The following is a 41,084-nucleotide window of genomic DNA, read 5'->3' on the forward strand; positions in this document are numbered from 1 at the left end:
TTTACATCTTCAAAGCTCCAGGTAATTACCGTAAGTCCTTGCGCTGTAATTGGGAAAGTCACATCGTTTGAAACACTCACCACACCACCACAATTATCGGTAGCGGTTGGAATAGTAACATCTGCTTCTACTACTTCGCATTCAGCAGTGATCTCAGGGAAAGTTGCAGTGGAAGGAATTGGTTTGATGGAATCTTCTACGGTTACAATTGAAGTCGTAGTAGACTCATTTCCGTTAACATCAGTAACCGTTAAAGTAACTGTGTTGTCTCCAATTTCAGCACATGTGAAACTATCTGGTGATACGCTCATAGAAGCTATTCCACAAGCATCAAAAGAATTGTTATCTATATCCTCTGCAGTGATAGTTGCAGTTCCGTTCTCATCTAACTGAACGGTGATGTCTTGCGCAATTGTTACCGGAGCCACATTGTCTTCTACAGTTACTGTTGAAGTCGTAGTCGACTCATTTCCATTGGTATCGATCACCGTCAAAGTAACCGTGTTGTCTCCAACATTTGAACAATCAAAGTCCGTTTTGCTTAGACTCAGGCTTGCAATCTCACAATTGTCAAAAGAACCATTATTCACCGCTTCTGCAGTAGTAGAAGCAGTTCCATTCTCATCTAAGAAAATAGTCACTTCTTGAGCGATGGCTGTTGGATTCGTATTATCAACAACTATCACATTAGCTTCAGTTGTAGAAACGTTGTCATTAACATCTGTAACCGTCAAGATAACCGTGTTGTCTCCAACATTAGAACAATCAAAGTCCGTTTTGCTCAGGCTCAGGCTTGCAATCTCACAATTGTCAAAAGAACCATTATTCACCGCTTCTGCAGTTGTAGAAGCAGTTCCATTCTCATCTAAGAAAATAGTCACTTCTTGAGCGATGGCTGTTGGATTCGTATTATCTACAACTATCACATTAGCTTCAGTTGTAGAAACGTTGTCATTAACATCAGTAACCGTCAAGGTAACCGTGTTGTCTCCAACATTTGAACAATCAAAGTCCGTTTTGCTTAGGCTTAGGCTTGCAATCTCACAATTGTCAAAAGAACCATTATTCACCGCTTCTGCAGTAGTAGAAGCAGTTCCATTCTCATCTAAGAAAATAGTCACTTCCTGAGCGATGGCTGTTGGATTCGTATTATCTACAACTGTAACTTTTGAAGTAGCTGTAGATTTATTTCCGTTGGTATCAGTCACTGCTAAAGTTACCAATACTTGATTACTACTAGTACCATTATAACTCATCATAGCATTTACAACGACTGGACCTGGAATTCCATTTGGTCCTATTAAAGTAGCTTCTCCAGTGGCAACATTTAATTTATAAATATTTCCTCTAGCTGGATTTTGACCGCCTCCTCCATATAGATTTCCCTCAGTATCAAAGTGAATACTACCTAAACTAACACCACAATTACCAATAATTGTAGCCTGTCCAGTAATTAGATCGATAGAATATAATTCTGTTATACCGCCTCCACCACGAACACCATACATTTTATTAGAAATGGCATCATAGGCCATTCCATTCATCCATAACCCATTTGAATCATCATGACTTCCTATGGTTGTCATTTCAGCAGTATCTGGATTTATAGTTAAGAGTTCCCCTGAAAGAATTCCCGAACCATATAAAACTCCATTTACAAATTCTAATGAGGCAGGAACATCATTTGTTTCAAAGGAATTAAGAACTTCCAAAGTTTCCGGGTCGAATTCAAAAAACTCAAAACATCCATTAGGGGATTGAGCAAAAGCTCTTCCATTTTGTTCATTAAATGCAATTGCATTAACTCCACGCCCACAAGCTCCATTAAGCGAACCTAAAATGTTAGCAGCACCGGTTAAAACATCTACCTCATAAAAATTACCATTATTATCTGCGGCAATTAATGTGAAATCAGATTGACTATTCCCAATGTCCTCACATGTAAATTCTGTTTTGTCCAGACTTAAGGTAACTACTCCACAAGCATCGGAAGAACCATTGTCGATCATTGCTGGGGTAATTGTTGCTACCCCATTTTCATTTAATTGAACAGTGATATCTTTAGCTATGGCCGTAGGAGCGATATTGTCTTCTATAGTTACTGATGCGGTTGCGTTAGATTTGTTTCCACTTCCATCGGTTACGGTTAAAATAATACTATTTACCCCTACATCTTCACAAGAAAATTCTGTTTGACTAACAGTAAATATTATGTTTTCCGGACCTCCTAGCTAGCATACTCCATGCCTTTATAATAATTAGGAGCAGTGTCTCCTAATTGTGTGGAGAATCCAGTTGTCGTCATTGTTACAAATTCTTGGTCAAGATTAGCTAAAATAAATTCACCATTACCCAAGTATTGTGCTCCAAGAATTTCGTCTGTCAAATATCCAGATACCGGTATTGAAGTTATTACTAATGTTACAGGATCAATACTTTCGAATGCAAAATTAGAATCTCTTCCAGACCAGTGATATATAAGCCCGTCATCCGGATTAAAAGCAATAGCTTCACCATCACTTCCAGCTCCTAACCCTGTTAAGTAGGTAATTGCACCTGTACTAGGATTTATAGAAAATAATGATTCTGATGTAGAAGATCCATCCCCTGTTACTCCGAAAAGATTTCCAACAGAATCGAAAGTAATGCTTGCAAAATTTTCAGAAAAATTACTTCCAATAATAGTAGCAACACCTGTAAGCGGGTCTAATGTAGCTAATCTTCTTCCGCCGCCAGATGGTTTTACAACAATGTAAACTTCATTATTTATAGGACTTCTATCCATACCGTTTAATCCATTTACCGGATTTCCCCCAACAGTTATAGAAATTGGAGGACTAACTGACGCATATGTAGACGGATCCAAATAATTTAAAAACTCATCATATGGAGATCCAGCTATCAATACCAGTGATCCACCAGAACAATTATCTGTACTCCCACCATCTAAATCACTGGCTTGTATACTAACATTGCCATCTTCATCTAATTCTAATATTATATCTTGAGCAATTGCTGTAGGAGCAATATTATCTTCTACAGTTACTGTTGAAGTGGTAGAAGATATATTGTCGTTATTATCAATAACCGTTAAAGTAACTGTATTGGCACCAACATCTGCACATGTGAAGCTGCTTGGTGAAACACTTATGGACTTAATTCCACAATTATCATTAGATCCATTATTTATCTCTACTGCTGTAATAGTTGCAGTACCATTTGCATCAAGCGCTATTGTTAAGTCTTGAGCGATTGCTTCCGGTAACACCTTGTCCTCTACTGTAATTGTAAAAGAACATGTCTCGGTAAAAGTACCATCTGTAGTAGTGAATTCTACAAAGTTTTCTCCCACAGGGAAGTTACTTCCACTAGGTAAACCTGCTGTTTGAGTGGTTTCTACCACACAATTATCCACCACGATTGGAGGGTTTGAAAAAGTTACTCTTGCTGTACAAGTTCCAGGATCTGTATCTGTTACTATACTATTAGGACATGTGATTTGAGGAGCTTCTGCATCCTTTACAGTAACATCAAAACTACAAGCAGATTTATTACCACTGGAATCTGTTGCTTCAAAAGTATTAGTTGTTGTCCCTACTGGGAATTCACTTCCGCTTGGCAAACCTGCAGTTTGAACTATTGAAATAGAAAAATCTAAAATTTTAAATCCGTTCCATTTTCCACCATTATAAATCCAAGCCAGTCCATTTTCATAACTAAAATTGAAATCGTTTGATGATATTCCTATTGAACTTGTTCCTTGAAACTCTCCTTCTAGATTATATAAATGAACAGAATCCGTAGATTTATCAAAAAGTGCATATTCAAGCCTCTCTACACCTGTGTAACCTATGGAATATAATGCATAATTCGTGCTTTCTGGAGTAGCTGATAAAGTTATAGTTCCAAGGGTTGTTCCGGTGGTTCTATCTACTCGAGTTATTCTTCCTGAATTATAATAAACAATTTCATTAGTATCATAATTAAAATCTCCATTAGATTGCCTATTCGGTTGATTTGCAGGTAAAAGACTAGTTACCGTACCATCCGGACAATCTCCGTCCAAATTTGTAACAATAATTCCTCCGCTACTAAAACCATTTCCTTCAGATTGATTTGTAAATGGGTTCCACCAACTTCCTCTATAATCAAATCCTGCAGTGGTGGTGCTTATAAATGCTCCAGTAGTGCCATCATAACAACTTATTGAAAAATTTTGGTTACCAGCGTTTACGCTATAATATCTAACTAATCCAGGATTATAACTTATTGCAGAAGGAATACCACTTGCACTAGATACAGATTCAAGTTGTAATGTTGAAATACCTGATGTAAGAATACCCAAATTATTATTACAATTATCTGTTACTGTTGGAATCTCATAATTAACCACCGCTCCACATATTCCGGGATCATTATTTTGTGTAATACTTGCAGGACAAGTTATTTGAGGGGCTTCTGTATCTTTTACAATTATATCGAAAGAACAGGTGGCCGTTTTTCCAGCGGCATCTGTGGTAACAAAGGTGTTAGTAGTAGTTCCTACAGGGAACAATTCCCCGGAAGCAAGTCCCGCTGTTTGCACTGTAGTTACACCACTACAGTTATCTGTACCTAATGGAGTTTCATAATTTACAATAGCTCCACAGTTCCCAGTATCATTATCTTGTGTAATATTTGCAGGACAAGCAATCACTGGGTCTTCGATGTCTATAACTGTAATATCAAAACTTATTCTAGTAGTAATTCCAGATCCATTAGTAACTTCATAGATATTTGTAGTTGTCCCAACTGGAAATAATGATCCAGAAGGAATCCCATCAATCAACGTTACTGTTGCACCAGAGCAATCATCTGAACCTGTGGGCTCTGGAATATTTACTATTGTTCCACATTCTCCAGATGAACTATTAGCAGTTAAACTATTAGGATATGAAGCTGATTCTCCTACCAGAAGTACAGCAATAGAGGCCAAAGGATTAGTCGGAATAGCTGCATTTACACAGCTGAATTCCCAAGATCCGGTTCTCGTAATATAATATATCCCAGGAGTGTTGGTGCTGTAAAACTAAATGAGTGATTCGCAGAGGTATTTCCATTATCACTAAACAAACATTGAGCTGGTAAAATACCTCCCGCAATTCCAATGTAATGCTGTGTTATGCATCCAGGACATGAATCTCCATTATTAACTGTCGATCTATTAAAACTAATATTTACACTCGAGCCAGGAGTCACTGTAGCGACATTGGATCCACTTCCTGCAAGATTAATATTATTAAGGGTTGTAGTTCGACCTAAAAGAGTGAAAACGTTAGGATTGGATGGTACAATAAATTCAGCAGTAGGTGCCGAAGCATCTTTAATAGTTACTGTAGCGGTTGCAGTAGATTTATTATTGCTTGCATCGGTTACAGTTAAAATCACCTCATTCGGTCCTACATTTGAACAATCAAAAGTGTCCTTATCTAAACTTAAAACAACATCACTACATGTATCGTTAGAGCCAAAATCTACTTCATTAGGGTTAATAATTACCTCTCCATTATTATCTAACTCAACTGTGATATCCTGTGCTACTGCAAAAGGTGGATCTGTATCATCTGCGCAAGGGCCTGAAGCATCATAGGTAAAGAGTCTGGCATTATTCCAAACATATATTAAACCCTCTTTATGATTATATTGAGCGCTAGTCATATATGATGACGCTCCTAAAACCCATGGGATTGCTGCTGGAGCACCTGTAGAAGTATTGGTATCATACGTATAATTTATAGTTTGACTTGGATTATTAAATGAGTCTATACAATAAACCACCCCATCAATAATAAATGCATCCCCCATTTGATTTTTAGGTTCAGAATTTGTGTTCCAAGTAGATGTTGGAAGAAGCGTTGAAGGATCTAATTTACTAACTACTAATTTTCCAGAATTAGCAGCGGTAGAATAAAGCACCCATAAGCCATTTTCATCTACAGCAAAGTCGAAGAAGGAACCACCACCCCATTGATAAGGATAATTACCCGCATTTATTATAGGGGCCTCCATAACAATAGTCCTAGTTGCTAAATTGTATTTAACTATGTTAAAGGATCCCGCCTTATTGTAATATAAGTTACCTCCATAAACAACATGACCTGTACCCAAAAACCGAGTAGGCAAGTTGTAGGTAGTACGAATGTTATTAGAAGTTAAATCTCCAATAGATGCATATTCATATACATTATCATCTTGATTAGAAGGGATCACCCAAATTAAACCTGCCCCATTGGTTTCTAAAGGGTCTGAAACCCAACTACCTTGCGTGGGAAAATAATTTCTGATAAAGGTAGGATTGGTTCCGTTAATTTGTGCATTTAAATTACTGCTAAAAAACAGCAAGAAAAAAATACAGGAGATTTTTAAAAAGTAGTTTTGTTTCATGAGAAATGGGTTAGGCGAAATTTGTAATTAAAGAATTGGAATATATGCCCGTAAAAAGAACCTTAGAAAAAGGATTTTTCTTACTGGAAGAATTAAATGATGAAAAAATAGTTTTTGGGAATCGACTTAGATAAGTCTCGAATGATATAAAATGTTTAGAAAAGGTTCTCTCTGCCTTTAAACGATTATTGATATGCTTAATTACTTTATTGAATTTGGCAGCTGTCATTACTCTGGGGGAATAAATATTAAAACATTAATTTCCACCACTCAAAATGATGATAATTTATGTTTTAACTTAAAATTATTATAAATTATTGACAAATATATGTTAAAGCAAGTTAGTAGATGAGTAAAGAGTCAGGGGAAAATTCCCTTTTTTTTGTAGGAAGAAAAATATTAACACTCTGATTTTCACTAATAAAAGCTAATACTTGTAGGAATTAAATCCTACAAGTATTAGCTGAAAAGCGAATTTATTCGCCAAAATGCGTTATTAATAAAAATAAAAGCCTCAATAGTTTAAATTATTGAGGCTTTTTTTTTATATGTTGTAATTCATAATTACTTCTTATTATACCCGAATCTCTTAAGTTGCTTAGAATCGTTACGCCAATTCTTATTCACTTTAACATACAACTCTAAGTGTACTTGTTTACCGAAGAATTTTTCCAAATCTTTACGGGCCTCTACTCCTACTCTTTTAAGCGCAGTTCCCTTATGACCAATAATAATTCCTTTTTGAGTTTCGCGCTCTACCATGATGATACTACGCATTCTAATAATTTCTTCATCTTCAAAAAACTCCTCAGTATCTATTTCTACAGAATAAGGGATTTCCTTTTTGTAATGCATTAAGATCTTCTCACGAATGATCTCGTTCACAAAGAAACGTTCTGGTTTATCTGTTAAAGTATCTTTCGGATAAAAGGCAGGAGATTCCGGAAGCAATTCTACTACACGATTAAAAACCTGCGCCACATTAAATCCTTGGAGGGCAGAAATAGGATATATTTCAGCATTTGGAACTTTTTCACTCCAGTGTGCAACTTGTTCTTCTAGTACGCCCTGGTTGGAAATATCTATCTTATTAAGCAATAATAAAACCGGAATGGTGGCATTTGTAATTTTTCTAAAAAAAGCTTCATCCTTTAATTCCTGCTCGCCAATCTCAACCATATAGATAAGAATATCTGCATCTTCAAAAGCAGACTTTACAAAATCCATCATAGATTGTTGTAAATCATATGCTGGTTTAATAATTCCAGGAGTATCACTTAAGATCGCCTGAAAATCTTCGCCATTAACAATCCCCAAAATACGGTGTCTGGTAGTTTGTGCTTTAGAAGTGATAATGGATAATCTTTCACCTACAAAAGCATTCATTAAGGTGGATTTACCAACGTTTGGATTTCCAATAATATTTACAAAACCGGCTTTATGTGCCATAAGAAAGAATTTTGGCAAAGATATTTCATTTAATAAGCCATTCCTAACTTTTTATAGGATTCTAACTTTTGGGGAATTTTTCAAAAAAATGTCATTTTAAATGAAGCAAAGCTTAATGAAGAATCTCAAAACAATTACATTAAAGAATTCTTTCCCGATAATTATAGGGCCGCTCGAAGTGATATATCAAATGAAATATTTGTGCATTCGTGGCAATCAAAATTGCATCTAGCAAGCATCTCGGATATACAAATTCACATAACTAAGATCCTTCGACAGGCTCAGGATGACATCCAGACTATTGGAAATTGTAAGTGTATAGAGATCAAAAATTATAATACACCAGCAGTTTGTTAAAAAAAGAGATCCCTCCCTATGTCGAGATGACAAAAAAACATCTTTCTGAATGAGGAAAGCGTAATGAAGAATCTCGAAGTATTCAATTCTTCATAATAAAGACATCTCTCCCAATAATTTTCGGGACGCTCGATGTGATAAAAAGAATACCGTATAAAATAGATAAGAAAAACCCAACACTGTAGATTTAAAATAGCTTTCCAAGTAGGTTTCAAATTAAAATCGATATTTTTGCACGCTCTTAGGTGTTTTTTGAGCTAAGCTTTTAATTTTAAAGTGATTAGTTGAAATCCAAAGAAAAAAAAATTAAAATATTCAATTAGCACAACTTGCTTATAGTTTTAGACATATTTAATGACAAAAATTTTTAACCTTTTCGATTTTTCGCAAAAAGTAAATTACAAGACCGAGGTTCTTGCTGGCTTGACTGTCGCAATGACTATGATCCCGGAATCATTATCCTTTGCTATCCTAGCCGGATTCCCACCATTAATGGGTTTATACGCCTCTTTTATTGCAGGATTGGTTACTGCAATATTTGGTGGAAGGCCGGGAATGATCTCCGGAGGAGCCGGAGCAACGGTTATTGTACTAATCGCTTTAATGAATTCTGATGGCTTGGAATATGTATTGGCAGCGGTTGCCTTAGCCGGAGTATTTCAAATTTTAGTCGGGGTTTTTAAATTAGGAAAATTTATAAGATTGGTACCTCATCCTGTAATGTTCGGTTTCGTAAATGGATTGGCGATCATCATATTTATGTCGCAATTAGATCAGTTTAAAACTGTAATAAATGGCGATATTGCTTGGCTTTCCGGAAGTCCTTTATACATTATGGCCGGGTTAGTAGCCTTAACCATTGCAATTGTTGTGTTGTTGCCTAAAGTAACAAAAGCGGTTCCTTCATCCTTAGTTGCAATTATTGTAATATTTATATTGGTATATTTTTTAGGAATAGACACAAAAACAGTAGAAGACATTGCCTCTGTTAGTGGTGGTTTTCCTCCTTTTCATATCCCTGAGATTCCTATTAATTGGGAAACCTTAAAATTGATCGCACCATATTCTATGATCATGGCTGCAGTAGGTTTAACCGAAGGCTTACTAACTTTAAATTTAGTAGATGAAATCACAGAAACTAAGGGAAATGGAAATAGAGAATGTATTGCCCAAGGAAGTTCTAATATTTTAAATGGTTTTTTCTTTGGAATGGGAGGTTGCCCAATGATTGCTCAAACTTTAGTGAACCTATCAGCTGGTTCGAGAGCACGTTTGGCAGGGATTATTGCTTCTCTAACAATTCTTGTAATTATTTTATTTGGAGCTCCAATTATCGAGCAATTGCCTATGGCTGCACTCGTAGGGGTTATGATTATGGTTGCCATTGGGACGTTTGAATGGGCTAGTTTCAAGATCATCAACCGAGTACCTAAAAAAGATATTTTCCTTGTTATAGTTGTTGCTGCAATCACAGTGATCCTTCATAATTTAGCATTAGCTGTTTTAGTTGGGGTAATTCTTTCTGCCTTATTTTTTGCTTGGGAAAGTGCTAAAAGGATTAGAGCAAGAAAATATATTGATGAGAATGGAGTAAAACATTATGAAATCTATGGCCCGTTATTTTTTGCCTCTACTACTGCATTTATTGAAAAATTTGATGTGGCAAACGATCCGGATGAAGTAATAATAGATTTTAAGGATTGTCGCGTTTCTGATATGTCGGCAATTGAAGCCTTAAATGTAGTAACTCAACGTTATCATAAAGCCGGAAAAAAAAGTACATTTAAGACATTTAAGCAAGGATTGTATTCTACTTTTAAAAAATGCGGAAGCAATTATCGACGTTAATATTATAGAAGATCCAAGCTATAAAGTAGCAGTAGACAAGGTCTAAATACCTGATATTATATTTAAAAAGTCTCTTGAATTAATTTTTGAGAGACTTTTTAATGTTAAACCCATCTTTAAAACCATCGCTTAAGAGCTAGAATATTCTTAAATTTAGATTGCCAATTCTAAATTTAAAATATATGCCTGTTAGCGTTAAAGGTGATAAAGAGCTCGAAAGCACGCTTTCTATAGAGAACAAATGTCTCCGGATAAATTTAAACGAAAATATCTATGGTACTTTCGCTGAAATTGGGGCGGGCCAAGAAACGGTGCGTAATTTTTTTAGAGTTGGGGATGCTTCGGGTACTATTGCTAAGACAATAAGTGCTTACGACAAGGATTTTAGTGATGCGATCTATGGGATTGAAGATGACCGCAGATATGTTACTGAAAGTCGCTTGAAAAGCATTCTTTCCTACGAAACTGGTCTTATTGAAGGCAGAATCTCCAGAGAAAAGCATCCGGACAAACTTTTCTTTAGCTATGCAAATACCGTAACCACTATAGACTTTGCTAAAAAATACAAAGGGCATGGTTGGATGGGTATTCGGTTTCAAACGCAACCGGAAGAGGAATATAGCGAGATCATTTTGCACGTACAGTTTCATGAAACCTTGGCTGTACTTCAGCAAATAACTATTGGAACGATGGGAGTGAATTTAATTCACGGCGCTTATTATCTACATGACGATCCAAAAAATCTGCTAATCCATCTTTATGATCAGTTGGATAAAGACCAGATTGAAATTGATACCATTAATTTTACCGGTCCTGTATTTGAAAATGTAGATAACAGGCTAATAAGTTTGCAATTGGTTAAAAACGGAATGACAGATGCCGTAATGTTTGCACCAGATGGGCACAATGTACTTCCTGCGAATGTTCTTTACAAACGCAATATTCTAACCCTTCGTGGTAGTTTTAGGCCGGTAACTAAGGTGAATATGAGCATGTATGAAAAATCGTTGAAGCTTTTCCTAAATGAAAAGAAGGTAGACGAGCAAAAAGCAGTGGTAATCTTTGAAATGACATTATCAAATCTACGCGCAGAGGGCGAAATAGATGAAAAGGATTTTATGGATAGGGCCAAATTACTTGGCGCGCTCGGTCAAACGGTAATGATTTCCAACTTTCAAGAATATTATAAAGTAGTGGAATACTTTGCACAACATACCTCAGAACGTATGGGCCTTACTATGGGAGTTAACACTTTTATAGAAATTTTTGATGAAAAATATTATAGGCATCTTAGCGGGGGAATTTTGGAAGCATTCGGAAAATTATTTTTCAAGGATTTAAAGGTTTATTTGTATCCTCTTAAAAATCCGGAGACAGGTGAAATAACGAATAGTGAAAACTTGAAAGTGCATCCAAGAATGAAAGAACTTTACAAGTTTTTTAAGGACAATGGCAAAGTTGTAGACATCACCGATTACGATCCTTCCATACTAGATATTAATTCCAGAGAGGTTTATCAAATGATTTTAGATGGTAAATCCGGCTGGGAACATATGTTGCCGGAAAATACCACCAAAATCATTAAGGAGAAAAATTTATTTCGAGAATAACACCTATTCCGTTGGTTTATTCTTTTCCATAATTGTTCCAGGCATAATTCCAAAATGCTTTTTAAAGCACGAAAAGAAAATATCTTTATTCTGAAAACCAGCTTGTCTGGCAACTTCTGAAAGATCTGACTCTCCATTATCAATAAGCGATTTGGCATATACTAATTTTGTTTTAGTAATAAAATCAAGCGGGGTAAGTCCGTTTAGTTTTTTCAATTTTAAATAGAAAGAATTACTAGACATTCCTATTGCACTGCTTAAATCTTCTACCGTAAAACTGCTATCATGAATATTTTGCATGATAAGCGCTTCCAAATTGGCGATAAATTTATCGTCCAAACCACCTTTGAGCAAATTACTATTGCGCTCACTTAGTTTTGTGTTAACAAATGGCTGAGAATCTGAAGCATTCAATTTCTCTCCAAGATTTCTCAACAAGTCATCTAGATGTACGGGTTTTGAGATTAATTGAAGGGATGCGGATAGATTTTCAGAAGGGATTTGTGCACGATCTTCATCAGAAATCATAACAAACACAGGGATATTTTGCAAATCTTCATTTTCTTGAATAGCATTAAAAAGTGTCATCCCATCCATTCCCGGCATATCAAAGTCGGTTAGAATAGCATTTGGAATTATTCTACTAGCAATCTCATAGGCCTCTAGACCGTTTTTGGCATCGAACACTTCTCCAAGTTTCTTAAAAGACTGAACAAACACTTTTCTAAGTTCATCATTATCTTCTACAATTAAAATCCTAATTTCTTCTGTAGTGATCTCATTTTTAAATGTTATCTCCTTCGGAACAATTTCCTCAACACCAAGTTTTTCTTCAACTTTAATTGACTTAGGAGTTCTAATTATTTTTAATTCCGGCTCATTTTTGAGTACTATTTTCTCTATCTGTTCTTCCTGTATAACTTCAGTTTTAGAAGCCTCATTTATCTCGTTTTTAATATGATTTTTAAGGATCAACGTAAAGGTAGTGCCTTGATTTTTACTACTCTCAAAAACTATAGTGCCACCCAATTTATCTATAAAGTCTTTTACATATAATAAGTTAATATGCTCAGAATTTTCGGCCACAACCCCACTTCGGGTACTTCTATAGTATTCCTTAATCACCTTTTGATCTCCTCTTGGCAATCCCAAACCATTATCTGCCACCTGTATCTTAAGGTCTCCATTATTCGTACTAATTAGGTTGATGATTATTTTACCTTCATCAAAAGAATATTTAATAGCACTAGAAATTAGGTTGAAAAAAATCTTATTTAAATTATCGGCATCATAATAAAAGAATTCCTGATTCCACTGATTGTTTACTATGATTTCCAATTCCTTTTGACGCAATAGCGGGTTGAAATCTTTTACCAGTTCTTCAAAATAATTATTCAATGAAATTTTAGAAATTACTGGAGTAGCATTTACTTTTCTGAATTTAGAAGGTTGAAAGTTTAAAATAGGCTCCAGTAATTCTTTCAATCTATTTACAGTATTTTTTTAATCTATGTTTTGTTTTAGAATCTTCCTCAGCAATTGTATCTAATGATGTCAACAAAATAGTAAGCGGAGTCCCAATCTCCTGATATAAGCCACTATAAAATTTAGACCTCGCAGCCTTATTTTCTTTCTTTTTATGAATTCTGAATAGATAAAATGGAATTCCAATAAGTGCGAGCAATAAAATTCCGTAGAGTAAATAAGCTCCTGTAGATGCCCACCAAGGTGACGCGATATCCATAGAAACTTCTTTCACTGCACTCCATGGTCCATTTGCTTTTTTAGCTCTCACTAAGAAAGTGTAATTGCCGGGAGCGAGATTGGCATAATTCGCTTCATTTTGAATACTTGGCTCAGACCAGCCTGAATCTAATCCTTCCAACTTCCATGAATAAGCCAATTGAGAATAATCTCCGGGAGTCATTCCATAGAATTTTATGTGAAAAGAGTTCTGATCTGTCTCTAATTTCAATTTCTTTCCAGAATTAAAATTTGCCAAAGATTTTGTTCCGTCTTCTTTAGATCTAACCTTTAAAGATCCGAACAAAATATTTGGAACGGTTTCGGGTTTGCTTTTTAATTTATTTGGATTAAAAACACTTACCCCTTTTAAGGTTCCAAATGCTAATTTGTTATCTAATTGCGCAAAACTCCCTCTCGTAAAAACGGCACTTAGCAAGCCGTCATCTTTATCGAAAACCCGAATCGTAGGTTCATCTTCAATCACAAAATTCACAAGGCCCTTGTTGGTTCCAGCCCAAACTTCATTTCTACCATAAATCAGTAAACCTTGAATTCTATTGGAAGGCAATCCCGATTTCAAATTTATAACCTTTACCGAGCCGGCATCGGGATCGTAAACCACAATCCCTGCACCTTCTGTCGCCAAAACTATTTCTCCGGCTAATGTTTCACTAATCGAATTGATATTGAAATATGGAAGATTTTTGGTGTTAGGATCTAGTTTTTTGATTGGTTGAAACGTATTTGCTCCTGTATGGATATTAAATACTCCATTTTTACCAGCTGCTAAGATATCTCCGTTGGCCAATTGAGCCATCGCGCTAACTCCTCGCAGCGAAAAACTTTTAATCTCGTTATTTGGGCTAATTCGAGTTAGATTTCCGTCTTCTCCCCCAGCCCAGACGTTTTTATTTATATCTACCAACAAGGCGTTCACTTTTTGAAGCCCTGTTTTATTTAAAGCATCTGTAGAATATTGCGCTCTCAAAAACGTATTGATATTGATCTTATAAACACCGTCATTAAAAGTTGCCACCCACATATGCATATCGTCTGCCTGAAGATCACGAATAATATCCGGAATATTGCTTTGGTATTTAAATGAAAGGTTTTTTAGATGCTGCCAAGAATCTGAACTTCTGTTCCACACACTCAATCCTTGGCGCGTTCCAAACCAAACATTCCCATTTTTGTCTTCTTCTATGGCAGTAGTAAAATTATCGGCAAGACTGCTATACTTTTTAGGATCGTGACGCAAAAATTCGAAATTATTCTGCTTTAAGTTGATGGAGTTTATCTGTCCGGATTCCGTAGAAACCCAAAGTGTATTGTATTTATCCAAAAACAAACCATTCAAGCTATTATCAGACAAGGATAAATTATTGTTTTCTTGCTGCAAATAATGAGAAGCTAGTTTTAAATTTTTATTCAAGATCAATAATCCATCCCCCTTAGAAGCCAAATAAACATTTCCAGCCTTATCTAGAGAAATATCTGCAATAGGCACTTTTTGGGTTGAATATGGAAGGCTGTATATTTTTTCCGGATTGCTAAAATTGTTATCGGTTTTATAAAGTCCGTTTTCTTGTGTTCCAATCAAGTAATATTCTCCGGTAAAGAGGATACTTCGAATATTAAAATCTTTATAGCTTAAAAGTGGGATCTTTTTATACTGCCCGCTATTCTTGTTTAAGCTGAACAATCCTTTTGAAGTTCCAAATACTATTCTACCATTCACTGGAGCTAGGTCGTTCACAGATTGTTTGGAAGGAAATGGGGAAATAAGTACTAATAGATTTCTAGTGTAGTTCCATATCCCACTATTAGAACCTACCCAAATTTTGCCGAATTCATCTTCTGCAATCTGCTGCACGTTCGTTTTTGTATTGGCTCTTTCTGAAGGGATAATAACAAACGTATTTTTCTCAGGATTAAAACGATAAAGACCATTTTCTGTACCAGTCCAAATACGATTTTGGGAATCTATGAAAAGTGTATTAATCTTCCCGATATTGTCTGGCATGCCTTTAAACTGCGAATAAAATTCTGAAAAGAAGGAATTATAGCGCTGCACATGATCGTCTGAAGCAATCCAAAGATTACCAATGCTATCTTGTTGAATTTCATTTATCTGCTGAAAACTACCGTTCACTTCGGTAAGTTTTTCAATTCCTGGTACTTCCTGCGCAATACATTCACTTAGCATATTCCCCAATAAAATAAGTGAACCGGCAAGAAATATTTTCAATTTAGAATGCCCCAAATCTTAAATATTTTATGTTGTTAATACCAACAATTTAATGATAAGACTAGATATAAATACTTGTTTAGAAGAGAATTAAAATCGATTTATCAAAAGGTTATTAACCATCCTAATTAAGATTCTAGTACTTTTTCACATAAAAAAACCGCTTAATTAAAGCGGCTCCCAATATTTTTTCATTTAATACTAGCTATTGTCTTCTACAGTTGCGTTTGGAGCATTTGATTTTACCGACTCGACTCCATTATCTCTAGCTGCTGCAGTAGTATAAGATTCACTTGTACCTATAATTTGACTATTGGTAGATTTTAAATTAAAACGGTAATTTCCATCAGCATTTTTTCTATCGAAATTAGAATCGTTTTGCGAATTTTTTCTAACAGATTCTATTCCATCCATACAAGATGATTTGGCCTTGTAACCTTCACTACTTAAAATTACCTGCCCGTTACTTGATTTCAGATTGAAACGAAATTCACCTGCTTTGTCTTTTTTGATTTCAAATTTTCCCATAATTAAATTTTAGTTGAAACTAAATTTATGAAATTCGATGACTCATATCAACTTTTTATAAAAAGTATAACGTTTTGTAAATCATTTATTTTATAGTGATCGTTATAAAAAAAATTTAAATGAAATGAAAATATCTATATTTAAAAGTGCTTCTTTTACAGATATTGTAGAGCTTAGCAATTCTATTATTACAATTAATTATAACCGCTTGGGATTAACTATTTATTCGATAGTTTAGATATAAATGGAAAATAACAAAATGATTAAAATCAACGAAAGTGACCTTCTAACAATACATTTTGAAAAAGAGACCAACTCTTTCGTACTATTCTGGAAAACTTCACCCGAAACTTATAACGATTTAAAAAATGAATTACTCATCTTCACTTCTTTCTATAAAAAATATAAACCCGCAAATGCACTGTGGCTTCAAGAAAACTTTTGCCTACCTCTTAATGCAGAAGTAGATAATTGGATCGAAGAACATGTGAACATTCCCTGCGTCGCTTATGGCAACAGGAAAGTTGCCTTTGTAGTTGGCAAGGATGTATTGGTGCATTTAAGTGTCATGAACTTATTTAAGGAAGCAAAATCCATTATCTCGCCCTTGCACTTTGCTACCGAAAAAGAGGCCAGAATTTGGATAACTGAAACCAAACAAAAACCCATAACTACCAATAAAATTGATATACTTTTTGAGGGTGTAGATGAAGATGGAAATTCCATCATAAAGATAAAAAGACCCTCCGGTGATATCTCCAACACTATTAGATCTTTTGGTACTCTTATAGATGAAAATAATTTTATTAAAACTAACATCTCCAAGTTTACTCAACTAACTAAACGGGAGAAAGAAATTCTGGTAGTTTTTTCTAAAGGAATGCGACAACAGGAAGTTGCGGATGAATTATTTATTTCAGTTCAAACCCTCCGTACGCATTGGAAAAACATTAAAAACAAACTCGAAATAAAATCTTTGGCAGATGTAATAATGTACGTGAATGCTTTTGATATGGAATAAGTAGTATCTGTTCTAATTATTTTACCATTTACAAATCAATTTTTTCCAGTTCCAAAAGTCCAGTTCCAAATACCGATACAGAAATCCAAAGCTCTTTTTCTCCGGCCCTAAGCTTAGAAATTTCTACTTTCTCTAAGGCACCTATTAGATGTACGCCTTCTTTCGCCTCTAATTTATTTTCCAGTTTTGTATTAATTGCTCCAACCTTCTCTTCTATATGTGGCATTAGATTGTAATTCATTTTCTTTTTAAGCTTTTCATACATCCAATTGTTTACCACAGTTTCCAATAACTTATCGGTAAACCAGTTTTTTGTTTTTCCATCTATTTCAAATTCTCTAAGAGAAATATGTTGAAGTTCTTTATTTAATTCTAAAGCAGCATGAAAAAATATCTTTACCTCCCTGTTTTTAAATAAACTTGTTAGTGTTTGCAAGCTTATATTCAAAAGCAGGTCATAACCTTCCAAATGGCTTTTTTCTATAGTGATATCTAAAATCCGAGCATAGTTAGATTTTTCACCCTCCTTGTTTTCCTTGCTTATTACTTCTCCAATTAATTTCTCCCTTAAATATTTGTCTAAAACGGAATAGCCTATTATAACCGGAATTGTAATATTTATATTCTGATCTATAAATTCATTCTTATCGTACATCTATCGAATATTATTTTAATCCTAATTTTTAATCTGTATTTAATTGATTTTTCACTTTTTCATTCAAATATCCAAACACTAAATTAATTGCAACTACAAATATTGTAAAAAATAACAAAGGAAGATAAAGACCAAATCCTGCTAAGCAACCCGCCGCCGCGCTGCACCAAATAGTAGCTGCTGTAGCGAGACCTTTTACCTTAGTCTTTTTGCCGTCCTGAAGTATCACACCTGCTCCCAAAAAACCTACGCCTACTACAACTTGCCCAACAATACGAGTCATATCTGTACTATCTGCAGATTCAAACACTAAAGAAATAATAATGTAAACCGCAGCTCCAAGAGAAACGAGGGTATAGGTTTTTAAGCCCGCAGGTTTATCTTTGAATTTACGCTCGACACCCATGCAAGCACCAGATATGATTGCAACTAAACTTTTAATCAAGAATTCTGTGATCTCTATTTCCATACTGATTAGTTAACTACTTAAAGCTAATAAAATCATTTGAGAATGAGTTATTATGAAGTGTATAAACGGTAGATGAAGTGAGCTATACAATGTATATAAAAGATAAAAACCTTTCAGCGGACTGAAAGGTTTTAGTATTAATTTGATAATGTTTTGTTGGTAAAGACTCAAATATTTCTACCCTACATTGAAAAATTTAAAAATCACCAATCATCAAATTAATTAGAAACTAAAGTAAGTTTATCAATTAAAATATAAAATACCCAAAATGGGGTATATTCATTATCCTTTTCACTTTTTTATTATGGATACCGGAAGTATTATTCTTTCATTTGAAGTCGTAAATAAAGTCCTAATTAATCAACCTTTTGCATTAGGATTCAATGCCGAAAGGATTCTATTCCTTAAAATTGATATTCATAATTCTCAAATCTTAAGAGGATTAAATTACCTGTTTCAGTTTTACGTACATACTCGAAATGTTGAATGAAGCAGCAACCTTTAGAAACGAAAAAACCCTCTCAGTTTCCTGAAAGGGTTTTCCTAGTAGCGGGAACTGGACTCGAACCAGTGACCTTCGGGTTATGAGCCCGACGAGCTACCTACTGCTCTATCCCGCGATATATCGTGATTTCAAAATGTCAATTTATTCGATTCTTCAGCTCTTCTTAATCCATCATTGCTGCGCTATCGGATGGCAAATATACAACGGTTTTCTACTTACACAAAGGATTTTTTAAAAAATTATTCAGCAATCCAACTCATTGCTTTCATCCTATATTTAGGTTCAAAACCTCTAACTTCGGCATCCATTAGCAAGTCTTTGATTTCCATTACATTCTGAAACCAATTTAGGTCTGTTACTACAACAATTTTCCCAAATTGCTGTGCATGTTCTTTCTTAAATTTTAAGTCTTTCATAAGTGCAGAGAAAGAAATTTTATTTCCCTGCTTGATTTCTATGAACAAATTTATAGTTTCATTCTCCTGTAATTTATTATTTATAGCTTCATGAAGCTCTTCTATTAGTTTAGAGTTCACTTCTGAATCTATCAAAAATCCAACAACATTTTTAGAAAATTTAAAGCTTGATATCATTTTATAAATTTAAAATATAAAAAAGTTTAATCAGAAATCCATTGGATTGCTTTTATACGATTTTTTATTTCAAAAGAACGCATCTTGGTATGGCCTATAAGATCATCGACATTCATTACAGCTCTTAACCAAGTAAGATCAGTAACTATCGCTAGTTTATCAATACTTTGAGAGTTTTCATATTTAAATTTTAACTCTTCCATCAAACACTTAAATGCAATATGTTTTTCTTTGGTGATTTCACAAAAAATATTGATTTTACCAAATTCAGAAATTCTATCTAAAATAATTTCATGAACATCTTCAAGATTTCCTTCCTCAATATCTCTATCTATTATAAGTCCAACTACATGATTGGCAAGTTCGAAAGTAGAGATCATAACAATTAATTATAAATTTCCATCAATCTAACTAAAATATAACGGAATAAGCCCTAAATCGCCAAAAAAATTAACTATTGCTCAATATCTACAGCTTGAAAAGATTCTAATTCATTTTCAGAAAAGACAGGAGTGATTTCGATTGGGTTGCAGCAGATCTCGCAATCTTCTATATACGTTTGCTTTGATACCGAAGTGTCTAATAGCATCGTGATACTCTCCCAGCAATATGGACATTGAAATTCGTGTTCGAGCATTTTGTAGTTTTGATTACGATTGATTCTCTAAAAATCTAAATTAAGAAGTTGCCCGGTTAATTGCAATACCTGAAGCTCAGCGAATTTAGCATCATATTTAGCTAAGTTCTTATTTGTTTTAGCATTAAGCAAATTAATTTGAGCCTGACGGAACTCTATGGAAGAAATTTGCCCAAGTTTAAACTGCTCTTGAGATCTATTAAAATTATCTTCATTAGTCAAGACATTCTTTTCCTGAACTTCATAAATATACCGCTTGTTTTGGTAATTCCCCCAAGAGTTTGCGATATCGCGCTGCACTTCTAAAATTATTTGTTCTTTTAAAAACTCCTGATTTTCCAGTCTGATTTTGGCATTTTTTACATTGGTAATGGTTCGCCCTCCATCAAACAGGCTCCAACTCAAGTTTAATCCTGCAGAATACCCTTTGGTAGTATTAGTTTGTACAAAAGATGTAGATGGAAGATCGCTATTATTCCACCCATAAGAACCGGTAAGGCCAACAGTAGGAAGATATCCCGATTTACTCACCTTAATATCGTAGTCTGATATCAACAAATTGCTTTCTGCCTGTAAGAGACTAACATTATTTAGATTAGATGTTTTTATAAACTCCTCCAGTTCAATTTCAGATAAGAAATTTATCGTAGTATCAATCGATATATCTCTAAGCTCCTTTTCCGGTTCGTTTAATAGTACAAGAAGATCTCTTTTCGTGTTTTCTAATTGCTGTTTGGTATTTAATAATGTAATGCTATCATTATTCACATCAACCTCAGCATTCAATATCCCCAATCTTGAAGTTTGCCCGTAGTCAAATTGATATTGAGCTCTTGTAATTCGTTGTTTGGAGATTTCCAATGTTTCATTTAAAACACTCACATTCTCAGTTAAACGAGCTACTTCAAAATAAACACTTAACAATTGTAAAATCGTATTTTCAATGGTTTCTCTTGCTTCTAGCTCTGTTAACCTATACTGCTCTTTTAACTGTCTGTAATTATATAATCTCCCCAGACCATCAAATAAGGTGTAATTTACGTTAAGTGAGGCATTGTAGCGTTTGGTCTCGGCTCCATTTAAAATACGAGCTTCGCCATCTTGAAACTGAGCTTCGATATTTTCAATATTGTAATTGGTTCCTGCGTTTGCAGTAATACTTGGCAAATATCCGGAATTCAAAAGACCCTGATTATTATCGGCAATTTCAATTAAGTTTTGAGAACGCTGAATGCCGTAATTGTTTTCTAAAGTTTTTGTGATCGCTTCATCTTTAGTAAGCACAGTGGTTTGTCCAAAACTTTTTCCGCAGAAAAATATCAAAAAAATTAATAGCGAATTATTGATGTATTTCATGAACCTCTTTTTCTTTTTGTTCCTTAATAGCTCTTTCAACTTGTTCATTATCAACTTTTTTTCCAGTTGCTAACCAAATACTGCCAACTTTAATATTATTACTAATAGAGAGAAATAAAGGCAACAACAACAATGTTAATACCGTTGCAATTCCAATTCCATATGCAATAGAAATTGCCATAGGTTTTAAGAACTGTGCCTGCCTACTTTTTTCGAAAATTAAAGGAGCTAATCCCGCAATAGTAGTTATGGATGTTAAAAATATCGCTCTAAACCTGGCACGTCCAGCTTCATAAAGCGCTTCATCGAACTTCATACCTTTCACTAAAAAGCTATTGAACTTCCCTATGAACACCAACCCATCATTCACCATGATCCCTATGAGCGCAATAATCCCGAGTGCCGAAAGGACATTTATTGGGAACCCATGAATCCAGTGGCCCCATGCAACTCCAATTACACTAAACGGGATCATAAGCATTAATAATAATGGCTGACTGTAACTTCTGAAAGTAAATGCAATAGTTGCATAAATAAGAAATAATACAATTGGTAATACTTTTTTCGCAGAACTACTCAACTTACTCGCTTCCCGATTCTGACCTTCGTAAGAAACAGATAGAGATGGATATTGTGTGAGAAGATCCGGCATTATGTTATCCTGAATATCCTGTAAAATATCGGTAGCAGAACCATTGGGATCTTCCATATCTGCAGTAACACGAATTTCTCTTTTTCCATCCAAATGGCTAATAGATTCGGTTCCTCGAACGATCTCATATGTGGCTATCTCCCTAAAAGGAACGCGATTTCCTGAAGGAGTTATCAATCTATAATCATCTAATTGAGTGATAGACGATCTCGCTTCCAAATCGTACCGCACCCATACCCTAATTTCATCTTGTCCGCGTTGGAAACGTTGGGCTTGAGTCCCAAAAAATGCATTTCTAATTTGGCGCATCACGCTATTTAGATCCAATCCTAAAGCATATGCGTTATCTTTCAGTTTGATATCTATTTCCTTAATTCCTTTCGGGTCGCTATCGGTAACATCTTTCAATAAAGAATTATTCTCTAAAATGGTCTTAAGCTCCTCCTTTGCAGCCTCCAATTCAGAAATATTATTCCCTAATAAGGATACTGAAACTGGACTTCCTCCAAAATTTCCTCCAGATCCAAAGGTGAGGCTTTCCACTCCAAACACCGGCCCTACCTCTTCTCTTATAGAGTTGGTTATTTCTGGCGAGCCAAAATCTCGTTCCTCTCCCGGCAATAGATTTACTTGTAAAGAAGCCTTGTTATTACCCGGCCCAACTCGCTTTATTATATTTTCTACAACTTGTTTGTTTCCGGTTTGCTTGGCCGTATAATCTTCATTAACTCTCCATGCAGCCGCCTCTACCATGCTGATAATAGAATCGGTTTTTGCAGGATTAGTACCCTCTGCCATTAAAAGGTCTATGGAAACTTGATCACTGGCAATACTAGGGAATAAAGTAACTCGTATCCAACCTCCTCCTATCGCGCCAATAGTTAGAATTAGGAACACCAATAAAATAGAAAAACTTAATACCTTTTGCTTTAAAGCAAACTTTAGAACAGGACTATAGGCTTTATCTCTTAAATAAGACATGATTTTATCACCTGTTCTATTAAAGCCTCTCAGCTTATCAAAAACCTTGGCCAGTCCTTTTTTCTTCTCGGTTCCATTGTCTGAATCCCTTTTTAATGCCTTAGAATGTGCTATATGCGCCGGTAAAATAATTAAAGCTTCTACCAAGGAAATGGTTAATGTTAGAATAACGACCGTGGAGACCTCGCCAAAAAACTCACCGATCCTACTATCCAGAAATAAGAAAGTTCCAAAAGCCAGAATGGTCGTAATTATTGCTGAAACAATTGGAGGAACCACTTCCATAGTACCATCTATTGCAGCCCTCACAGGGGATTTACCCATTTCGTAATGCTGATAGATGTTTTCTGAAATAACGATTCCATCATCCACCAAGATCCCGATAACGATGATCATCCCGAACAGAGATAAAACATTGATGGTAACTCCGAATTGTTGCGCAAATATGAACATTCCCAAGAATGCTACTGGCAAGCCAAAAGCTACCCAAAATGCCAGTCTGGTATTCAGGAAAAATGATAAAAAGAACAACACTAATAGAATCCCGATAAAGCCGTTTTCAAGCAACAGCAATGTTCTTTGATTCAAGGTTATTGAAGAATCACTCACCACATCTAATCGAATGTTTGTGTTTTTCTCATTAAAATCTTCTACATATTCACGAACCTTTTCTGCAGTAGACACAAGATCTTCGCTATTCGTATTGCTTACTTGAATATTTACTGAATTGTTTCCGTTGAAATAAGAAGCATTAGGAGTTTCAGAAAATCGATCTTTAATTTCTGCGATATCCCCCAAGCGAACTATTTGTCCCGAAGCACTAGCCCTTACTACAAGATCGTTTAAGGCATCGCCATAATAAGATCTATTATTGGCTCTTATTAAATAATCTTCTGCATTGGTCTTAATAGTTCCTCCGGTGGAAAGAATATTAGCGTTTGCAACCGTAGCTGCAACTTCTTCAAAAGAAAGATTATACGCTAAAAGATCTTCTTGGCTAACGGCTATTTCAATTTCCTCAGCGGGATACCCTGAAATAGTAATTTGAGAAATTCCATCTATCGCCCTAAGATCATTTTCTATTTGCTGACTAATTTGTTTTAATGTGGCTAAAGGAATATTTTCTCCACTTACTGCAAAACTGATGGTTGGCCTAATTTGCTCCTGTTTTGCAACTACCAAAGGTTCCATTCCCGACGGAAAATTTGGAACACGGTCTACTGCATTCTTAACTTCAGCCAGCAAAGCATCAATATTTTCTCCTTTTTCGATTTCTACAGTGATAGATCCGCCACTTTCTCGAGCAGTGGAAGTTACTCGGTCTATCCCAACCAAGCCTTTTAAATTATCTTCGATTTTAAGGATAATCCCTTCTTCTATTTCCTCCGGAGAAGAACCCGGATATGCAACATTTATGGTGATAATCTTAGAGTCTACCAGCGGGAAGAAGGAAGATTTCATATTGAAAACCCCAATCAATCCAAAGATAACGAAGGCGAAAATCAAGACATTTACCGCAACCTCATATTTTATAAAATAACTAAGTATTTTTCTCACAACTAGTTGGTTTTGGCTAGACTTGTATTATCACTTATTTCCACCGGCATTCCAACAAAAGCTCCCGGAACCGGTGCCGAAATTAATTTTACACCATTCTCGAGACCTGTAATAACTACAGATTCCGATGAAAAATGTACTGCATCAATTTCTGCTAACTGCAACGTGTTATCTTCAACGATATATACTTTATTTTGATCTACTAATAGATTCCTTGGGATGGATAGTGCATCTTCAATATTTCTAGCCTCCAAGCTAGCCTCCAAATACATTCCTTCTTTTACCTTAGCATCTTTAATCTTTATAAAAACCTGTACCGTTTGAGAGTTAGCATCTATTTTGCTATTTACCCTACTTACTTCCCCTAGAAACTCTTGAGTACCTTCAAGATTCTTTAAGGCTACTTTTTCGCCCACTTTTAATAAATCACTAAAGGATTTTCTAATTGCAACTTCTAATTCATATTCCGAAGGATCTATAAATTCACCCAGCTTCTGCCCCGGTCTTACTAAAGAACCTTCTGTAACAAGCGCTTCTGTAAGCACTCCGTTATACGGAGCTACAATATTGAATTTATTAAGTCTGGTTTCCTGATTCTTAATATTATAATATCCAGAAATAATTCCCCTACCTGAAATAAAATAATTTTCCTGATCTGAAGAAGGTTTTGGTAACGGAGCTAAATTTTTATTAACGTCGAAGCTATTTAAATAAGCTTCCCATTTTGGAAAATCATTGGGATAATCCAAGCGGAGATCCGGCATGACCGCGGCAATCATATTATAAAGTTCACTTTTAGAGGCTCGCACATTTGCGGCAAATTCCGCAGCATCAATTCTTAAAAGCAATTGTCCTCTGGAATATTCTTGTCCCGGTCTAAAAGGTTTGGAACTACTCCTAAAAATCCCCTCTACTTCAGAAAAAAGAGTTGTTTTTTGCAAAGCGGTAACAGTACCGTTTGCAGGAATAACAATAGGAACCGTCCCATTATTCACCGTTTGTACATAAACCGTCTTAATAACTTTTTTGGCGGGAGGCCTCTCCTTTGTATTACTTTCTATAATTGCTTTGGCAACAAAAATAGCGACTACTACAAGGACGACTCCAAGAATGGAAAGAATGATTTTGCGCATTATTGACTTTTAATTACTCTTTAGACTAGTAAATGTAAAAAGCGTTTAATCAATAAGCCATTTAATTATCTTAAAAGTGCATATTGTTTAACTGAAAGTATAATTCTTAATATCAAATCGAAAGTAGTCGAGATGCTTTTTATCCTTCGACTTGGCAAAGATTGACGTGTTTTTATTTACATATTGTAGACCCTGAAACAAGTTCAGGGTGACGAGGATAGTTATGAGAATTACCGTCATGCTGAACATGTTTCAGCATCTCATTAAATATAATAAAGCTAATCTAATAGCGAAGTCGAGATGTTTTTTTAATCATTCGACTGGGCTAAGGAAGCCAAAATCACTAAAATAATCAAATATGAATCACCAAAAGTTCGACAAGAAATTACCTTCGAAAACTTAAGATATTAGTTCCAACTCTTCTTGAAGCTGTTCCCAAGACTTCATTAGAGATGCTAATTCTTTTTTATTTTTCTTATAATTCTCCAGGAAATTGGATTTTGCAATAGCCTTATTATAATCTGTAGCCATTTCGAGATCTTTAGATTTTATCTCCTTTTCCAACTTATTGATTTTCGCTTCGGTATTGCTTAATTTATTCTGAAGAGATTTAAATTTTTTCTGATCGTTATAAGATTGCTTCGAGTTAGAATTATTAGAAACTTCTTTCTGAACCTTGTCTTTCTTTTCTATCGCACGCATATTTTCAGCATTACGCTGATCCAGATAAAAATCGATGTCTCCTAAATATTCTCTGATCTTCTTATCCTTAAACTCATACACCGAATGTGTTAAATTCTGAAGGAAATCTCTATCGTGAGAAACAATAATAAGTGTGCCCTCAAAACTTTTCAGCGCTTCTTTAAGAACATTTTTAGATTTAATATCTAGGTGGTTGGTAGGCTCATCCATGATAAGCACATTAAATGGCTGAAGCAATAACTTACAAAGCGCTAGTCTATTCCTTTCGCCTCCGGAAAGCACTTTTACTTTCTTGCTTACCTCGTCTCCTCTAAATAGGAACGAACCTAACATATCCCTCACTTTACTTCTGGTAGACTCTGTAGCGGCATCTATCATAGTATCCAGCACTGTCTTTTCACCATCCAGTTCGTCTGCCTGATTCTGTGCGAAATACCCCAACTGTACATTATGACCTAATTTCAGCTTTCCTGTATGTTCAATTTCTCCCACGATCACCTTAGCAAGCGTTGTTTTACCTTGTCCGTTTTGACCAACGAATGCTATTTTACTGCCTCGTTCTATCAATAGATCAATATCTTCAAGAATTTGGGACTTCCCATATGCCTTCCCAATTCCCTCGGTCTCCACTACTATTTTTCCAGGTTGTAAAGAGATAGGAAAACGTAAATTCATCACGGCATTATCATCCTCATCTACCTCTATTCTATCCACCTTGTCCAATTTCTTGATTAAGGATTGCGCCATTGAAGCTTTGGAAGCTTTCGCACGGAATTTCTCGATCAATTTTTCGGTTTGCTCAATTTGTTTAGCCTGATTCTTTTGAGAAGCTAATTGCTGCTCTCTTAATTCTTGACGTAAAACCAAGTATTGAGAATATGGTTTTTTATAATCGTAGATCTTTCCTAAGGAAATTTCAATGGTTCTGTTTGTAACATTATCCAGAAACATCTTATCGTGAGATACAATGATCACACAACCAGGATAATTATTTAAAAAGGATTCTAACCAGATAATAGATTCTATATCCAAATGGTTGGTAGGCTCATCCAAAAGCAAAATATCATTGCTCTGAAGTAATAACTTAGCAAGTTCTATACGCATTCTCCAACCTCCGGAAAAAGTATCGGTAAGTTTATCGAATTTATCTCGCTCGAAACCAAGCCCGATAAGTACTTTTTCGGTTTCACCCTGATAGTTATAACCTCCAATAATTTCATATTGGTGTGTAATTTCACTTAGATCTTGAATTATCTGCGTGTATGCATCACTTTCATAATCTGTTCTGGTAGCTAATTGCTCGTTGATAAAGTCGATCTTCTTCTCCATCTTTTTGATCTCTACAAAGGCTTGTTGCGCTTCTTCGATCACTGTTCGACCTTGAATAAAATCTATATCCTGCTTTAAAAAGCCAATTTTAAGCTCCTTGTCTTTAGCTATTTGCCCTGTATCTGCTTCCTGTTCCCCAGAAAGGATTTTAAGCATTGTAGACTTTCCCGCACCGTTCTTACCAATAAGTCCTACGCGATCTCCCGCTCCAAGTCTAAAGGTAATTTCATCAAACAAACTCTCGCCTCCAAATGAAATAGATAAATTATGAATGTTAAGCATTATTTTACTCTAATTTTTTGCAAAGATGCCTATTTTTACATTACTAAAAAAATTGATATGCAATTCTTAAAAGGCTCAAAATCATATAGTATAATCACAGGGACTTGCCCTGTATGCCAAGAGGAAAGTATGTACAAGGATTCTAACCCATATAAGCTGCATAATATTTTTAAAATGCACGAAAAATGTTCCAATTGCGGAACAAAATATAAAATGGAACCTTCGTTTTTCTTTGGAGCTATGTATGTGAGTTATGCCTTGGGAGTTGCCGTTTCTGTGGCGGCATTTATAATTTCCTATGTTTTTCTTGATGGAGGATTAATGACTACCTTCTTAGCAATTACAGGAACTTTAGTTGTTTTAATGCCTTTGTTGCTTCGGCTTTCCAGAAATATTTGGATCAATATGTTTTTAAGTTATAATGAAGCAGCCTGATATAATTTCGCATATCTGCTGATATCAATTTCTTCTGAAAGCAATACTGAATTCTCCATATACTCAACCAATTCAGAAGCTACCGTAGGCCCTATTAGCACTCCACGGCTTCCGAAGCCATTACAACAATACAAATTATCATATTTTGGATGCTTCCCTACCAGTGGTTTTCTATCATTAGTAGCAGGGCGAATTCCGGCAATTTGATCAACCACTTCAAAATCGCATTTTAAAAAACTTTTTAACTTTTCTAATAAATACTCTTTTCCTTCTTGAGTAGGTTTTTTAGTCTTATCCCAGTTATTATAGGTGGCACCAACCTTATAAAGATCTTTTCCTAAAGGAATAATAAATACCGAGGATTTTACAGCTACTTCTAACTTTAGCTCTATAGCTTTAATGATTAGATATTCTCCTTTATTGCCATTTAAAGGCAGGTAATTAAAATATGGATTGTTTTTTAGCCCGAAACCATCACAAAAAATGATTCTTTTAGCATTCCAGTTTTTATAACAACAGTAATCTTCATGCACTTCCAACTGCTCAAAATCAAATGTTTCTTGCTGAAAGGAATTTATTTCAGTCAAATACTTTCGGTATTTCCGAAGTAAAAGTTCTGTATTTACAACACCTGTTTCTTTAACATGCCCAAAAGAATATGAAGCTGGAATATATGTATTTATGGCAGGGACTAATTTTTCATCTAAAAACCTATTCAAGAAAGGTTTATCCATGGCCGAAAACCAATCGTTCTGCTCTTCAATCGAGTGAAACTTTCTATAAATTGGCAACGAATTAATCAATATTGTTTCTAACTTTCTCTCCAAGCTGGAATAAAAGCTAAGTGCAGTATCTAATTGTTCGTTCGCATTCCAAGCCAGCGTAAATCTTTTTAGAATCACAGGATTATAGATTCCTCCCGCAACTGTAGAAGAAGCTTGGGAATTATCATCGAACACCAAGATCTTTTTACCCTTAGAAAGTAAATTTTCAGCAACAGCAATTCCGCTTAAACCGGAACCAACAATAATATAGTCTAACATAGCTTACAAAAATACTATATTGGAACATGTTCACAACAAAGAAGATATTAAAACTGATTTGGAATTACGACAAACCCTTGAAGCCATAATCCATTTTCTAAAACTAAAAACGCCCTGGAGTTTCCGGGGCGTTTTTATTATATGAAATCATGAAATCTTAGTAGTTCCACATATCTTGTTCAAAATTTCGAATGCGTTCTTTTATCCTTTCAGACTCTAAGAGTTGCATAAATGCATTTTCAGCAATATACTCGTCTACCTCACGATCTCCTTGTACGTTATCTTCCTTATAAATTACCGCGTTAAATCTACGGGAATTAAGCAAATGATCGAACGTTATAGATTGTGCTGTGTTGCTTCCGTTAAAGGCATTATTCTCGTAGAGTACTTCTCGTGCATCCGGAAACCACACCCAGAATAATTCAACTAGATCCGGAACTTCATCATCTATGAAATTAACATCCGGAGCTACAGGAGCAATTCCTAATATTCTATATTTCAATTCTGCCATACGCTTATCGAAATACCACATTCCACGAATATGATACTCTGCAATATCTGCGGAAGTAATGTCTCTTCTATCAATAAATTGCTGATCTATTTCTTCTCCTGCATTGTACTGCTCCACCCCAAGGTCTGTAGTATCAATTTTAGAGATCGCGGCACTAATGTCGCTCAAAGTTCTTTTTTCATTGAAATAAGAATCGGCATAGATGTTTTTGATCTTTCCAGACTTAATCCCATTCATAAGAACATCATAAAGAGATCTTCTACTAGAACCAATATTATTGGTGTCTATAGGATAATACAATGGAAAATTAACACGCTCATCTAAATCGATGATTTCCCAAGTGTTCTTAGACCAAAGCACATCTCTGTCATCCACGAACCCATAAGGCAAGGGTTTGCTTTCCTTCTTTACTGCCATCTCCGCCTCAGATAACTTTCCAATTTGATCTGGAGAGGTCGCATTTAGCATATTCGCCTGCCCCATTACCGATCCGGTAATGAGCAATCCAAGTACACCAATCAAAATCTGATTCCACTTCATTATAATGAATTTATTAGTTTGTTAACTCCACAAATACGGGAGATACTTTCTTAAGTTTGTATCCGCTATTGGTAGCTAATTGCGCTTCAATATCGAATATCTGCACTGTTTCTCCTCTTCCTGCACGTCTTAATGCCGCTTTAGAAGAAGCATCCAATCTTCCTCCATTCACTTTAATGGTAGGCTGTCCTGATACTTTAAAACTAAATCCTGTTACTCTTAAACCTAACTCAAAATCGAAATCCGGTAAAATTGCACCAACTTCGGAAATCTCTAAACTGTTACGTTGCATTTTCACAACGCCATCTTCCCCACGAATGGTTCCAACAGGTCTAGGAATATCTTTTACTCTAAAACTCTTTCTATCTGAAACTGTTTCTCCACCAGGTAATTTACCGCTTACACTAATGGTAACTTCTCTAGCTTGTAATGTTGTAACATCCATCGTGTATTTTCCTGCACCTCCAGCTGGTCTAAGACCAGGAGCATTTGCAGTTACACTACCAACACCAGGAATAGAGATAGTCATTGGGTTTTGAACCCCACGATATACTACATTCATTTTATCTGCAGAAATTACAGCAGAATTTGGTTTTGGTATTACAGCATAAGAACTAGTAATTGGAATTTTAACTACCGAATCCCCTTCCTTAAACTGAATTTCTCCTTTTATCTCTTGCTCTCCAACATTACCGGCCGGGAAGTCTAAAACTACCTGACCTGCTTGAGAACTTTCAACTTTCTTGCCATTAACAATAACATCGTCGAATTTAAGAGTGTTATCCACTCTTCCTAAAACTACTTTTCCTTTAAAATTTTCTCCACTAAAAAAAGCTGTTTTAGATGGTACTACAATAGCTTCATAATTAGTTAATGAAACTTCACTTTGCAATTGTCCTGACAACATTGCTGAAAGAATTTCACTTTCGGTAGTTTTTACATCTGCTTGAGTTTGAGTAAGTAATGTTACCGACGCTACCATTGGAAAGCCTTCATACCGATATTTTAACCAATCTACATTAGCTCCATCTACTTTTACCGATGCAGTTGAAAATTCAGTTCTAATATCTTGAACAATCTTTTCGAAACCTTTTTCATTACCAATAGTAGAAATTACACCATTCTTATAAGTCTCCATTTGGTCTAAAAACTCTTTTCCTTTTGGGCTAATTACCCCACTTTGGAAAAACATTTCATCCAATTTGTTGGACTTATCCATTTCTTCATACTGTTGTTTATCATCGACATCAGCAAGAAGTTCAGTTTTTATATTTTCTAAATAGGCATTATAGTTTTCAGATAATTCGTGAATTTTATCTGCTTTTTCTTTTAAAGGAGCATACTTTGCAGGTTGCTCGTTTACCTTCTCACCTAAACCTGCTAAAAATGCATTATTTCGCTGAGTGGTAGTTGAATTAGATTCGGTTAATTTTTCATTCATTAATCCAAAAGCGGTAAGCACCTCTTTGGACATATTTAAAGCCAACATTGCAATGAAAACCAGATACATTAGGTTTATCATCTTCTGTCTTGGTGATTGTTTTCCAGACGCCATGTATAATTAGTTTAGTTTTTTAATAAATACTATAGTCATTACAACTAATTAATTACCTCTTCCATTCACATTCATAGCGGTTAACATTCCACCGTAAACTCCGTTTAAGTTAGATAAATTAGCAGCTAAAGAACTCATTTGGTCTTTCAACTTTCCTGCATTCTGTGCAACTTCTTCATTAATCTCCGCTTGTCTAGCTGAAGATTCTACCTGTACTTTATATAAATTATTCAATGTTTCCATTTGAGCAGCAGCTACACTTAATTCTTCAGAATATTTTCTCTGAGAAACCATAGAATCTACTGTTGGCGCAATTCCTTTGGCAGCACCTTCGAAATTACGAATACTAGTCCCTAAACTCTCCATTAAATTTGCATCTATCTTAGCTTCCTTCAACATTACATCTAATTTCTTAGATAGAGAGGCTTCCGTTTCTTTTTCTTCTTCAATTAAAGCATTGTGCTTTGCAGAAGCAGGACCTCCATTTAATTCTGGATACACTAACGCCCAATCAAGATCATCATCTACAGGCTCAAAAGCAGAATAAGCAAATACTAATGCTTCTGTAATTAATCCTGCAATTAAGAATGCATTACCAAAAGGCCAGTGCATAATTTTAAATAAAGCTCCTAAAATTACAACTGATGCACCTAAACCGTACACCATGTTAGTTATCTTCTTTGTGGTTCTAGAGTTTGCCATGATATTAAATAATTATTCTTGTTGGTTATTATTAATTGGGGTTGTTATACTAATTTAATTTTTAGGGGATTGGTTTAAAGTAACATCTGTTCCAAGATAATCTTGAACTGTTCTAAAACCAATATAGCTTCTTGCCGTGTCCGAGTATTCATAATCTCTCGTACTTACCTGTAAAAAGTAAGCAACATCTTTCCAAGAACCTCCTCTTACAACTTTACGCAAGTCATTTTCGTCATTTACAGTCGGGTTCATAGAAGACATATATTCGTATGCCGCAGGATCGTAAGAAGAATTAACCCATTCTGCTACGTTACCTGCCATATTATATAAATTATAATCGTTTGGTTCGTAAGATTTTGCTTCAACAGTATACAAGGCTTGATCTGCTGCGTAATCTCCTCTTAAAGGTTTGAAGTTTGCCATAAAACAACCTCTGTCGTTCTTAGCATACGGCCCACCCCAAGGATAAGTTGCAGACTGTAATCCACCTCTTGCAGCATATTCCCATTCTGCTTCAGTAGGCAATCTATAAAACGGAACATCATGATCCCCTTTTGATTTTCTGAAAGAATTATGGTATAATGTTCTCCATTGCGTAAAAGCTTTAGCCTGTTTCCAGCTAACCCCTACCACAGGATAATCATCGAATGCTGTATGCCAATAATAGTCATTGTGCATTGGCTCGTTATAAGAGTAATTGAAATCTTTGATCCAAACAGTTGTATCTGGATACACAAGAACTTCTTCAGTAACTATAAAATCACTTCTTTTTTGAGTTTTCGCTCTAGCCGCTTTCTGGATATCCATCCAACGGTATTTAAATTTTAACTTTTTAACGTCAATTGTTCTTTGGCCGTTATAGGATTCTTCCAAAGGAATATACATAGAGTCCATTACACGAGCATAAGTTTCATCCGGATAATCTCTAGTATCCCAGATGATATCGATATCTTTATTTAGCTTTCTTCCTTGATAATCTTCGGAAAATTGCGTGTAGTTATCGTACATGTATTTCTCATAGACAGTCATGTCCTCTTCGTTAGAATCTAAAAAGGCGAACTCGCCAATTCCATCCTCACCAGCAGTAGCTCCTTCAAAATCCGCTTCAATAGCAAGATTCATTCTAACTATAGAATCACGTACCCAATTGGTAAATTGTCTATACTCCGCATTGGTAATTTCCGTTTCATCCATATAAAATGAACGCACCGTAACCGTCTTGGTTGGCGCATTTTTCGCGTCGGCGATATCATCATCTGCCTTTCCCATAATGAATGCACCACCCGGGATCAACGTCATTCCAAAGGGCTTCTCTGGATTCCATTTCTTCCCTTGCGCACCTACAAGTTGCCCACGATCACCACTGTTACAGCTCGCAAGCATTGTAATAACAGCAATAAGCGAAAATAATTTCTTCATAATATCTCTCTGGTTATGACATATTTGATTTAGGTAGTAAACCTATCCAAATAAATTTTAAAAAACAATACTTTTAGCAAAAATACAGTAATATATGAATATGCTTACATAAATTTAAACTTCGTTCTTCCTTTTGGTTTTATACCACCTTTCCGGAATAACTTGGTTACAAGCCTCTAAATAATCTTCGTGGCTGCAAGGTAATAACGTGTGCCTTTTCAATTTAGTATTAGAATTTGAAATAAAAGGTATTTCTATCCACCATCTTCCTGTTCTTGGACTTTTAAAAAACACCAAAACTTCATCCTCTATTGGTACCTGATATTTGGTAAATTCCTTTTTAGCCGAGACTGTATTTTCGTTAGACCTATAATTAACACCTTCTATAAAATACCAAATCATCTGAGCAATTAACATATTTCCAGTTTCAGAATAACTAGAAGTATACTCGTAAATTCCAAAGGATGATACTTTATCGCTTATCCCCGCATAACGTGCCAAGGTGCAAATCTCCTTCCCATCAAATCCATTTGGAGAATTGTTTGGCGCACTATTTATAGAAGAAGCATTTACTGCATTAAGATCTATCCCAACTAGATTAGCATCTCTCATTACAGGTTCGACAATCTTTATGTTATTTGACACCTCGCCTAATCTAAAAGCATCAAAAAATAAACGCTCCATCAATCCAATTTCCTCCTGGGAGTTATAATAGGTTTGATAGCCTACATTAGAATAGTTAAATAAATTGTAAGGTTTATTTACTACGATTTTCCCTATATAGGACTTATTACTGATTGGTTTCTCAGCATCTCCCAGATCAAATCTCGAATCGATATTCACAAGATTCACCATTTGTTCTACAAAATCGTAAGCTCTGTATTGTGCATAAATTAAATCCTGACTTCCTCCCAAAATCACCGGAATGATTTTTTTCTTTAGCAACTGCTTTACTAAAGATTGAACTGCAAAATAAGTGTCTTCAACTGTTTCACCTTTATCAATAGATCCCAAATCTGCAATATTTAAATCCCAATTCCCTGGGAAAAGACTGTAAAAAGACCTTCTTACTTTATTAAAATTAAGAAACTCATCTTCATACCCATCTGCTAATCTATTTTCGTTAACTGAAACTATTGCTATTTGAACGTTTTCAAGATCAGGAATTCCTGAAACTTGGGTATGAACTAGCAGTTGACTTCCAAGATTATGAGCTTCTGTCGAAACAATTTCCTCAAATAATTGCTGATCTACAGGTCTTAAAAATTCAAAATCCATCGATTACTTCTTTTTTGGAGCTGATTTCTTTTTAGCGGCAGTTTTTTTTGCCGGAGCCTTTTTCTTGGCAGCAGCTTTCTTTTTTGCAGGCTTCTTCTTAGTATTCTTTTCAATTATCTCTTGTACCTCCGCCAAAGTTAATTTGGTTGCATCTACAGTTTTTGGTAATTCAATCTTGGTTTTTCCCTTGATAATATTTGAGCGTCCCCATCGTGCCTTCTCCACACGAATTCCTTCGTCCTCCCAGTTATGTAGGACTTTATCTATTTCCTTCTGAATCTTATCTTTTATAAGCTCCTCTATATTAGCATCGGTTAAATTATCGAAATCGTATTTCTTATTTACATTGATGAATATATTATTCCACTTTAAGAAAGGTCCAAATCGTCCCACTCCTTTTTGAACAGGAAGCTCGTTGTAAAAATAAATAGGAGCATCAGCTTTCTCTTTAGCTTCAATAAGCTCTAAAGCGCGTTCCATATCTACACTCATAGGATCTTCGCCCTTATCTAAGGAAACAAATTTTCCGGCATATTTTACATAAGGTCCAAATCTTCCATTATTAACCTCAACAGGCTCTCCTTCCCATTCTCCAATTTCCTTTGGAAGTTTAAAAAGATCCATCGCTTCTTCATAAGTGATAGAATCCAAAGTTTGATTTGGAGTTAATCCTGCAAACCTCGGCTTTTCTTCATCTTCCACAGATCCAATTTGCACCATCGGTCCAAATTTCCCTAAACGCACACTTACCGGTTTTCCAGATTCTGGATCTTCTCCTAGAATACGCTCTCCTACTTCTCTGTCTGCGTTTGCGGCAACATCCAAAACCTGAGGATGAAAGTCTGAATAAAAGTCTTTCAACATTTTAGTCCATTCTTCATTCCCTTCAGCAATATCATCGAAACTCTGCTCTACTTTTGCTGTAAAATTATAATCCAAGATATTAGCGAAATGCATCACTAAAAAGTCATTTACCACTTGGCCTACTGCTGTTGGAACCAACTTCCCTTTATCACTTCCAATATTTTCAGTTAATTCTTTCTCAGTAAACTTATCGTTCTTAAGTACTAACTGCGCATATTTTCGCTCAACACCATCTACAGATCCTTTTTCAACATAATTACGGTTCTGAATGGTAGAAATCGTTGGCGCATACGTAGACGGTCTACCAATCCCCAATTCCTCTAATTTCTTAACCAAAGAAGCTTCGGTATATCTATAAGGCGGTCTGGTAAATCGCTCTGTAGCGGTGATATAATTATTGTCTAATTTCTCATTTACTCGTAAAGCAGGAAGCATTCCTTCTTGCTCTTCATCTTCATCATCACTTCCTTCTAGATACACTTTAAGGAAACCTTCAAATTTCAAGACTTCTCCATTTGCAGTGAACTGCTTGTCATGCTTATCTGCTTCAATCTTAACATTGGTACGCTCCAATTGAGCATCACTCATTTGAGAAGCAATCGCTCTTTTCCAAATCAATTCATATAAACGCTCTTGATCGCGATCTGCATTTACTGTATGATTTTCAAAAAGGGTTGGCCTAATCGCTTCGTGAGCTTCTTGTGCACCTTTCGATTTTCCTTTGAATTGTCTGGTCTTAGCAAATTTCTCTCCGTAAGCTTTCAGAATTTCATTTTTCGCTCCTTTTCGTGCATCATCAGATAAATTCACACTATCTGTTCTCATATAAGTAATATGACCGGCTTCGTATAAACGTTGTGCCATGGTCATGGTTTTACTTACTGAAAAATATAACTTTCTAGATGCTTCTTGCTGAAGCGTTGATGTTGTAAATGGTGGTGCCGGAGATTTCTTTGCCGGTTTGGTCGAAAGATCTGCTACTTTAAAATTCGCTTGCTGATTCTCTAATAAGAACTTTTCTGCTTCTTCCTTTGTGTCAAAATTACGGGGCAACTTCGCTTTAAAGCTCTTTCCTTCTTCTGTAGTAAATTCTGCATCTACTCTATAAGAAGCTTCCGCAGTAAAATCTTGAATCTCACGTTCTCTTTCTACTATAAGACGTACAGATACAGATTGTACTCTTCCCGCCGAAAGACCACCTTTTACTTTTCTCCACAAAACAGGAGAAAGTTCGTATCCTACTAACCTATCTAATACTCTTCTTGCTTGCTGAGCATTTACTAGATCGTAATTAATATCACGAGGGTTCTCGATTGCCTTTAGAATCGCAGTTTTCGTGATCTCATGAAAAACAATTCTTTTAGTTTTATCTTTATCTAGTTTAAGCTCCTCTGCTAAATGCCATGCGATCGCTTCTCCTTCTCGATCCTCATCACTCGCTAACCAAACCATTTCAGCATTTTTTGCTTGCTTCCTTAGTTTACTTACTACATCTTTCTTATCCTTAGATACTATATATTTAGGTTTAAAATCCCCTTCCGTGTCCACTCCTAATTCTTTGGTAGGTAAATCTGCAATATGCCCAAAACTGGACATTACAGTGAAATCCTTCCCTAAAAATTTTTCAATGGTTTTGGCTTTGGCCGGAGACTCTACAATCACTAAATTCTTTGCCATGTTTGTCTTTTTTCTAGCTGCAAAAGTAGAGCAATTTTTAAATATGCTATCAAAATCCTGAAAATTCCACCAAACAAAGGGAATTAATCTCTAGAATTTTTACTGCTGTCACTTTGTCATAATCTTAGTAAAACCTATCTTTGCAAGCTAAATTACCAATAAGGTACGATTGACATATGGAGAAGATCATAGACGAAAAATTACAGGGAAACAGCCTTATTTTAGAGCCAAAAGCCGAGAATAAAAGGAAATTATTTATTGAGAGTTATGGTTGTGCAATGAATTTTAGCGATAGTGAAATTGTAGCGTCCATCCTGCAAAAAGAAGGCTTTAATACCACTCAAAATCTTGAGGATGCAGATCTAGTTTTAGTAAACACCTGTTCTATTAGAGATAAAGCAGAACAAACCGTTAGAAAGAGGCTACAAAAATATAATGCTGTAAAAAGAATTAACCCTAAAATGAAAGTTGGGGTTTTAGGCTGTATGGCAGAACGCCTGAAAAGCAAGTTTTTAGAAGAAGAAAAGATTGTAGATCTTGTAGTAGGTCCCGATGCTTATAAAGATCTACCAAATCTTATAAGCGAAGTAGAAGAAGGGCGAAATGCCGTAAATGTTATTCTTTCTAAAGATGAAACTTATGGAGATATCTCTCCTGTTCGTTTGCAAAGCAACGGAGTTTCAGCCTTGGTTTCCATTACCAGAGGATGCGATAATATGTGTACTTTTTGTGTGGTACCTTTTACAAGAGGTCGTGAGCGAAGTAGAGATCCTCAGAGTATTTTAGAAGAAGTAAACGATCTGGCAAGCAAAGGCTTTAAGGAAATTACACTTTTAGGGCAGAACGTGGATAGTTACTTATGGTATGGCGGCGGACTTAAAAAAGATTTTAAAAATGCTTCTGAAATTGAAAAAGCAACCGCAACCAATTTTTCATCATTACTTAAGATCGTTGCTGAAGCGCATCCAAAAATGAGAATTCGTTTTTCTACTTCTAATCCTCAAGATATGACGATGGATGTTGTAGATATGATGGTGAAATATCCAAACATCTGCAAGCATATTCACTTGCCGGTGCAAAGCGGAAGTAATTCAGTGTTAAAGAGAATGAACAGGCTTCATACAAGAGAAGAATATTTCACTCTTATAGATGACATACGAAAGAGGATTCCAGATTGTGTTATTTCTCAAGATATGATCGCAGGGTTTTGTGGTGAGACCGAAGAGGATCATCAAGACACCTTATCTTTAATGGAATATGTAAAATACGATTTTGGATACATGTATTCCTATTCTGAAAGACCCGGAACTTTAGGTGCCAAGAAATTTGAAGATGATGTACCAGAAGATGTTAAACAACGAAGACTTGCTGAAATTGTAAAACTTCAGCGATCGCATTCACTTCTTAGAACACAAGGATATGTTGGAAAAACTGTAGAAGTTTTAATAGAAAGAGAGTCAAAAAAATCTGACCAGCAATGGAGTGGTAGAACTACTTACAACACCGTTGCCGTATTTGATAAAGAAAATTATAAGATCGGGAATTTTGTTAATGTAGAGATTACCGACTGCACCAGTGGAACTTTAATTGGAAAACCTGTAGGATACAGCATCAATAATTAATAGTTCAACGAATAAATTTGAAAATAAAAAATTGTAATCTGACATTAGTCAAAAAGCAATAGCTAAGAAATATATGGAATCAGTTCAAGCAATAAAACAACGATTTGAGATCGTAGGGAACGATCACTTGTTAAATCGTGCAGTTGAAAAAGCAATCCAGGTTGCACCTACAGATATTTCAGTGTTGGTTACAGGAGAGAGTGGCGTTGGGAAAGAAAGTATCCCCAAAATAATCCATTCGTTATCTCACAGAAAACACGGGAAATATATCGCGGTGAACTGTGGAGCAATTCCAGAGGGCACTATAGACAGTGAATTATTTGGTCATGAAAAAGGTGCTTTTACCGGTGCTACCTCAACCCGTAACGGGTATTTTGAAGTAGCCGATGGGGGAACTATTTTTTTAGATGAAGTTGGAGAACTGCCATTAACCACTCAGGTAAGATTACTTCGAGTTTTAGAAAATGGAGAATTCATTAAAGTGGGATCTTCAAAAGTTCAAAAAACAAATGTTAGAATAGTAGCAGCTACAAACCTTAATATGTTTGATGCTATAAAAAAAGAAAAGTTTAGAGAAGATCTATATTATAGACTGAGTACTGTAGAAATTAATCTTCCACCTTTAAGGGATCGTCAAGGCGACATTCATTTGCTTTTCAGGAAATTTGCCGCAGATTTCGCCATTAAATACAAGATGCCTACAATTAGATTAGAAGATGATGCTGTAGAGCTTATTCAGAAATATCAATGGGGTGGAAATATTCGTCAGTTAAGAAATGTGGCCGAGCAAATTTCGGTATTAGAACAAGAAAGAAATATTTCCGGCGCCAAGATTAAAAGTTATCTTCCAAATATTGGAAGTAATTTACCTGCTGTTATTTCAGAAAAAAAGAAAGAAAGCGATTTTAGTAACGAGCGAGAGATCTTATACAAGGTGCTTTTTGATATGAAAAGTGATCTTAACGACCTTAAGAAACTCACCATGAAATTGATGGAAAGCGGAAATCTTCAGGATGTAAAAGAAGAGCATGAAGGCTTGATAGAAAAAATATACGGCGACAGTGACGATGAGCAAGATATAGATGATTTAAACGAGGAAGAACTTAAAGTTTTACAGATACCTCAAAATTCTTCTAATGAAAAAGAAGATAAATATTACTTTGCCGAAGAAATTGAAGAGGAAGAAACCCTTTCTTTACAAGATAAAGAATTAGAGCTTATTAAAAAGTCTCTGGAAAGGCACAGCGGAAAAAGAAAAAGTGCTGCCGAAGAATTGGGTATTAGTGAACGTACACTATATAGAAAAATTAAGCAATACGATCTCTAATTTCAGGTTTTAGGTTTCAGGTTTCAGGTT

28 protein-coding genes, 1 tRNA gene and 2 pseudogenes are annotated in these 41,084 nt (G+C 35.4%); 7 read left to right on the forward strand and 24 right to left on the reverse strand.

The annotated features are described in order from the left end of the window. From ON07_RS09025 to era, 4 genes and pseudogenes are all read right to left on the reverse strand, one after another. Positions 1-2,009: pseudogene (locus ON07_RS09025) on the reverse strand (hypothetical protein); the annotation flags it as partial. Positions 2,010-2,227: 218 nt separating this feature from the next. After that, positions 2,228-4,975, reverse strand: coding sequence for an HYR domain-containing protein (locus tag ON07_RS09030; protein ID WP_010230322.1), 2,748 nt, complete (start codon positions 4,973-4,975; stop codon positions 2,228-2,230). Between the two features lie 23 nt (positions 4,976-4,998). After that, positions 4,999-6,423 carry an olfactomedin domain-containing protein gene (locus ON07_RS09035; protein WP_010230323.1) on the reverse strand — a complete coding sequence of 475 codons (1,425 nt, stop codon included), beginning with the start codon at positions 6,421-6,423 and terminating at the stop codon, positions 4,999-5,001. 564 nt (positions 6,424-6,987) lie between these two features. Beyond that, entirely contained in the window at positions 6,988-7,872 is an 885-nt protein-coding gene (era, locus tag ON07_RS09040; protein WP_010230324.1) for a GTPase Era, read from the reverse strand. A gap of 711 nt (positions 7,873-8,583) precedes the next feature. Here era and ON07_RS15070 point away from each other — a divergent pair. Further along, a pseudogene (locus ON07_RS15070) lies at positions 8,584-10,123 on the forward strand (SulP family inorganic anion transporter). Between the two features lie 136 nt (positions 10,124-10,259). Continuing rightward, on the forward strand, positions 10,260-11,687 hold the full coding sequence (locus ON07_RS09050) for a hypothetical protein (protein ID WP_010230326.1): 1,428 nt from the start codon (positions 10,260-10,262) through the stop codon (positions 11,685-11,687). A 3-nt stretch (positions 11,688-11,690) separates the two neighbouring features. Here ON07_RS09050 and ON07_RS09055 read toward each other — a convergent pair whose 3' ends face one another. The 3 genes from ON07_RS09055 to ON07_RS09065 form a co-directional block, all read right to left on the reverse strand. Further along, complete coding sequence (locus tag ON07_RS09055) at positions 11,691-13,172, reverse strand: ATP-binding protein (protein ID WP_010230327.1); 1,482 nt, start codon at positions 13,170-13,172, stop codon at positions 11,691-11,693. Position 13,173: 1 nt separating this feature from the next. Further along, positions 13,174-15,696: a ligand-binding sensor domain-containing protein gene (locus ON07_RS09060; protein ID WP_010230328.1), complete on the reverse strand. Its 2,523-nt coding sequence runs from the start codon at positions 15,694-15,696 to the stop codon at positions 13,174-13,176. 186 nt (positions 15,697-15,882) lie between these two features. Next, positions 15,883-16,209, reverse strand: a complete 327-nt coding sequence (locus ON07_RS09065; protein WP_010230329.1) for a YegP family protein — start codon at positions 16,207-16,209, stop codon at positions 15,883-15,885. Positions 16,210-16,468: 259 nt separating this feature from the next. On the opposite strand from ON07_RS09065, the gene ON07_RS15985 reads away from it, so the two are divergent. Continuing rightward, positions 16,469-17,230, forward strand: coding sequence for a response regulator transcription factor (locus ON07_RS15985; RefSeq protein ID WP_162097762.1), 762 nt, complete (start codon positions 16,469-16,471; stop codon positions 17,228-17,230). A 28-nt stretch (positions 17,231-17,258) separates the two neighbouring features. Here the strand turns inward: ON07_RS15985 and ON07_RS09075 are convergent, their stop codons facing one another. Together ON07_RS09075 and ON07_RS09080 are read right to left on the reverse strand one after the other, a co-directional pair. Further along, on the reverse strand, positions 17,259-17,885 hold the full coding sequence (locus ON07_RS09075) for a DUF4403 family protein (RefSeq protein ID WP_010230331.1): 627 nt from the start codon (positions 17,883-17,885) through the stop codon (positions 17,259-17,261). 28 nt (positions 17,886-17,913) lie between these two features. Continuing rightward, on the reverse strand, positions 17,914-18,354 hold the full coding sequence (locus ON07_RS09080) for an MgtC/SapB family protein (protein ID WP_010230333.1): 441 nt from the start codon (positions 18,352-18,354) through the stop codon (positions 17,914-17,916). A gap of 268 nt (positions 18,355-18,622) precedes the next feature. Here ON07_RS09080 and ON07_RS09085 point away from each other — a divergent pair, with 268 nt between their 5' ends. Beyond that, positions 18,623-18,844 carry a hypothetical protein gene (locus ON07_RS09085; protein WP_010230335.1) on the forward strand — a complete coding sequence of 74 codons (222 nt, stop codon included), beginning with the start codon at positions 18,623-18,625 and terminating at the stop codon, positions 18,842-18,844. 57 nt (positions 18,845-18,901) lie between these two features. Here ON07_RS09085 and ON07_RS09090 read toward each other — a convergent pair. The 8 genes from ON07_RS09090 to ON07_RS09120 form a co-directional block, all read right to left on the reverse strand. Further along, a tRNA-Met gene (locus tag ON07_RS09090) sits at positions 18,902-18,974 on the reverse strand. A gap of 124 nt (positions 18,975-19,098) precedes the next feature. Further along, entirely contained in the window at positions 19,099-19,452 is a 354-nt protein-coding gene (locus ON07_RS09095) for a SpoIIAA family protein (protein ID WP_010230338.1), read from the reverse strand. Between the two features lie 26 nt (positions 19,453-19,478). Next, positions 19,479-19,832: a SpoIIAA family protein gene (locus ON07_RS09100; protein WP_010230342.1), complete on the reverse strand. Its 354-nt coding sequence runs from the start codon at positions 19,830-19,832 to the stop codon at positions 19,479-19,481. A 74-nt stretch (positions 19,833-19,906) separates the two neighbouring features. After that, entirely contained in the window at positions 19,907-20,089 is a 183-nt protein-coding gene (locus tag ON07_RS16270) for a CPXCG motif-containing cysteine-rich protein (protein ID WP_010230345.1), read from the reverse strand. Positions 20,090-20,116: 27 nt separating this feature from the next. Continuing rightward, positions 20,117-21,445, reverse strand: coding sequence for a TolC family protein (locus ON07_RS09105; protein ID WP_010230348.1), 1,329 nt, complete (start codon positions 21,443-21,445; stop codon positions 20,117-20,119). After that, complete coding sequence (locus ON07_RS09110; protein WP_010230351.1) at positions 21,429-24,635, reverse strand: efflux RND transporter permease subunit; 3,207 nt, start codon at positions 24,633-24,635, stop codon at positions 21,429-21,431. The genes ON07_RS09105 and ON07_RS09110 overlap by 17 nt, the downstream gene beginning before the upstream one ends. Before the next feature lie 2 nt (positions 24,636-24,637). Next, on the reverse strand, positions 24,638-25,768 hold the full coding sequence (locus ON07_RS09115; RefSeq protein WP_010230355.1) for an efflux RND transporter periplasmic adaptor subunit: 1,131 nt from the start codon (positions 25,766-25,768) through the stop codon (positions 24,638-24,640). A 399-nt stretch (positions 25,769-26,167) separates the two neighbouring features. Beyond that, the gene (locus ON07_RS09120; RefSeq protein ID WP_010230358.1) at positions 26,168-28,081 is read right to left on the reverse strand and encodes an ABC-F family ATP-binding cassette domain-containing protein; all 1,914 of its coding nucleotides are present in this window, start codon (positions 28,079-28,081) and stop codon (positions 26,168-26,170) included. A gap of 57 nt (positions 28,082-28,138) precedes the next feature. Here ON07_RS09120 and ON07_RS09125 point away from each other — a divergent pair, with 57 nt between their 5' ends. Then, a complete protein-coding gene (locus ON07_RS09125) occupies positions 28,139-28,516 on the forward strand; it encodes a DUF983 domain-containing protein (RefSeq protein WP_029331748.1) in 378 nt (125 codons plus the stop codon). Here ON07_RS09125 and ON07_RS09130 read toward each other — a convergent pair. From ON07_RS09130 to topA, 7 genes are all read right to left on the reverse strand, one after another. Then, entirely contained in the window at positions 28,498-29,559 is a 1,062-nt protein-coding gene (locus tag ON07_RS09130; RefSeq protein WP_010230362.1) for an NAD(P)/FAD-dependent oxidoreductase, read from the reverse strand. The two genes, ON07_RS09125 and ON07_RS09130, sit on opposite strands and share 19 nt — an antisense overlap. A gap of 157 nt (positions 29,560-29,716) precedes the next feature. Then, complete coding sequence (gene porN / locus ON07_RS09135; RefSeq protein WP_010230364.1) at positions 29,717-30,610, reverse strand: type IX secretion system ring subunit PorN/GldN; 894 nt, start codon at positions 30,608-30,610, stop codon at positions 29,717-29,719. Between the two features lie 13 nt (positions 30,611-30,623). After that, positions 30,624-32,165: a type IX secretion system motor protein PorM/GldM gene (porM, locus tag ON07_RS09140; RefSeq protein ID WP_010230366.1), complete on the reverse strand. Its 1,542-nt coding sequence runs from the start codon at positions 32,163-32,165 to the stop codon at positions 30,624-30,626. Between the two features lie 48 nt (positions 32,166-32,213). Continuing rightward, complete coding sequence (gene porL, locus ON07_RS09145; protein WP_010230367.1) at positions 32,214-32,867, reverse strand: type IX secretion system motor protein PorL/GldL; 654 nt, start codon at positions 32,865-32,867, stop codon at positions 32,214-32,216. A 54-nt stretch (positions 32,868-32,921) separates the two neighbouring features. After that, positions 32,922-34,286 (reverse strand): T9SS ring complex lipoprotein PorK/GldK, encoded by a 1,365-nt coding sequence (gene porK / locus ON07_RS09150; protein ID WP_010230368.1) that lies wholly within the window; start codon positions 34,284-34,286, stop codon positions 32,922-32,924. A gap of 114 nt (positions 34,287-34,400) precedes the next feature. Next, positions 34,401-35,564 (reverse strand): formimidoylglutamase, encoded by a 1,164-nt coding sequence (locus tag ON07_RS09155; RefSeq protein WP_010230370.1) that lies wholly within the window; start codon positions 35,562-35,564, stop codon positions 34,401-34,403. Between the two features lie 3 nt (positions 35,565-35,567). Further along, the gene (gene topA / locus ON07_RS09160; protein ID WP_010230372.1) at positions 35,568-38,105 is read right to left on the reverse strand and encodes a type I DNA topoisomerase; all 2,538 of its coding nucleotides are present in this window, start codon (positions 38,103-38,105) and stop codon (positions 35,568-35,570) included. A 176-nt stretch (positions 38,106-38,281) separates the two neighbouring features. Here topA and miaB point away from each other — a divergent pair, with 176 nt between their 5' ends. After that, positions 38,282-39,727, forward strand: a complete 1,446-nt coding sequence (miaB, locus tag ON07_RS09165; protein ID WP_010230375.1) for a tRNA (N6-isopentenyl adenosine(37)-C2)-methylthiotransferase MiaB — start codon at positions 38,282-38,284, stop codon at positions 39,725-39,727. A gap of 73 nt (positions 39,728-39,800) precedes the next feature. Then, on the forward strand, positions 39,801-41,054 hold the full coding sequence (locus ON07_RS09170) for a sigma 54-interacting transcriptional regulator (protein ID WP_010230378.1): 1,254 nt from the start codon (positions 39,801-39,803) through the stop codon (positions 41,052-41,054). Positions 41,055-41,084: the final 30 nt, after the last annotated feature.

The organism is Gillisia marina (assembly GCF_000258765.1).
Taxonomy (GTDB): Bacteria; Bacteroidota; Bacteroidia; order Flavobacteriales; family Flavobacteriaceae; genus Gillisia; species Gillisia marina.

Coding starts and splice junctions, on each gene's coding strand:
- ON07_RS09035 (WP_010230323.1), bottom strand. CDS start 6,423: ATGAAACAAAACTACTTTTTAAAAATCTCCTGTATTTTTTTCTTGCTG.
- era (WP_010230324.1), bottom strand. CDS start 7,872: ATGGCACATAAAGCCGGTTTTGTAAATATTATTGGAAATCCAAACGTT.
- ON07_RS09050 (WP_010230326.1), top strand. CDS start 10,260: ATGCCTGTTAGCGTTAAAGGTGATAAAGAGCTCGAAAGCACGCTTTCT.
- ON07_RS09065 (WP_010230329.1), bottom strand. CDS start 16,209: ATGGGAAAATTTGAAATCAAAAAAGACAAAGCAGGTGAATTTCGTTTC.
- ON07_RS15985 (WP_162097762.1), top strand. CDS start 16,469: ATGATTAAAATCAACGAAAGTGACCTTCTAACAATACATTTTGAAAAA.
- ON07_RS09075 (WP_010230331.1), bottom strand. CDS start 17,885: ATGTACGATAAGAATGAATTTATAGATCAGAATATAAATATTACAATT.
- ON07_RS09080 (WP_010230333.1), bottom strand. CDS start 18,354: ATGGAAATAGAGATCACAGAATTCTTGATTAAAAGTTTAGTTGCAATC.
- ON07_RS09085 (WP_010230335.1), top strand. CDS start 18,623: ATGGGGTATATTCATTATCCTTTTCACTTTTTTATTATGGATACCGGA.
- ON07_RS09095 (WP_010230338.1), bottom strand. CDS start 19,452: ATGATATCAAGCTTTAAATTTTCTAAAAATGTTGTTGGATTTTTGATA.
- ON07_RS09100 (WP_010230342.1), bottom strand. CDS start 19,832: ATGATCTCTACTTTCGAACTTGCCAATCATGTAGTTGGACTTATAATA.
- ON07_RS16270 (WP_010230345.1), bottom strand. CDS start 20,089: ATGCTCGAACACGAATTTCAATGTCCATATTGCTGGGAGAGTATCACG.
- ON07_RS09105 (WP_010230348.1), bottom strand. CDS start 21,445: ATGAAATACATCAATAATTCGCTATTAATTTTTTTGATATTTTTCTGC.
- ON07_RS09115 (WP_010230355.1), bottom strand. CDS start 25,768: ATGCGCAAAATCATTCTTTCCATTCTTGGAGTCGTCCTTGTAGTAGTC.
- ON07_RS09120 (WP_010230358.1), bottom strand. CDS start 28,081: ATGCTTAACATTCATAATTTATCTATTTCATTTGGAGGCGAGAGTTTG.
- ON07_RS09125 (WP_029331748.1), top strand. CDS start 28,139: ATGCAATTCTTAAAAGGCTCAAAATCATATAGTATAATCACAGGGACT.
- ON07_RS09130 (WP_010230362.1), bottom strand. CDS start 29,559: ATGTTAGACTATATTATTGTTGGTTCCGGTTTAAGCGGAATTGCTGTT.
- porN (WP_010230364.1), bottom strand. CDS start 30,610: ATGAAGTGGAATCAGATTTTGATTGGTGTACTTGGATTGCTCATTACC.
- porM (WP_010230366.1), bottom strand. CDS start 32,165: ATGGCGTCTGGAAAACAATCACCAAGACAGAAGATGATAAACCTAATG.
- porL (WP_010230367.1), bottom strand. CDS start 32,867: ATGGCAAACTCTAGAACCACAAAGAAGATAACTAACATGGTGTACGGT.
- porK (WP_010230368.1), bottom strand. CDS start 34,286: ATGAAGAAATTATTTTCGCTTATTGCTGTTATTACAATGCTTGCGAGC.
- ON07_RS09155 (WP_010230370.1), bottom strand. CDS start 35,564: ATGGATTTTGAATTTTTAAGACCTGTAGATCAGCAATTATTTGAGGAA.
- topA (WP_010230372.1), bottom strand. CDS start 38,105: ATGGCAAAGAATTTAGTGATTGTAGAGTCTCCGGCCAAAGCCAAAACC.
- miaB (WP_010230375.1), top strand. CDS start 38,282: ATGGAGAAGATCATAGACGAAAAATTACAGGGAAACAGCCTTATTTTA.
- ON07_RS09170 (WP_010230378.1), top strand. CDS start 39,801: ATGGAATCAGTTCAAGCAATAAAACAACGATTTGAGATCGTAGGGAAC.